This is a genomic window from Chryseobacterium gleum, assembly GCF_900636535.1.
Lineage (GTDB): Bacteria > Bacteroidota > Bacteroidia > Flavobacteriales > Weeksellaceae > Chryseobacterium > Chryseobacterium gleum.
Genome location: NZ_LR134289.1, coordinates 1,499,459 through 1,557,129, shown reverse-complemented (window position 1 = coordinate 1,557,129; position 57,671 = coordinate 1,499,459). Strand labels below are relative to the sequence as shown.

General features: G+C 35.4%; 62 protein-coding genes and 1 pseudogene (2 of these 63 running past the window's edge). 30 read left to right on the top strand and 33 right to left on the bottom strand.

What is annotated here, in order from left to right; all coding sequences use genetic code 11:
- The 9 genes in view from EL165_RS07160 to EL165_RS07120 are tightly spaced (at most 53 nt apart) and all read left to right on the top strand, a layout consistent with a single transcriptional unit that may run on beyond the window.
- Positions 1-276, top strand: partial view of a hypothetical protein gene (locus tag EL165_RS07160; protein WP_002978258.1) — the 3' portion only. It extends 153 nt beyond the left edge of the window; only the last 276 of its 429 coding nucleotides appear in the window; its start codon lies off the left edge, out of view; its stop codon occupies positions 274-276.
- A gap of 23 nt (positions 277-299) precedes the next feature.
- On the top strand, positions 300-587 hold the full coding sequence (locus EL165_RS07155) for a hypothetical protein (protein WP_002978260.1): 288 nt from the start codon (positions 300-302) through the stop codon (positions 585-587).
- The gene (gene traM / locus EL165_RS07150) at positions 574-1,923 is read left to right on the top strand and encodes a conjugative transposon protein TraM (RefSeq protein WP_002978262.1); all 1,350 of its coding nucleotides are present in this window, start codon (positions 574-576) and stop codon (positions 1,921-1,923) included. The genes EL165_RS07155 and traM overlap by 14 nt, the downstream gene beginning before the upstream one ends.
- A gap of 24 nt (positions 1,924-1,947) precedes the next feature.
- A complete protein-coding gene (gene traN, locus EL165_RS07145; protein ID WP_002978264.1) occupies positions 1,948-2,841 on the top strand; it encodes a conjugative transposon protein TraN in 894 nt (297 codons plus the stop codon).
- A 20-nt stretch (positions 2,842-2,861) separates the two neighbouring features.
- Entirely contained in the window at positions 2,862-3,422 is a 561-nt protein-coding gene (locus EL165_RS07140) for a conjugal transfer protein TraO (protein WP_002978267.1), read from the top strand.
- Between the two features lie 12 nt (positions 3,423-3,434).
- On the top strand, positions 3,435-3,884 hold the full coding sequence (locus tag EL165_RS07135; protein WP_002978269.1) for a DUF3872 domain-containing protein: 450 nt from the start codon (positions 3,435-3,437) through the stop codon (positions 3,882-3,884).
- Positions 3,885-3,933: 49 nt separating this feature from the next.
- Positions 3,934-4,470, top strand: a complete 537-nt coding sequence (locus EL165_RS07130) for a GNAT family N-acetyltransferase (RefSeq protein WP_185097070.1) — start codon at positions 3,934-3,936, stop codon at positions 4,468-4,470.
- A 53-nt stretch (positions 4,471-4,523) separates the two neighbouring features.
- Complete coding sequence (locus EL165_RS07125; protein ID WP_002978274.1) at positions 4,524-4,796, top strand: molybdenum ABC transporter permease; 273 nt, start codon at positions 4,524-4,526, stop codon at positions 4,794-4,796.
- A gap of 10 nt (positions 4,797-4,806) precedes the next feature.
- On the top strand, positions 4,807-5,511 hold the full coding sequence (locus tag EL165_RS07120) for a TIGR02391 family protein (RefSeq protein WP_232529170.1): 705 nt from the start codon (positions 4,807-4,809) through the stop codon (positions 5,509-5,511).
- Positions 5,512-5,645: 134 nt separating this feature from the next.
- On the opposite strand, the gene EL165_RS07115 is transcribed toward EL165_RS07120, so the two are convergent.
- Together EL165_RS07115 and EL165_RS07110 are read right to left on the bottom strand one after the other, a co-directional pair.
- On the bottom strand, positions 5,646-8,297 hold the full coding sequence (locus EL165_RS07115; RefSeq protein ID WP_002978278.1) for a phospholipase D-like domain-containing protein: 2,652 nt from the start codon (positions 8,295-8,297) through the stop codon (positions 5,646-5,648).
- Positions 8,297-9,898: a hypothetical protein gene (locus EL165_RS07110; protein ID WP_002978280.1), complete on the bottom strand. Its 1,602-nt coding sequence runs from the start codon at positions 9,896-9,898 to the stop codon at positions 8,297-8,299. Before EL165_RS07110 ends, EL165_RS07115 begins: the two co-directional genes overlap by 1 nt.
- Positions 9,899-10,067: 169 nt before the next feature.
- On the opposite strand from EL165_RS07110, the gene EL165_RS07105 reads away from it, so the two are divergent.
- The 3 genes from EL165_RS07105 to EL165_RS07095 all read left to right on the top strand — a co-directional run bounded on the left by EL165_RS07105 (position 10,068) and on the right by EL165_RS07095 (position 11,321).
- Positions 10,068-10,379, top strand: a complete 312-nt coding sequence (locus EL165_RS07105; protein ID WP_002978282.1) for a helix-turn-helix domain-containing protein — start codon at positions 10,068-10,070, stop codon at positions 10,377-10,379.
- Entirely contained in the window at positions 10,360-10,659 is a 300-nt protein-coding gene (locus tag EL165_RS07100; protein ID WP_041461439.1) for a helix-turn-helix domain-containing protein, read from the top strand. Before EL165_RS07105 ends, EL165_RS07100 begins: the two co-directional genes overlap by 20 nt.
- A 272-nt stretch (positions 10,660-10,931) precedes the next feature.
- On the top strand, positions 10,932-11,321 hold the full coding sequence (locus EL165_RS07095) for a response regulator transcription factor (RefSeq protein ID WP_002978285.1): 390 nt from the start codon (positions 10,932-10,934) through the stop codon (positions 11,319-11,321).
- An 11-nt stretch (positions 11,322-11,332) separates the two neighbouring features.
- On the opposite strand, the gene EL165_RS07090 is transcribed toward EL165_RS07095, so the two are convergent.
- Positions 11,333-12,319, bottom strand: a complete 987-nt coding sequence (locus EL165_RS07090; protein ID WP_002978287.1) for a hypothetical protein — start codon at positions 12,317-12,319, stop codon at positions 11,333-11,335.
- A 96-nt stretch (positions 12,320-12,415) separates the two neighbouring features.
- Positions 12,416-12,883 carry a DUF1905 domain-containing protein gene (locus tag EL165_RS07085; protein WP_002978289.1) on the bottom strand — a complete coding sequence of 156 codons (468 nt, stop codon included), beginning with the start codon at positions 12,881-12,883 and terminating at the stop codon, positions 12,416-12,418.
- Positions 12,884-13,281: 398 nt separating this feature from the next.
- On the opposite strand from EL165_RS07085, the gene EL165_RS07080 reads away from it, so the two are divergent.
- Together EL165_RS07080 and nhaA are read left to right on the top strand one after the other, a co-directional pair.
- The gene (locus EL165_RS07080) at positions 13,282-14,325 is read left to right on the top strand and encodes an IS110 family RNA-guided transposase (protein WP_041461711.1); all 1,044 of its coding nucleotides are present in this window, start codon (positions 13,282-13,284) and stop codon (positions 14,323-14,325) included.
- A 221-nt stretch (positions 14,326-14,546) separates the two neighbouring features.
- Complete coding sequence (gene nhaA, locus EL165_RS07075) at positions 14,547-15,734, top strand: Na+/H+ antiporter NhaA (protein ID WP_002978293.1); 1,188 nt, start codon at positions 14,547-14,549, stop codon at positions 15,732-15,734.
- A gap of 2 nt (positions 15,735-15,736) precedes the next feature.
- Here nhaA and arsB read toward each other — a convergent pair.
- The 20 genes and pseudogenes from arsB to EL165_RS06975 all read right to left on the bottom strand — a co-directional run bounded on the left by arsB (position 15,737) and on the right by EL165_RS06975 (position 31,176).
- Positions 15,737-16,776: pseudogene (gene arsB, locus EL165_RS07070) on the bottom strand (ACR3 family arsenite efflux transporter).
- A 2-nt stretch (positions 16,777-16,778) separates the two neighbouring features.
- Positions 16,779-17,156 (bottom strand): glycine cleavage system protein GcvH, encoded by a 378-nt coding sequence (gene gcvH, locus EL165_RS07065; RefSeq protein WP_002978297.1) that lies wholly within the window; start codon positions 17,154-17,156, stop codon positions 16,779-16,781.
- A 16-nt stretch (positions 17,157-17,172) separates the two neighbouring features.
- Complete coding sequence (locus tag EL165_RS07060) at positions 17,173-17,946, bottom strand: metallophosphoesterase family protein (protein WP_002978299.1); 774 nt, start codon at positions 17,944-17,946, stop codon at positions 17,173-17,175.
- A gap of 43 nt (positions 17,947-17,989) precedes the next feature.
- Positions 17,990-19,117 (bottom strand): chromate efflux transporter, encoded by a 1,128-nt coding sequence (gene chrA, locus EL165_RS07055; protein ID WP_002978301.1) that lies wholly within the window; start codon positions 19,115-19,117, stop codon positions 17,990-17,992.
- Positions 19,107-19,538 (bottom strand): DoxX family protein, encoded by a 432-nt coding sequence (locus tag EL165_RS07050; protein ID WP_002978304.1) that lies wholly within the window; start codon positions 19,536-19,538, stop codon positions 19,107-19,109. The genes chrA and EL165_RS07050 overlap by 11 nt, the downstream gene beginning before the upstream one ends.
- Positions 19,539-19,550: 12 nt before the next feature.
- The gene (locus EL165_RS07045) at positions 19,551-20,024 is read right to left on the bottom strand and encodes a DUF6428 family protein (RefSeq protein WP_002978305.1); all 474 of its coding nucleotides are present in this window, start codon (positions 20,022-20,024) and stop codon (positions 19,551-19,553) included.
- Between the two features lie 66 nt (positions 20,025-20,090).
- A complete protein-coding gene (locus tag EL165_RS07040; protein ID WP_002978307.1) occupies positions 20,091-20,420 on the bottom strand; it encodes an ArsR/SmtB family transcription factor in 330 nt (109 codons plus the stop codon).
- 111 nt (positions 20,421-20,531) lie between these two features.
- Positions 20,532-22,067 carry a SulP family inorganic anion transporter gene (locus EL165_RS07035; RefSeq protein ID WP_002978310.1) on the bottom strand — a complete coding sequence of 512 codons (1,536 nt, stop codon included), beginning with the start codon at positions 22,065-22,067 and terminating at the stop codon, positions 20,532-20,534.
- A gap of 476 nt (positions 22,068-22,543) precedes the next feature.
- Positions 22,544-23,350 (bottom strand): PRTRC system ThiF family protein, encoded by an 807-nt coding sequence (locus EL165_RS07030; RefSeq protein WP_002978311.1) that lies wholly within the window; start codon positions 23,348-23,350, stop codon positions 22,544-22,546.
- On the bottom strand, positions 23,350-24,072 hold the full coding sequence (locus EL165_RS07025) for a PRTRC system protein B (RefSeq protein ID WP_002978313.1): 723 nt from the start codon (positions 24,070-24,072) through the stop codon (positions 23,350-23,352). Before EL165_RS07025 ends, EL165_RS07030 begins: the two co-directional genes overlap by 1 nt.
- On the bottom strand, positions 24,069-25,235 hold the full coding sequence (locus EL165_RS07020; RefSeq protein WP_002978315.1) for a hypothetical protein: 1,167 nt from the start codon (positions 25,233-25,235) through the stop codon (positions 24,069-24,071). The genes EL165_RS07025 and EL165_RS07020 overlap by 4 nt, the downstream gene beginning before the upstream one ends.
- Positions 25,236-25,250: 15 nt before the next feature.
- A complete protein-coding gene (locus tag EL165_RS07015) occupies positions 25,251-25,469 on the bottom strand; it encodes a PRTRC system protein C (protein WP_002978317.1) in 219 nt (72 codons plus the stop codon).
- An 11-nt stretch (positions 25,470-25,480) separates the two neighbouring features.
- On the bottom strand, positions 25,481-26,098 hold the full coding sequence (locus tag EL165_RS07010) for a PRTRC system protein E (protein WP_002978319.1): 618 nt from the start codon (positions 26,096-26,098) through the stop codon (positions 25,481-25,483).
- Positions 26,099-26,110: 12 nt separating this feature from the next.
- The gene (locus EL165_RS07005; RefSeq protein ID WP_002978321.1) at positions 26,111-26,293 is read right to left on the bottom strand and encodes a hypothetical protein; all 183 of its coding nucleotides are present in this window, start codon (positions 26,291-26,293) and stop codon (positions 26,111-26,113) included.
- A gap of 18 nt (positions 26,294-26,311) precedes the next feature.
- Positions 26,312-26,653 (bottom strand): hypothetical protein, encoded by a 342-nt coding sequence (locus EL165_RS07000; RefSeq protein WP_002978322.1) that lies wholly within the window; start codon positions 26,651-26,653, stop codon positions 26,312-26,314.
- 11 nt (positions 26,654-26,664) lie between these two features.
- The gene (locus EL165_RS06995; protein ID WP_002978324.1) at positions 26,665-27,147 is read right to left on the bottom strand and encodes a DUF1281 family ferredoxin-like fold protein; all 483 of its coding nucleotides are present in this window, start codon (positions 27,145-27,147) and stop codon (positions 26,665-26,667) included.
- A 52-nt stretch (positions 27,148-27,199) separates the two neighbouring features.
- The gene (locus tag EL165_RS06990) at positions 27,200-28,273 is read right to left on the bottom strand and encodes a DUF932 domain-containing protein (RefSeq protein WP_002978326.1); all 1,074 of its coding nucleotides are present in this window, start codon (positions 28,271-28,273) and stop codon (positions 27,200-27,202) included.
- A 44-nt stretch (positions 28,274-28,317) separates the two neighbouring features.
- Positions 28,318-28,695: a single-stranded DNA-binding protein gene (locus EL165_RS06985; protein ID WP_002978328.1), complete on the bottom strand. Its 378-nt coding sequence runs from the start codon at positions 28,693-28,695 to the stop codon at positions 28,318-28,320.
- Positions 28,696-29,344: 649 nt separating this feature from the next.
- Positions 29,345-30,595 carry a site-specific integrase gene (locus tag EL165_RS06980; RefSeq protein ID WP_002978330.1) on the bottom strand — a complete coding sequence of 417 codons (1,251 nt, stop codon included), beginning with the start codon at positions 30,593-30,595 and terminating at the stop codon, positions 29,345-29,347.
- A 233-nt stretch (positions 30,596-30,828) separates the two neighbouring features.
- Positions 30,829-31,176, bottom strand: a complete 348-nt coding sequence (locus tag EL165_RS06975; RefSeq protein ID WP_002978332.1) for a hypothetical protein — start codon at positions 31,174-31,176, stop codon at positions 30,829-30,831.
- A 610-nt stretch (positions 31,177-31,786) separates the two neighbouring features.
- Between EL165_RS06975 and EL165_RS06970 the strand changes: the two genes are divergently transcribed.
- The 3 genes from EL165_RS06970 (at position 31,787) to EL165_RS06960 (ending at position 33,892) form a co-directional block, all read left to right on the top strand.
- Positions 31,787-31,996 (top strand): hypothetical protein, encoded by a 210-nt coding sequence (locus tag EL165_RS06970; protein ID WP_002978336.1) that lies wholly within the window; start codon positions 31,787-31,789, stop codon positions 31,994-31,996.
- A 77-nt stretch (positions 31,997-32,073) separates the two neighbouring features.
- Positions 32,074-33,606 carry a DoxX family protein gene (locus EL165_RS06965; RefSeq protein WP_002978338.1) on the top strand — a complete coding sequence of 511 codons (1,533 nt, stop codon included), beginning with the start codon at positions 32,074-32,076 and terminating at the stop codon, positions 33,604-33,606.
- Between the two features lie 7 nt (positions 33,607-33,613).
- Positions 33,614-33,892 carry a DUF6520 family protein gene (locus EL165_RS06960; protein WP_002978340.1) on the top strand — a complete coding sequence of 93 codons (279 nt, stop codon included), beginning with the start codon at positions 33,614-33,616 and terminating at the stop codon, positions 33,890-33,892.
- A gap of 22 nt (positions 33,893-33,914) precedes the next feature.
- Here the strand turns inward: EL165_RS06960 and EL165_RS06955 are convergent, their stop codons facing one another.
- From EL165_RS06955 to EL165_RS06940, 4 genes are all read right to left on the bottom strand, one after another.
- Positions 33,915-36,413 carry an alpha/beta hydrolase family protein gene (locus tag EL165_RS06955; protein WP_002978341.1) on the bottom strand — a complete coding sequence of 833 codons (2,499 nt, stop codon included), beginning with the start codon at positions 36,411-36,413 and terminating at the stop codon, positions 33,915-33,917.
- Entirely contained in the window at positions 36,413-37,786 is a 1,374-nt protein-coding gene (locus tag EL165_RS06950; RefSeq protein ID WP_002978343.1) for a RagB/SusD family nutrient uptake outer membrane protein, read from the bottom strand. The genes EL165_RS06955 and EL165_RS06950 overlap by 1 nt, the downstream gene beginning before the upstream one ends.
- Before the next feature lie 4 nt (positions 37,787-37,790).
- Positions 37,791-40,787, bottom strand: a complete 2,997-nt coding sequence (locus tag EL165_RS06945; RefSeq protein WP_002978345.1) for a SusC/RagA family TonB-linked outer membrane protein — start codon at positions 40,785-40,787, stop codon at positions 37,791-37,793.
- A 132-nt stretch (positions 40,788-40,919) separates the two neighbouring features.
- Positions 40,920-41,450 (bottom strand): hypothetical protein, encoded by a 531-nt coding sequence (locus EL165_RS06940; protein WP_002978347.1) that lies wholly within the window; start codon positions 41,448-41,450, stop codon positions 40,920-40,922.
- A 491-nt stretch (positions 41,451-41,941) separates the two neighbouring features.
- Here EL165_RS06940 and EL165_RS06935 point away from each other — a divergent pair, with 491 nt between their 5' ends.
- The gene (locus tag EL165_RS06935; RefSeq protein WP_002978349.1) at positions 41,942-42,256 is read left to right on the top strand and encodes a hypothetical protein; all 315 of its coding nucleotides are present in this window, start codon (positions 41,942-41,944) and stop codon (positions 42,254-42,256) included.
- Between the two features lie 300 nt (positions 42,257-42,556).
- On the opposite strand, the gene EL165_RS25780 is transcribed toward EL165_RS06935, so the two are convergent.
- Positions 42,557-42,709, bottom strand: coding sequence for a hypothetical protein (locus tag EL165_RS25780; protein ID WP_002978352.1), 153 nt, complete (start codon positions 42,707-42,709; stop codon positions 42,557-42,559).
- A gap of 188 nt (positions 42,710-42,897) precedes the next feature.
- On the opposite strand from EL165_RS25780, the gene EL165_RS06925 reads away from it, so the two are divergent.
- The 4 genes from EL165_RS06925 (at position 42,898) to EL165_RS06910 (ending at position 47,538) form a co-directional block, all read left to right on the top strand.
- The gene (locus tag EL165_RS06925) at positions 42,898-43,956 is read left to right on the top strand and encodes a hypothetical protein (protein ID WP_002978353.1); all 1,059 of its coding nucleotides are present in this window, start codon (positions 42,898-42,900) and stop codon (positions 43,954-43,956) included.
- A 61-nt stretch (positions 43,957-44,017) separates the two neighbouring features.
- Complete coding sequence (locus EL165_RS06920) at positions 44,018-45,757, top strand: hypothetical protein (protein ID WP_002978355.1); 1,740 nt, start codon at positions 44,018-44,020, stop codon at positions 45,755-45,757.
- A gap of 80 nt (positions 45,758-45,837) precedes the next feature.
- Positions 45,838-46,857, top strand: coding sequence for a PDDEXK nuclease domain-containing protein (locus EL165_RS06915; RefSeq protein WP_002978357.1), 1,020 nt, complete (start codon positions 45,838-45,840; stop codon positions 46,855-46,857).
- 258 nt (positions 46,858-47,115) lie between these two features.
- Positions 47,116-47,538: a hypothetical protein gene (locus tag EL165_RS06910; protein ID WP_002978358.1), complete on the top strand. Its 423-nt coding sequence runs from the start codon at positions 47,116-47,118 to the stop codon at positions 47,536-47,538.
- A gap of 76 nt (positions 47,539-47,614) precedes the next feature.
- Here EL165_RS06910 and EL165_RS06905 read toward each other — a convergent pair whose 3' ends face one another.
- The 4 genes from EL165_RS06905 to EL165_RS06890 all read right to left on the bottom strand — a co-directional run bounded on the left by EL165_RS06905 (position 47,615) and on the right by EL165_RS06890 (position 50,695).
- Positions 47,615-48,388 carry a hypothetical protein gene (locus EL165_RS06905; protein WP_041461440.1) on the bottom strand — a complete coding sequence of 258 codons (774 nt, stop codon included), beginning with the start codon at positions 48,386-48,388 and terminating at the stop codon, positions 47,615-47,617.
- Between the two features lies 1 nt (position 48,389).
- Positions 48,390-49,022, bottom strand: a complete 633-nt coding sequence (locus EL165_RS06900; RefSeq protein WP_041461441.1) for a DUF4240 domain-containing protein — start codon at positions 49,020-49,022, stop codon at positions 48,390-48,392.
- A 142-nt stretch (positions 49,023-49,164) separates the two neighbouring features.
- Positions 49,165-49,869, bottom strand: coding sequence for a hypothetical protein (locus tag EL165_RS06895; protein WP_002978364.1), 705 nt, complete (start codon positions 49,867-49,869; stop codon positions 49,165-49,167).
- Positions 49,870-50,014: 145 nt separating this feature from the next.
- The gene (locus EL165_RS06890) at positions 50,015-50,695 is read right to left on the bottom strand and encodes a DUF4253 domain-containing protein (RefSeq protein WP_002978366.1); all 681 of its coding nucleotides are present in this window, start codon (positions 50,693-50,695) and stop codon (positions 50,015-50,017) included.
- Positions 50,696-51,170: 475 nt separating this feature from the next.
- Between EL165_RS06890 and EL165_RS06885 the strand changes: the two genes are divergently transcribed.
- The 8 genes from EL165_RS06885 to EL165_RS06855 all read left to right on the top strand — a co-directional run.
- Entirely contained in the window at positions 51,171-51,452 is a 282-nt protein-coding gene (locus tag EL165_RS06885) for a hypothetical protein (RefSeq protein ID WP_002978368.1), read from the top strand.
- Between the two features lie 41 nt (positions 51,453-51,493).
- Entirely contained in the window at positions 51,494-52,228 is a 735-nt protein-coding gene (locus tag EL165_RS06880; RefSeq protein ID WP_041461714.1) for a GLPGLI family protein, read from the top strand.
- A 461-nt stretch (positions 52,229-52,689) separates the two neighbouring features.
- A complete protein-coding gene (locus EL165_RS06875; protein WP_002978374.1) occupies positions 52,690-52,887 on the top strand; it encodes a hypothetical protein in 198 nt (65 codons plus the stop codon).
- 219 nt (positions 52,888-53,106) lie between these two features.
- Positions 53,107-53,745 carry a S41 family peptidase gene (locus EL165_RS06870; RefSeq protein ID WP_002978379.1) on the top strand — a complete coding sequence of 213 codons (639 nt, stop codon included), beginning with the start codon at positions 53,107-53,109 and terminating at the stop codon, positions 53,743-53,745.
- Positions 53,746-54,120: 375 nt separating this feature from the next.
- Positions 54,121-54,909 carry a hypothetical protein gene (locus EL165_RS06865; RefSeq protein ID WP_002978383.1) on the top strand — a complete coding sequence of 263 codons (789 nt, stop codon included), beginning with the start codon at positions 54,121-54,123 and terminating at the stop codon, positions 54,907-54,909.
- Between the two features lie 91 nt (positions 54,910-55,000).
- Positions 55,001-56,716, top strand: coding sequence for a serine hydrolase domain-containing protein (locus tag EL165_RS06860; protein ID WP_164720329.1), 1,716 nt, complete (start codon positions 55,001-55,003; stop codon positions 56,714-56,716).
- A gap of 191 nt (positions 56,717-56,907) precedes the next feature.
- Positions 56,908-57,042 (top strand): hypothetical protein, encoded by a 135-nt coding sequence (locus EL165_RS26470; RefSeq protein WP_002978387.1) that lies wholly within the window; start codon positions 56,908-56,910, stop codon positions 57,040-57,042.
- Between the two features lie 488 nt (positions 57,043-57,530).
- On the top strand, positions 57,531-57,671 hold the 5' portion of the coding sequence (locus tag EL165_RS06855; protein ID WP_002978389.1) for an SDR family oxidoreductase. 864 nt of this gene lie beyond the right edge of the window; 141 of the gene's 1,005 nt are visible here — the first part of the coding sequence; the start codon lies at positions 57,531-57,533; its stop codon lies beyond the right edge, outside the window.

Genomic DNA, 57,671 nt, shown 5'->3' with positions numbered 1-57,671 from the left:
CCTAAACAAGACTTGTTGTTGACAGGCTACCTACAATGGTCGGGAGAAGACAAGCCAAGTGTAGAATGCAGTATGTGGGTAAATTATCTGAACGGCAAATTCTCACTCAACAGAATGGAGGTGGCAAGAAAAGACCAATTTGGGCAATTGCTAAAAAAATCGGAACTGACAAACCTCTCTTTAATAGTCGTACCCAATGCAGTTGAGGTTATTGCTTTGGTTAATGATGAACAAAAGCAAAATGTGGGTAAAATCTCCAAGCGGTTCAAGCTCTAACATCATCATAAAAAATTAAGAGTATGAAAAAACTAAGAGCAAATATGGATAGGTATTTTGATAAGCTCGACGAACGTTGGCAGGCATTGCCAGTGCGCAAGCAGCACCAATATACCCTGTACTTTTTTGTGGGATATCTACTGCTTACCGCAGGTGTAATTTTCAAAGTCTGGTACGATACCTCAAAGTCTGGAAACGATATGATCATAGAGCATATCGAAAATCCTGTCCTCAAAAAAAATGGAAGTCCTGCAAGATTGCAGGATAGTGTATCAACAATTTTAAAAAATCAAATTTATGAAAGAAAATGAGAACAAAAAATCGGTTGTTCGGGTAACGGAGGGGAACTCGACAGCAACTGCTGATGTGTTGCAAGACGGCACACAGAATAATAAGGAGAAGCTCAAAAAGCCCTTAATTTTCGGCTTAATGGCGATTGTTTTCGTGGGTTGTATGTACCTCATATTTAAACCATCCGAAGACAAAAAGACAATTGAAAATGTAGGGCTGAACGATGCGGTACCAGAGGCTACTGGAACTGGAATGCCTGCAGACAAAGGCAAGGCGTATGAACAGGAAATGCTCGAACGCAAAGAGCAGGAAAAACGCAATGCATTGGCTACACTTTCAGACTACTGGAATACAGAAGACAAAGAAGAGCCAACCGACGAACCGTTTAATGAAGAAGAGGAAAACAACAGCTTTGGCGGTAGTGGGAGAAATTCGGCAAGAAGCAGTAACCCTGCTTTGAACAGCTATCGAAATAGCCAAAGCGCATTGAGTTCCTTTTATCAAGATGATAACGCTGAAACAATGGAACTGCGTAAGCAGGTGGACGAATTGAAAGAAAAATTATCAGAAAAGGATGTGCCACCTGTGGCCACAGTTGATGACCAATTGAAGCTAATGGAGAAATCCTATGAAATGGCAGCAAAGTATCTGCCAAAAAATGCGAATACCGAAAATTCAACACCTGCTAATGGTGCTGTTCCGGATGCTGTTAGTGCTATGGCTACTAACCAAAAAGAGCATTTTGTATCGTTCACATCAGCAAGAAAAAATACAGTATCAGCCCTTTACCGTGAACCATCGGACAGTGCTTTTTTAGCGGATTGGAGCGAAACAAAGAACCGTGGGTTTTATACCGCTGGTTCTTTGGAACAAATGGCACAACCCAAAAACAGTATCAAAGCCTGTGTACACGATGCCCAAACAGTAGTTGGCGAAACAGGTGTGCGTTTACGATTATTAGAGCCTGCAAAAACACCGAGCCGTACCATTCCAAAAGGAACGATTTTAACGGCTAATGCGAAATTTCAGGGAGGGCGTTTACAACTAAAAGTTACCTCGATAGAACTGGAGGGCAATATCATCCCGGTAGATATAACCATTTACGATTTGGACGGACAGCAAGGCTTGTACGTTCCGTATTCGCCCGAAATGAATGCCCTTACCGAAATGGCAGGCAATATGAGCCAGACAGGCGGAACAAGCGTAATGCTCACGCAAAATGCTGGACAGCAGGTTGCCGCAGACCTTAGTCGTGGTGTGGTACAGGGAATTTCGGGCTATTTTGCTAAAAAGGTAAGAACCCCAAAAGTTACGCTGAAAGCAGGACATCAGGTCTTCCTTGTATCTAAACAATAATGTTGAATTCAAACAAATAAAACAATGAAAAATATTTTAAAAACCTTTTGGACAATTGCCCTCATACTCGGCTTTGCCGTACAATCTTTTGCACAAGACAGCATCAGAACTCCGCTTGCATTAGGCAAGATAGAACCGTATAAAATGGAAGTTACCTACGATAAAACTTCGCACTTGATTTTTCCGACCGCTATCCGTTATGTGGATTTGGGAAGCGAATATCTAATTGCAGGAAAAGCAGAAGATGCGGAAAATGTTTTGCGTGTAAAAGCATCTGTAAGGGATTTCGAACCTGAAACCAATTTTTCGGTCATTACCAATGACGGACGTTTTTACAGTTTCAATGTATATTACAGTTCCTATCCCGAGGCATTGAGTTATGACCTGCTCACAATGCAAAAGGCAGTAGACAAAGCTAACGGTAACGATGTGCTTTTTGAAGAATTGGGCAATAATTCGCCTTCACTGGCAGGATTGCTTTTGGAAACGATTTACAAAAATGATAAGCGTATTGTAAAGCACATTGGGGCAAAAAGCTTCGGCATACAGTTTATTCTCAAAGGCATTTATATCCACAACGGCAAATACTATTTCCATACGGAATTGAGAAATAAAACCAATGTGCCTTTCCAGATTGATTTTATCAATTTCAAAGTAGTAGATAAAAAGGTAGCCAAACGTACTGTAGTACAAGAACGCCCTATGATACCACTTAGAACATACAAACCTTTGGACGAGATTGGCGGAAAACTAACCGAACAAAACGTATTCCTGCTAGACCAATTTACCATTGCCGATGACAAGGTACTGTTGATTGAGATTTTCGAGAAGAACGGTGGCAGACATCAAACTTTGCAGGTCGAAAATTCAGACTTAATCAAAGCTCGTTTGATAAACGATATGCACCTAAAATTTTAATAACATTTTAATGCAATAATATGAAAAAGTATATCTATACCGTGATGTTCATTTTGATGGCCATCACGGTTACACAGGCACAAAGAATGCTCCCAAAACAGAAAGGACTGGAAGTAAGTACAGGTGTAGTATCCAACGATAAAATTGGTAATGATTATTACCTCAATATTGGAATGACCGTGAACGGTAAACATGGTAACTACCAGCTTTGGGCGTTGGAATACACGCACCAATACCACGACTACAAAGACCTCCGCATACCGCAGGAAACCTATACAGCCGAAGGTGGTTACAGTTTCTTTCTCTTGGGCGATGCCCGTAAAAACATTACGCTGAACTTCGGGATAACAGGTGTGGTCGGTTATGAAAGTATCAATCGTGGCGAAGCGATGTTGTATGACGGAGCAAAGATTTTGAGTGAAGACAATTTCATTTACGGAGCTGGTGGACGGCTAACTTTGGAAACGTACCTATCAGACCGATTTGTGTTGGTGCTACAAGGACGCACAAAAGTCTTTTGGGGTACAGATTTGGAACAGTTCCGACCATCAGCAGGTATGGGGTTAAGGTTTAATTTTTAAAACGTAAAAACGATGATAGCAATATTCAATAAATTCAGAATAGGATTAAGCTCAATATATGTATTGCTGGCAATCCTCACAGCTTCGGTAATTTTAGTATCTTGTAGCAAAGATGATGAACTCGAAATACAGAACGATTTTCCTTTCGAGGTAAACGTGATGCCTGTTCCCAAAGATATAGTCAATGGGCAGACGGTAGAAATACGCATTGCCATACAGCGAACAGGCAATTATAGCAACACACAGTATTTTCTTCGCTATTTCCAATTTGACGGACAAGGCACATTGCGGTATTACGATGAGCAACCATATTTACCAAACGATTTGTACCCGTTACCGACAGATCAGTTTCGCTTATACTACACTTCAACATCTGCCGTGTCACAATCTTTTGAGGTTTGGATTTCCGACAGCTTTGGCAACGAAAGAAAGATAAGTTTTCAGTTTAACAGTAGTGATTAAGGAGTTAAAACCTGCCAATCGGGCAGGTTTTTTTTATACCTTTACGCTTATGAAAGTGGAGATAAGAAAAGAAGTAAAGGAAGATTTCGGAACTGTTTTTGAGCTGATAAAAAATGCTTTTGAGAAAGAGGAATATAGCGACCACAAAGAGCAATATTTAGTTGAAAGTTTAAGAAGTTCCGATGCGTTCGTTCCTGAATTGTCGCTCATTGCAGAAGTGAACAATCAGATTGTCGGTTATATATTGCTTACCAAAATCAATATCATAGATGCCGATAGGAAAATAAATACCTCACTTGCTATGGCTCCGGTTGCTGTGTTACCGGAATTTCAAGGCAACGGTATCGGTGCAAAACTGATTGAAGCCGCACATCATAAAGCGAAAGAATTAGGATTTGGTTCTGTGGTATTGTTAGGACACGAAAATTATTATCCAAAGTTCGGTTATAAACTGACAAAAGAATTTGGAATTAAGTTGCCATTTGATGTTCCCGATGCCAACTGTATGGCAATTGAACTAACTGAAAATGCTTTACTAAATATCAGTGGTATTGTTCAATATCCAAAAGAGTTTGAAATTGAATAGAGGGACAAATATTTTTCATAAATTCAAAGAGTAGAATATAATAGCTTATTGTTATGGTTGCATCATTGGTTATAGGGATAATATTTTTGGTTGCAGGTTTAGGACTTCGCTATTGGCTTAACCGACGAAAGTTTTACAGGCGTGGTCCGATGGGAGCCGAAGGTTTTTCATCTTATGAAAGTTCGGTTTTCATTAAATTTATTGAAAAGGTTGGTAAATGGATAGCTTATGGATTGATTATATTTGGACTTTTATCACTTTGGGTTTATTCTCGTGAGAAAAAAGATAGGGAAATCCAAAACATGGAAATCCAGAAACAGAATTAATCATTTTTAAATGACAAAATCCTTTGATGACATAACCTTGCGAAATATATCTGACATTATATCAAATCTATTAACGCATACAAAAATCACAGAACATTTAGCTGGTGCTAATATTTCTCAATCGCAAATTGGTACAAACAAAACCGACAGACTTTTTTATGCATTAAAAGAAAAGCAAATACAAGACAATTGTGGAAATAATGTATTGGCATTTGTAGTTAGGTTATTAAATCCTAAAAGATATAATTCCGAAGACGAATTTGAAAGAGACAGAACAACTATCAATGAAAAATTAGTTTACGAAGGGATAGAAATTGATAAAACCGGACAACCCCGACTAGTTGAAAAGGCTAAAACCATTTCAGAAGCTAAAAGCAGGTCACTTAAAATCAAAGAAAAAGTACACGGTATCGGAGTTCATTCAGAAATTTTACCATACTGCGAAGCCGAATGGCTGAAAGAAAATTATTTTCACTCTATACTAGAAATCACAAAAAGTGTTGCGGAAAGACTTAGGCAGAAAAGTGGCTATACTTCAGATGGAGCAGATCTGGTTGATGATTGTTTTGCTTTAGGAAAAGACAAAAGACCTATGCTTGCTTTTAATATGCTGAATAATCCAAGCGAAGAAAGTGAGCATAAGGGTTTCGGCAACTTCTGTAAAGGATTTTTTTCTATGTACCGAAATCCAAAAGCGCATAACCCGAAATATTAGAAGACACTCAACTTTCAGAAATGACTGAAGTATTGGTTGTAGCTACAATTATTCATAACAAACTTGATAACACTTACAAAACAGGACTTAAATAGCGCAAATCGGATAACCCAAAAGTTATCCGATTTTTTAACTTACAAATCGGTGCATATAAAAGATGAGAGTTTTAGAGGTAAATAAATTTCGTCTGGACTGTGTTTTATGTAATCTTCTTTATCATAGTCCCACATAAAGCCAGGTCTGATTAAAGTAAAATCGTTTGTTTTATTTACGTACTGAACGTAGCTATAACCCCAAGGCGATTTGTAAATAATTTGCCCGTTAACTGCTGATGCATCAAAGTTCTTATCTTCAATCTGTTCAATCACTTTTATAAACGAAGGACATAGTCTTTCGTAAAATATCTCTAAGTTTTTTTCAAATCCCTTTGTTCTGTTTTTCAGCTCGGAAATTCTAATATTAATTTTGGATTTTAATTCTACAAAATTGCTATTGAAATCATCTACATTCCTACAACCTAAATAATGAAGTGCATTTAAAGCCATAGTAAAAAAGTAATGTAATTCATCATCTTTCCATCGATTGTTAATTAAGCAAACAATTGTATTTATGAGTGCCTCTTTTTTTAGTTCCTCGATTTTCTTTTTTGTATAGTCAAATTCATACGCTTTAAATCCGCTTCTTGCCAGCATCAAAAAGTCGCCAATTAAGTTTAAACAACAACCCTTTACATTGTTATTGTCATAATCGTCTACAAATGGTAAATAACTGAAAAAATGGTGCGTGTCTTGTTCGTCATACTTTGCAGATTTCCCTCCGTATTCACTTATCAACTCAAGAGCGATTAAATATTTAGTCAAATCTGTAAGTGTAGGCCTATATGTTTTTGGTCGACTATTTCCATAGAGAATTTCTTGTTGGTAATTGTAAAGGTTATCAAAGTAGTTCATCAACTTTCTTTTTTCAGATTTAAGAATGACAAAAGAGAGGTTACGAACCGTTGCCACTTCTCCTTCCTCATTTCCATTTATGTTGCCTAAATCGTCTTCTTGCTCATCAATACTTATATCAGCTTGTTTATTTGTTGAAATTCCATTTAAATTGATGAACTTCAAAACATCTAAAACACGTAGGGAAAGAGAAGAGAGTAGAAGGTTTTTTTCAAATCCAGAATTTTCTATTGCTTTATAGGAAGAGAGATCGTAAAGTTTTTCAGGTTCTTTGTCATCATTCAGCTTTGTAAACGTGCTTCTCCTACTATCTAAAAAGCTGGCTCCTGTTTCATTTTCTGTTTCATCAAAGATTGCATAATGCAACAAGTCGAGAACTTTGCTCAGCTCTCCATTTTGGATTTCGCTATAAATTTTTTCAATTTCCTCTGTCTTTGGATTAGGATGCGTTTTTGCCAAGAGGAAATAATCTGAAATCAAAAGTTTATTAGAGATAATCTCTTCACTAATATTTGTCAATTGCACATATTGGAAAGTGCCTAATTCTAAATTGAGTTTTGTTTTTAGTTCTTTCTCATAATTTGAGAATGTTTTGGAATACAAAAATCGGTTTTGTTTATCGAAGAAAACAACCTTAAATTCATCGGTATAGGTGCCATTGGAATGAAGTATAAATTCATCATAAATCAACTCTGCCGATAGCAGTTGTAGTTTAAATTGATTATTCTCGATTATAGTTTCATAAATTGATTTACTTGTAGTCGTTGTAAATTCATCAAGGGTTTTACTATTGCTTGTTTTCAGTTTTATGCCTAATTGATTTAACAGTCCACCTTTTTCTGACTGAATAAGAAGTGAAACTTCTGCATTTGAATTTTTGCCCAATAATCCCAATCCTGCAGGTGTAATATTGGCACTACCGAACAAGCAAAACTCTTTTCCATTTTTTGTCTTGAAATGAATAATCTTCCCGTGAAGTTTTGATTTTGAGTTTCCAGATTTTGCATATTGGATTTTGCTTACGCCTGCATCACACCAATCGTAAAATGTAAACGCTTTGCTCACTTGCATTGCAGAAGGGATTAAACCACTTTCATCCAATATGACTTTTACTATGGCTGAAGGAAAAAGAGAATTAAGTTCTTGCAATACTTTCCCATTTTTGTCATAATATGGAGAAATGGTAGTTATTTCTACTACTTTCTCATTGCTAAGATGTTTTAAAAGTTCGTTCCAAATAGAAGTTGTTTCAGTATTAAACAGGAAAGCAACCTTCTCTTTTTGCGACGTTTCGAAAAATTGAAATGGTTTTGTCTTTGGCAATTCATTCAGCCATTTAGAATGTTCAAGTATCCATTTTGTAGTTTTTTCATTCATCTGTCCTTTAACTGACGATGAAAGAGTTGATAGATAATCCCAAGCTGACGAAAAGACTGATGAATTTTCGGTTGAACGAATATCAAAATGAAATGCTCCCCAAATCTCATCATTGTTGCCATTTCCAGAATTTGTAAGGTTTCCAGAACCAACAATAAGCAATCCTTCTTTTTCACCAAACAACATCCAAATTTTTGGATGGAATACTGACTTTTGAAAAACAGGATAAAGTGAATAACCGGCAGAAAGTTGCATTTCTTCTCCTGTCACTTGTTGCATTAACTCTGAATAATAATGTCCATCAATAAAAACGTTGATGTTTCTCACGCCACAAGAACGCAACCATTTCATTGCTTTCATTTCAAAAAAATAAAAGTCAAAGCTGAAGGTAGTAAGAATTGCAGAATGATATCTTCTGCTTCCTATCAATGTTAGTATGTTTTCTCTTTCTAGTATCATCAGTCAACCAAAAGTTTCTTATGTAATTGCGATAAAATCCTTTGGTCGTTGATTACCTGCAAATCAAACATTATGTTTTGCAAGGCGTTCATTCTTGGCGATGTGTTTCTTGGAGGAAATGTATCTATGAAACGGATGTATTGTTCCTCAATAAAAAATTTGTGAGTAGCCTGTGAGCCGTTGCCCATTTTTCTGAGTGCAACCATTGAGTGCCTGTAAATAATTTTGCGTAAAATAAATTGTTCAACAAAATCTTGAAGTGTATCGTTTTCTGCTGTGTGAACTGTCAAGATACCATCAACCATATTCCCATCCCTTTCTATCTTTTTTCTGCTCATAAATTCTTTCAATGGATGAAGTTGCTCTCTATTATTTTTGAATATTTGAAGCAAAAGAATAAAGCCATATTTTGCTACTATAACAGGGTCGTTTGTTCCATCAATTTCCTTTTTGATGTTTTCCTCATCTTCTGTGTCAGGGATTAACTCCAAAATTTCTGCAAGTGAACTTGTTGGCTCTGTAGCTTGCTTTAGCTCTTTGCATATTTCATTTGTAATACTGCTTGAAAATTTCTTTACAAACAATGGTAGATATTGGTCTTGTTGGAAATCGTAAAGATGTTGTAATACAGCCCAAAATATTGTTCCGCAACTGTACTGCCAATACTCATTTAATTGATAGCAGTACCAACCAATATTAGTTTCCGTTTCAGGATAACCATTTGTTCCCAATTTCTTTCGGTAACTTTCCAATAGAAATCTATACCAGTCGTAATTATTTTCATTTTTAACAGCTGTATTTAAGAGCGACAAAATTGTTTCCCTTCTGTGAAAAGTAAAACGTTCTTCCATTTCTTGACTTGGATCGTCTTTGTCCAAAAGCATTTCTACATATAGTTGCCATTCGGCATTTTCTGTTTGTATCGTATCAATCGCAAAATACTTTATCAGTTCTGAAATATCATCTTGGTAGAGTTTTCCTTTTTTGATATTAATATAAAATAACTCTTTTATTTGTGGTGACAATGATCCTTCAAAAGCCTCGGCTAATTGTTCCCCAGAAACTTTTTGTCTTGGGTGTGGTTTACTAATGTTGTAAATAACATCTCCATCATCATTTATTGCTGTAATAATTAAGGAAAGTGCCTGCATTGCTCCGTAATAATATTGTCCGAATGCACCGGATGGATATTTCCAATAAACATTTTTATCGGTATTGTCCTTGTCTGCTCCTTCGGCTAAGTCAAAATAAGTTTCCTCAGCTGTATTTATTAGGTTTGAAGCAAAGTTACTTCCTGTTATCTGTTGAACTCCTTTACGCTCGCTTTGCATAATTATGGCAATCATCAATTCAGCTCTGCGGATAAAACGATATTGTTCTTTTGAGTTGCCTTTCTTCTCGGTCTTGAAATAGAAGTCTAAAAGCCAACAATAAAACCCATAATAACGGAGACGATTAGTCAAATTGGAAATTCCAGGCAACATAGTGGCGTAAGTCGCTTCTGAGGTTGTTTGAAGGCCTAACGGGTCAAGTCCAGTGATTAGATTTATTGATGCTCCCCAAAACGGATAATTTGAATTGCCTTTTTGTAATACTGCCATTTAAAATTAATTTATCAGTAACCTATATTCTTCAAATTTACAAAATAAACTATCTTGAAATTTATATCGTGGCGACAAATACTGCCTTTCAACGACAATCAATACCACATTTTCCAAGCCTTTACAAATCCTTGATAAATTCGACTTCCACAGCAAAATTGAGCAAATAATGGAAGTTATCGCAATACAAAAATCCGCATTGGATGGAATGACAAATGAACTGAAAGCACTTTTGGAATTGACCGAAAATGCCACAATGAAATACACTTCAATTTTCAAAGAAGAAAAATGGCTCGATAACCAGGAAGTGTGTTTGATGATGAACATTACCAAACGGACTTTGCAGACCTACAAGGATAAAGGACTATTGCCTTATTCCAAACTGAACCGCAAGAATTATTATAAACTCTCGGACGTACGGGCTTTGCTCGAAGCTGGACAGCCGTACAATACCAATGATAATGGATTTACTGACGAATGATAATGAAGAAATCATTTCCCATCAAGAAATGATTTTGATATTGAGAGACCGTATTGAAAGCATATTAAAAAACTATCGTCCCGTAATGAATGGAGAAATTTATTTGTCGGGCGAAGATGTATGCAAACTGTTACACATTAGCAAACGCACTTTACAGCAATATCGTGATGATAATATCCTGCCGTATATTCAGATTGGTGGCAAAATTATTTATAAGGAAACAGATTTGATGACAATATTGGAGCAGAATTATATCAATCACAAAACTAATTCAGACTAAGCTTTTTTATTGCATTAATACATCTAATAGCAAGAGTTTAGTATCTTTGCTATGTAAAATATAGAAATACTTAAAGTGTTTTTGCTTTAAGTCCCACATTGAAAACTGGTAATTTTTAGACAACGGGACGATAAGGAAGAACGCTCATGCCATAGGCGTGGGCGCTCGCTTATTCGTTGTCGGGTATACCAGTGCCTCAATGTGCGGTAAGTGTAGTGGCCTGCGCTTTCTTTTTGTGCAGGGCTACATCAACTTTAAAAAAGTATGATGATATGAAAACTGGTACATCCCAACAAAAAATTACACTCGCCTTTATCAATGATAAAAGCCCAATTTTAGATTTAATTTGCAAAGACCTCATTGCTTCAGGAACTGAAGTCTTATTTCGTTCAGAAAGCATTGAAGATGGACTATCAAAATTATCTTCATTAAATGAACTCCCTAAAATTTGTATTATCGACCTTGATTTTTACAACAAGAATGTTTTGGTTGAACTTCAAGAATTAAGAACAAAATATCCAACAATAAAACTTATTGCACATAGTGATATTGATGATGCGAAAGTGGGTAAATATCTTTTAGATATTGGTTTTTCAAGTTACTTGCTGATTGGTAATGATGCGGAATATTTTAGAAAAGTAATAGAAGCCGTTATCAATTAGGATAAAATTCACTAATTCTCATACAAAATACTAGCGATTTTTTTATCATTTAGTACAAACCTTATCTGCTCATATTTTTGAATAGGGTGCATATCCTGTTCTGTAGCTGGCGGAAAATATTTTATTCCAATAGTCACGTTGGGTAAACTAAAACTCCAAGATGACCTGATTTTAAAATTCTTACCACACAATTGTTGATCGGATGAGTTCAGATACTCTTTGAATTTTGAAAGCCCTTCGATTTCAAATAATGTTTTCCAGTTTTTACGAACTTCAAAAATGATATTTTCGTCAAGATTTTTCAGGATACTACTTTCATCGGAACTGTTACAGGCGTTTATAAAATCTCTGATGATTTTTCGTGGTTGTTTTTGAATTTCTCTGATTTCTTTCTTTTTGTTTTCAAGGTAAGTGCCAAAATCCTGATCCACTACTTTGGACAACTTGTAGTATCCTGAATGAAAAGCTTCTAAGGGAGATTTGTATAATCTATCAAAAAATGTTGCTTCATCAGGGTTATTGGTTTTAAAATGATCCAGAAGCAAAAAACCTTTTTCTTCAGTAGCACTGTTAACACCATCTGCAATATTTACAAAGTAGTACTGCTCTTTATCTTCGAACAAAACTTTGATTTTAGGGTTGAACTTTTCAGGCTTATTTACCGATGCTTTTACAAGATATTTCGTTTCATCCAAAGGATTTTCAATCCGTCTTCCCCAGCCATCAGTCGATAATTCTGATTGGTATCGGGATATTTGTATCCGTATTTCCTTCCGTCCTTTTTCGAGGTCGGTGGTAAATTCATATCCAGGAAAAGAATTGAGAATAGCCGTGTCTAATTCCCATTCCTCATAATCACTTGTAAAATTTATTTGATAGCTAAATTCATATTCCCGAATGTAAACCGGAAATTGGAACTTGTTCCCGACGATTGTTTGCTCTAATAAGGTAATATCGGATTTTCTGTTTACGGTTATTGAGATTTCAGTTTCAATCATTTTGAAATTTATTTTTACTGACAGTTTTAAAGTAATGCCATTTTTTTGTTCAAACCATTGTGCTTGAGAGTAGAAAGGAAATCAAGTGAAGACTGCTTAATCATTGTCGTCACCCAATTGGTCAATGTATTTCAAAATTAGATTTACTTGTTTGTCCTCGGATTTTGTAGAGGATATTTTTTCAATAATTTTGATCCTATCTTCTTTTGGTAATTTATTGAACGATTTTAAAACACCCGAATTTCTAAAAGTATCTAATATTTCTTTTTCTGTAATCGGCTCCTTTGAAATCAATAAGTAAAGTGTCACAGTTACAGTGTCGCCACCACTTTTGCTGATTGCTTTCCTGATTTTGTCATTAATTGAAATTAGCTTGTCTTGTCCTCCAATCGTAAACAAATTAATACTGTCAATTGTGTAGTTGTCAATTGTACCAGATACTTTCAATGAACCCCATTTTCCTACGATATGTTTAGTGTTAGGTACTTGGATGTGATATGTCCAAGCACCTTTACCTGCTTCATATTTCAATTCGAGTTCCTCGTCCTTTACTAAGTATTTCATCTTTTATGACCTGTATTATAGCTTTACCGCTAACCCCATAATTTAGAAAATTTGGGTATTTTGTATAGGAATTAGTCTATTTGTTTTAAGGACAAATTTAATGAATTAGATGCTAGGGTTATGGCAAATATTCTATTATAAACCATCATTAATCAGGCGACGTTCTTTTGCTTCTCCTATGTTTGTATAATATAATCTAAGTGAAGAAGGGCGAGAGCAGATTTTGCTTTAAATAGCCTATATGGTATATTCAAGAAAAGAAACTGCCTCCTCTTCTTTAACCTTTTAGAATCTGAACAGAATGTAAGGAATTTGCTCATTATGATGAGTCTTATAGCCAGTATATCCAGTCAGGAGAAAAGATGAAGAAAGGTTATCACTTACCTAAACCAGATAAGATGAAGGTATTATTAAAGCAGACAGTAGGAATTGATGTAGCACAAAATGAATTAGTTGTATCGCTTGGTCGAATGGATGAACAAATCAGCATAGAAGTTTATGCATACAAAGTATTTCCCAATACTCGAAAGGGTTTTTCAAGCCTTGTGTCATGGGTAAATAAGCAGACATCAATTACAACAGAAGTACGGTACGTAATGGAAGCAACAGGCGTTTATCATGAATCCTTAGCCTATTACCTATGCAGTATTAAAAAACAAGTCAGTATCGTTCTGCCAAACAAGATTAGTAATTATGCGAGAACACTTGACATAAAAACCATAACTGACAAGAGCGCTTCACAAGCCATTTCGAGATTCGGTTTGGAAAGGCAATTGGAAGTTTGGCAACCTCCTTTAAAAATATTCAATGATTTGAGACAGCTTTGTCGGGAACGAGAGCAGTTGGTACATGAGCGTACAATGTTAAAAAATCAACTGCATGCAGAACGTACTTCTGAAACATCAAGTGAAAGCTCAGTGAAACGAACAAAAAAAAGAATAGCTCTTATTGATTCGCAGGAAAAAGAGATAAGAGAAGAAATTGCTATACTTATCAAAGGAGACGAAGTTCTACTAGAAAAGATGAATATGGTATCTTCTATTCCTGGAATTGGAAACTTAACCGCTGTAACCATTATAGCCGAAACTAACGGATTCGAGTTAATAAAGAATAAAAGACAATTGGTCAGTTATGCAGGATTAGATGTAAGAGAAAAAACATCTGGAACCTCAGTGAAATCCAAACCCCGAATATCCAAGCGGGGTAATCGGAATTTAAGGAAAGTAATGCACTTTCCGGCACTGGCTGCAATCAGGACTGATGAAAGATTCAGAGATATTTTCTTAAGAATAGTTTCAAGGCATGGGATTAAAATGAAGGCTATAGTTGCCATCCAAAGGAAATTATTGGAATTGACATACATATTATGGAAAAGTAATGCCTATTATGATTCAGAATATGAACGCAAAATAATCTCATCAGAAGTTATAACATTACCATAATTAAGGAAATAGCCCCAACACAGTTCCTTACAATTTTAAAGTGTATTAGCTTACTAGCTATTATGTCAGGATTTTACATGCATAATTTTAATAGATCTTCACTACAAAGTGACACGGATTTATTACCCAAATTAAGCTTATTTCATAGATTTAGAACCCATCTATGAGGCAGAGTAAGTTAATATTGGTAAATTGCGATATTTAACTTTTACATTTAAAACATGAAGGATAAGATCAATCTAAATATTTTCAAAGACTTTGTTCAATCAAGTAATTTTGGAGGTTTCCTCCTTTTTTTATGCGTAGTGATTTCAATGATAGTGGCAAATACATCAATGGCCGTTCCGCTACAAAATTTATTGGACACAAAGCTGGGGTATGAAAATGAAGCCATACACCTCAATTATTCCGTAAGTATGTGGATCAACGACGGATTGATGGCAATCTTTTTTCTGTTGGTAGGTCTGGAAATTAAGAGAGAAATTGTTGAAGGAGAACTCTCTTCTCCTAAAAAAGCAATCTTGCCTATCCTTGCTGCTATCGGTGGAGCAGTTGTCCCCGCATTGATTTATTTATATTTTAATTCAGGAACCCCGACAGCTTCCGGCTGGGGTATTCCCATGGCTACCGATATTGCTTTTGCATTGGCCGTAATTTCGCTGTTAGACAAAAGAGTACCAACCAGTTTAAAAATATTTTTAGCGGCTTTGGCGATAGTGGATGACCTCATAGCTATTTTAGTAATTGCCATTTTCTATTCATCCGGAATTGAGTTAGGCTATCTAGGCTATGCCGGAATTGGAATACTAGTACTGATTTTGATGAACCGATTCAATATTAAGAATCCCTATCTATATCTAATACCAGGAGTGTTTATATGGTATTTTGTGCATCATTCTGGCATTCATGCCACTATAGCAGGTGTACTGGTAGCGATGACCTTGCCAACCAATGATACAGAAGTTGAATCTCCGTTAGAGAAACTAGAACATGCACTTGTAAAACCTGTTAACTTTCTAATTATTCCCATTTTTGCATTCGCCAATACAAATATTACAATTCATCAGGAAATGATAGAAGGACTGACTTCCCCTTTAGGTTTAGGTATTTCACTGGGATTGATTTTTGGTAAGCCCATTGGCATTGTTGTAACCTCTTTGATATGCTCTAAATTAGGGATAGGTCAACTTCCTGCAAACAGTAACTTTATTCACATTATTGGCTTAGGATTATTAGCTGGAATAGGTTTTACAATGTCCATATTTATATCTATGCTTTCATTTGACAATCAGGTTTTCATTGAAGAGGCCAAGCTATCTGTTTTAATAACATCACTCATTGCGGGTATAATAGGATATGTGATTTTGAATTTATCAAGTAGAAGAAAGAGTAAGAAGACTGAAATTTAAATTCAGTCTTTTTTACTATAATATTTCTCCTTTAGCCATAAACTTGCCTTTACCAATAATATCAGTACCGGAACTTCTACCAGTGGGCCGATAACACCCACAAATGCCTGTGGCGAATGAATGCCGAAAATCGATATTGCTACGGCTATTGCTAATTCAAAATTGTTTCCTGTGGCTGTAAATGCGATGGATGCGTTTTTGTCGTAAGGAACTTTAAGAGATTTATTGATAAAGAAGCTCACGAAAAACATCAACACAAAATAGATGATTAGCGGTATGGCTACTTTTACTACATCCATTGGTAATTCCAATATTTTATCGCCTTTCAAGCTGAACATTAATACTATCGTAAACAGTAAAGCGTACAAGGTAATTGGCGATATTGCGGGGACGAATTTTCGGTTATACCATTCTATACCTTTTGATTTTATAAGGAAGTAACGGCTTAAAAAACCTGCTAGGAATGGAATACCTAAATATATCAATACGCTTTCGGTAACATCTTTCATGGATACGCTTACATTGAAATTGGCTAATCCTAATTTTGCAGGTAATACGTTGATGAATAACCAAACTAAAAAGCTGTAAGTAAATATCTGGAAGATGCTGTTTAATGCAACTAACATAGCTGTATATTCTCTGTTTGCTTTAGCTAAGTCACTCCAGACGATGACCATGGCAATACATCTTGCCAAACCGATAAGAATTAAGCCTGTCATATAATCGGGTTCGTTACGTAAAAACAAAACCGCTAATCCAAACATCAATAGCGTGCCGATTACCCAATTGAGCAATAAGGATATGCCAATTACTTTTTTATCTCTAAATGCTTTGGGCAATAAGGAATAATCAACCTTTGCCAAGGGGGGTACATCATTAATATCAATCCTATTGCCAATGGAATATTGGTAGTGCCAACAGATAAGCTGTTGGTAACATTAGAAATATTGGGAAAGAAATGACCCAAACCCACGCCAATTGCCATTGCAAGGAATATCCATAAAGTAAGGTATCTGTCTAAGAATTTTAATTTTGGTTGCATTGCTAATTTGTAAGTTCTTTATATTGGTTTGATGTCAATAAGTCTTCTAATTCTGTAATGTCTTTTATTTCAATTTTAATCAACCAACCGTCTTTATAAGGATGGTCGTTTATGAGTGTTGGTGCTTTCAAAAGTAGTTCGTTCGTTTCAGTGATTTTACCCGATACAGGCATAAATAAATCACTGACCGTTTTAACTGCTTCAACAGAGCCGAATACTTCGTCCTGCTGAAAACTATATCCAACGTTTGGTAAATCCGCATATACGATTTCGCCCAATTCACTTTGCGCAAATTCTGTAATGCCTATTGTACCTGTGTTGTCCTGTATGCTTATCCAGGTATGTTCTTTTGAATACTTTCTTTCGGTTGGAAATTCCATTTTTATAAATTTTAGATTAGTAACCTCTTCTTAAATTTTCTGCGTATTCGTTTGGTAAAATGCTTTCTTCAACTGCTTTTGCAGCCCTTTCAATATCATAATCAAAGCGTATAAATTCTACACTGATACTATCTTTGTCCAACACAGAACTGTTTTCATTAATCGTAAACATTACATAACCGCCTCTTACATCGCTGTCCTTCGGTTTACCAACCGAACCGATATTAATGGCGTGTCTGAAATGATTTTGACCGTCAATACCCGAATTTAAAACTCTGTGATAAGGTTTGTGTGTGTGTCCGAAGCACATAATGTCTGCATCGGCTTGCTCCATAATGCGAAGCATACTTTTTTCCTCACGGTCTTCAAAAAGATATTCGTTTATTTTTCTCGGACTTCCGTGTACCAAAAGCAAATTCAATTTATCTTCATTCAGTTGAAATTCTACTTTGATATGGGCTGGAAGTGTACGCAAATACGCTCTTTCTTCATCTTTCATCAAAGAATTTGTGAATGAAATAGAAATATTTCCGTTATCTTTTTCACTGTCTGTTTTGTAGGCACAACCGCATTCGTTGCTCATTCTGCCAATGCCAAAATCGTAATTTCCGGCAATGGTTGGTATTCTCCTTTTACGGATTTCGTTTACCACTTCGTTTGGCCAAATATTATAGCCCACCAAATCGCCCAAACAATAAATACTGTCTGGTTTTCTTTTTTCAACATCTTCAAAAAATGCTTCTAATGCAGGTAAATTGGCGTGAATATCACTGAATAATGCTATTTTCATTTTGTCTAATTTTTATTGTTTAAATATTTTGTTTAAGATAACTTTAGATAAGATTAAATAAATACCCTAATAATGCTCCTCCAATAACCACAAAGGCACTATTTATTTTTTTGAATTTGAAAACTACGATCGCACTTATCATTGCAATTAATATCGTCCGCCAATCAGTAATAGTTTCTTTGCCCATTGTAAGACAAATAGCGGCTATGATTGCAACAGATGCCACATTGACCGCATCGAGAAAAATGGACAGTCCTTTAGATTGGCGCATTTTTTTCATCAAGGGATTTAGCAATGCTACTAAAATAAACGACGGCAGAAAAATAGCAATCGTAGAAATAACTGCTCCGGATAGTCCGTTGATTTGATAGCCAATAAACGTAACTGAAGAAAAAACAGGACCTGGGGTAAACTGTCCAACAGCAATAGCATCCATTAATTGCTGCCGGGTGAGTAAGCCCGTTGCAACTAATTCCGTATCTAAAAAGGCGAAAAGAACATAACCGCTTCCGTAGAGGATAGCACCAATTTTCAGGAATATCCAAAATAATTTGGTATTTGTTTCAGACAGTAAGGGGCTTTGTGCGATTTGTAAGAATGCGAGCGGGATAAAACTTTGGAGCGTATTTTTTGTATCCTGAAGGTAATACAAGGCCATTGCCAGCAATCCCGCTCCAAACATCAAATAGATTTCACTAATGCCGAATAATGACAGTACCAAAACAAGAATACCTACAACCGCCAAGAATGTGGACTTTACTGATTTCTTTGCTAATGGAAAAACAGCTCCTATGATAATAGCGATGATTGCAGGTTTGATACCGTAAATAAAGGGCTGTACTTCGGGCAATTGTCCGTATTGCTGATACAACCATGCAAATATCCCGGTAATGAAAACCGCAGGTAAAATAAAGCATAACCCTGCAAAGATTAATCCTTTCCAACCGCCTTTGTCATAGCCGATGTGTATCGCCATTTCTGTACTGTTGGGGCCAGGAATGAGATTAGTAGCTCCCAACAAATCCAAAAAATGCTGTTCGCTCATCCATTTTCTTTTCACTACTACCTCCTGCTGCATCATAGCAATATGAGCCGCGGGACCTCCAAAACCAATAAAACCGAGCTTTAGAAAGAGTTTGGCAATTTCCTTTATTTGAATATCACGCTCCATTTCTCATTACGATTTTATCAATAGACCAATTACCTCCGCCTTTGATTAACAAAAACATACTTCCCAAAAGCATCGCCCAATCCGTACGGCTGCCGTGCAGCAATTCCCAAATACCCTCGCTAGCCAAAATAGATGTTTTGGTCGTGGCAATGGCAACCAGCATAATGATGATGAGCGGAATACTTGCTAACCTTGTAAGCAACCCCAGCAAAATAAACGCTCCGCAAAGGATTTCAAATATGCCTACAAAACTTCCAAAAAATTCAGGCGATGGCAAGCCAATTTTTTCAAACCGTCCCGCTCCACGAATGGCAGGAAACAGCAATTTTTGAATGCCCTCCGATAAAAAAACACCTCCAACAATCAGTCGGATTATGATTGTTGTCTTTGAATTATCTGTATGAATGATTTTTGAAAACATAAAAATTCAATTTTAACAACATCCGCCACCTGGAGTACAAGCATTAGCATTATTTACAGGCAGTTCTGCCAAATTTTTCTTTACTTTTTCGGAAGGAATACCGCAGGCATCTTGAGCCAAACAAGCTGTTGTTTTATTTTTCAGTACAAATGTATCTCCGTTGAAATCCAAATCATACTTACCAATCGTTTCGCTTTGGTATTCCACTTCAATTTCCGCATCTTCTATGCCCAATTTTTCTTCGGATAGCTTGATGATGTTTAATAGCTTAGCTGGCTTTAATTTGTGCTCGAAATCGTCTGCATTCCATAATTGGAAGTTTACAACTTTTTCCGAACGGATTACGCCACCACAGTCTATAAAGTTTTTAGTAATTTGTCCCACTTCGGTAACGTGGAAATGTTCTGGAACTAAGGTTCCGTTTTCTAATTGAAATCCAACATTTACTAATGTTGGCAGGATTTCTTTAATTTTTGATAGCTTCATATTTCTGATATTAACTCAATAAATGTTATATTGCAATGTTACGATGATTTGGTGTTAAAAAAAAGCTTAACAGCATTCTTTACTATTTACATTCTCGACAAAAAAGCTATTGAGTTCCTTCTTAATCTCATTCCAGACTGTTTCATTAATACAGTAACATACACTAGTTCCTTCTATATTTCCTTTAATGATACCAATATTTTTCAGCTCTTTCAAGTGTTGTGAAATTGTCGCTTGTGCCAATCCCAATTCTTCTACAAGATCATTACAGATGCAGGCATTTTGTTTAATGATATGTTGCAGTATAGCTATACGAGCAGGATGAGCCAGTGCCTTTAAAATACTAGCTAAATGGTTCTGCTGTTCTGTAAAAATTTCGGTTTTTGTGACACCCATCAGTTTTATAAAAATAAATATATCGCAATATTACGATAATAAATTTAAACAGCAATAATTTTTTTTAAAATTATTGCTGTAGTTGTAATATTAAACTTGGGTATTCCGATGCTATTTATTAGTCATTACTTTGTAGGTAGGATCTTCAATAATATTCACATCAATAACTGTTTCTGCATTTTTAAGTAATTGCCTGCAATCTTGGCTTAAATGACGTAAATGTAGTTTTTTACCTTCCTTGTGATACTTCTCCGTAATTTTATTTAAAGCTTCAATAGCAGACATATCAACTACTTTACTTTCCTTAAAATCAATTACAACTTCATTCGGGTCATTTAGTACGTCAAATTTTTCAATAAATGCGGCAGTAGAACCAAAGAAGAGCGGCCCAAAAATTTCGTAATGCTTTACACCATCTTCATCTACATATTTTCTTGCACGTATTCTTTTAGCACTCTCCCAGGCAAATACTAGAGCCGAAATGACTACACCAATCAAAACCGCTAAAGCTAAGTTGTGCAATACTATGGTTATAACTGCTACCAACATGCCAATAAAAATATCGTGTCGAGGCATTTTATTAATAATTCGAAAGCTGACCCACTCAAATGTACCTATAGCTACCATCATCATCACCCCGACTAATGCCGCCATTGGAATTTGCTCGATTACAGGACCAGCAACAAGAATGATCAATAAGATTGCTATGGCTGCAACTATTGAAGAAAGTCTGGCTCTTCCTCCAGCTCCTACATTCACTAAAGTCTGGGCAACCATTGCACATCCACCCATTCCTCCGAAGAAACCGTTGGTGATATTGGCTATACCTTGTGCGGCAGCCTCACGGTTAGATTGTCCTTTTGTGCCGGTTATTTCATCAACCATATTAAGCGTTAACAGACTTTCAATCAATCCAACCCCTGCCATTACCAAGGCATAAGGGAAAATAATTTTCAATGTTTCCAGAGTAAAAGGAATAGCAGGGATGTGAAATGAAGGTAAAGAGCCTCCTACAGAGGCGATATCAATAACTTTTTTAGTATCGATGCCGAAAAAATATACAATACCAAAGACAACTATTATTGCTACTAAAGATGCAGGAACCGCTTTTGTAAATTTTGGCAATATAAATACGATGGCTATAGTTAATAATGTCAATCCAGCCATTAGATAAAGCGCCGGCCCCTGCATCCAACCTTCTATCCCGTTTTCTACAACTTTAAATTGAGCTACCTGTGCCATGAAAATGATTACTGCAAGGCCGTTTAAAAAACCATACATTACTGGTTGTGGGATCAGGCGGACAAATTTACCCAGTTTAAAAATTCCTACTGAAAATTGCAGTACACCTGCTAATATAACCGCAGCAAAAAGATATTCCACACCGTGTGATGCTGCCAATGCGATAAGTACTACTACCGTTGCTCCGGCTCCCCCAGAAACCATTCCGGGTCTGCCTCCCAAAATTGCAGTAACAATACCCATTAAAAAAGCTGCATAAAGCCCTGTCAAAGGCGAAAGCCCTGCCAGAATAGCAAAGGATAAAGACTCAGGTATCATGGTCATAGCCACCGCAAGACCCGCAAGAATTTCGTTTTTGTAATTAATTTTCTGTTTGAAATCAAACAGATTAATAACTTTCTGCATAAAAAAGTATGTTTAAATATTAAAAATGTAAATAAAAAAGAGATGCACCAAAAGAAAAAACCTTTGGGTACGATAAAAAAGCCAATAAATTAAAATTGGGAAATATAACAGTTAGCCTAAGATCAAGGCGGAGTAACTTGGGATGATATTTGTACTGTTCTTTTCATTGAGTGGTGCAAAAGTACAATTTATAGTTATTGTACACAATTTAACACCAAAAAAACTAAAAAAAATTGTTTTACAACACAGAATCTTTTCTTTGGTCGCTGTGTGAAAAGAAAAGAAGTCATTACCAAATACAAAAAATGGGATACTGAATATCCCACGCAAAAAACTCGCAACCTGTTTGGTAAAATGTAAGGAAAGGGAATTGTGGGCCGGTGCATTTTTGCAAAGTGATTGCATCCGCTTTAAACCGCAAAAATGCGTTTCCGACCGTAGGAAGGAATTGCATTTTTGCCCGCCGATTTCGGCTTTTAGGCAACTTTTATCGGGTGGGTGCGGAAATCTTTCAGATTGTGAAAAAATCCTTTGTATTCAGTCATTCCCCTGCGAAACAAGTTCCATAGCAAAGAACAACCCATTTGGGTTAATGAGGAATTGATAAACAAATCCTGGTGTTCCAATGCTTCGGCAAGTGAGCAACTTGGCGTGCTGTCCTCTTGTTCGGATTGCTTCAGCAATTCGCCAAATTCATCGGTAACAAATGGCAGGCTTGCCACCGTTTGGTATTTTTCTGAATTGGGTTGCTTTATCTCTCCGATAGTGGATAATATCACTTGTCCTGTATCTTGGCTGTTCCCAAAATCCAACCAATATTTTGGCTCATCTTGGTAGTGTCTGCGGTAACTTATTTCTTTAAGAATTTCAGCAACGCCAAACCTCGCCTGTACATTGTCCATACAAGTAATGGTAATGATTGCCCTTGCTTTTTCGGGTGGTCTGCCAAAATTGTCCTTTTCAAATTTTACCGTTTCGGCTTTCCAATTCGTACCTGCCCAACGGTTGCAACGATTGATTAAAGCAACGGATTTATATAATCCTGTTTCACTTTCTGCAAATCGTTGTCTGCCCAAATTGGCACTCGTGATAACATCATCGTCCCAAAGGCGGACTTGTAACCCTGCGTGTCCCAACGCAATCAAACTTTCGTTTATTTCCATTAAAGCAGTCAATACTTTTGAGCCTGTACCACCTGCTCCGATAAGGTTTATCGAAATCGGATTGGTAGGATTGAGCAGGTAATTATCTGTAAAATGAACTGCGGTTTTTTCTGTATTCATCACAATAGATTTTTAATGGTTTTATTGTTCTTTTTTAATACTTCTTTCGGAAAGGGTTTATCAGTACCAATAAGGTCTTTCCAAAGATTTACAATATTTGTTTTCGTCAAGTTCTCGCATAAAGAATGGCTGAAATAGGAATTGAAAAAATAATGCTCCCACGCTCGGATAAATTCCTCAACCGAAGCCGAATTTTTAATGTCTATGCTTACCGTACCCATACATACATTGCCCTTTTCGTAGATATTGAAGAAAGGTGCATAATGCAATGGCGTTTTCTCGGTGGGTCTTCTGTCATATGCCAAAGCAAATACGGTAAGACTGCTTTTGCTCGCTAACCATAGCATTGGCGGTACTTGTGACATTCCGTTGGGTATGCCCAAACTATCCACAAAATACAGTTTCCGTTGTTGTGTTTTGGTGTACCAAAGTACCGTACCTTTTTCAGCACTTGGGTTGATATGCAGAATATTTGTAGGCAATATTCCCTTTGGTTTTAAAAAGGCTGTGTTCTTTTCTTCATCAGTCTGTAAAGACTTTACCAATACGTTTGCTTCCTTTACCGTCAATGGGTGGGCATTGATTGGCGTTCCGTTGCTGTCCATATCGAAATGCTCCACGTACATATCGGTTTCAGTTCCTTTGGTTTCATAGAAAACCAAAGCGGATTTCGGATAGTACAATGTTCCAAAATGGTCTGTTATATCTGTTGTTGTGTTCATTTTTCTGTTGTTTTGTATTCGTATAATAATCCACTCAAATCATTCAATAAATCAAACAAACGGTTCTCAAAATCGAGGTTGGATATTGGTATATCGCTTCCATCAAACCGTTTGGAAATAGTTGGTTCTTCCATTGCTCCATACTCGTTAAATTCATTGTTGATGGTATCTGAAAGGCTTTCGTACAACCAACCTTTGGTATCTGCAATAAATGAAATGTACTTTTCCATTCCGATTACTTCATTTTCGTCATCATCATTATAAGGGTCCTTTTCGGGCAAGGAGGCATTTCTGAAAATGGTTTCATTCGGATATTCCGTAAAAAGGGCGAACGCATTACAAGCTATTTGCCAACATTCCTTGTCGAACATATCAACACTTTTAAATCGGTTCAAACGCTGTTCAAATACCTTTAGATTAGTTCGATTAAATAGCTTTTGTTCTATTCTATCGCCAATGTATTCGGCATTTCTCAATTCACTTTTATAGCTTTCAGTTTCTTCCGTTTCCTCGTCCTGTTCCACCCAATCGTTCATCATTTCGTAGAGCCAATACAAATAGCTTTCTTCCTGTCTGTAATATGGAATTTGGGCAATGTGGTACAGATAACTATACACCGATAGTAGAAGCTGTGCAGTCATTTTATGCTTCGGGTCTTTGAGCATTTTAAAGAGTGGTGCAATAGGAATATAATACAAAGTTGTTCCTGTGCGGTATCGTTCCTCGCTCAAAAAATAGGTTTTACCGCTATCCTGTATCAATTTGAAACCATCCCAATTGATATTGGTACGCTTCACTTTGGTTTCCATATCCCACATAGCCAATGCCATCTTGTAGGGAAATTCAAAATCTTTGGTTTGCATTGGTTCAATGCTGTAATGATTGGAAAGCTTGGAAAGGGACTTGTAAAAATCCCTCTCCGTTTTCTGACAAGCCTCTACGGATTGTGCTGTTTTCAGTTTGGGCAGAAACGTACACTTTAGAATACCATTGGGAGCATTGCTATCGGTACGGATTTCTGCTTGTCTTTCTGCACTTGGTTTGCGTCCTTTGGTCTTTGCATCCAACTGGCGAACTCGCCCAACTGTCGGCGCAATTGCCGTTGTCGTTTTTGTTCGGGTATGCTGATAGTTCCCGATATGATGTTGCGTTGCATAATTCATCGCTTTAATATTTGGTTAACCTTTCGTACCCATTACGCTTTCAAATTTGTACTCGACTGCATCATCTTTAATTTGCGGTGCAGATGCTTTTGCAGTTGTCAGAATGGGGTACATATTGGCATAAAAATTCATCACGGCTTCCACGCTCCAACGTGGTTCTGGGTCGGTCAGTCTGATGTCCTGTCCTTTATCTTTGAGTATAAAAACTCTTTCTAATTGCGTTGCTAATAACATAATGTTCTGTTTTAATGATTACTATTCTTTTCATCTTCGTCTGTTTCATCAATAGGATAATCGGCAGTAATTTCTTGTTCTATTGGTGGTTCGGGTTTTGCTTCGTCCATTGCTCCGAAAAGGCTCGGTGTTGCGAATTTGTCGGATAATGCTGTTTTGCGTTTGCGTATCTCGTCTGCTTTTTCGGGAAACTCCGTTAAATCGGGTACTTTTATCCACGCTTCACGGAACTTACCCTCTTTTTCCAACTCGTCCGCCTTTGCCATTGCATCTTTAAACTTCTTGTCTTTGGCTTCTTTTTCTTTTTTCTCTTTTTCGGTTTTTGCTTTCTCGATTGCCGATTGTGCTTTGGCTTCATCAAGTTGCTTTTGAAATTTCTCCATATCCACCATTAAGCCCGATACCTTTTGTATAGGTGTGGTTATCTGCTCAAAAAATCCCTCATCAAACTCTTGGGGCGTGGCGTTAAATGTCAATGGGGGAATTAGATTTTTTGCACTATCTCCACACGCTTCGTTGTTGAGCAATACCGTTACAATTAGGTTGCTTTCTATTCCTTTTGAAATGTTCAGTTGCAATACTCCTGTAAAGTCCAACTGCTGTATCTGATTGAAAAAATTTGTATTCATCGTTCTTAAATTTTAATTGTTATTACTTTTTTCTTTTTTAAGTTTCTTGTGCATATCTGCCCAATATTCCTGTCTTTCCTTGTCTGTTTCTGTTGGTGGGTCGTGCAGATATTCTTTATACCAACCTGTTTGTTGAATAGCTTTTATGAGGTCGGTAACTTCAATCCAATTCCCTTTTTTATCTATGATTTTCATCGTACTTGGCTTTAAGTGTTATTTACTGATTTCCGCTATTTGGTCAATCCTACCATAGATGATACTTCGAAGACTTTTTTTGTCGGGAGCGTTGTATTCTGCCCAACTGCCGTACTGCTTTACGATATAGGATTTTAAAACATCCTCAAATCCAAAGCGATAACCCATAAGCGGTACAGCTCTTTTGAAATAGGCGTTTCGGTTTACTGCTTCTGCAAGCCAATTTTTTTCGGCTCGGTTCAATTTTTCGCCTTTGTTCAGTTTTTCCCTTAATAAGTAAACCTTTGCATTTTGCAGGGTTGCCAATTCGGGTACATCGTGGCGTACAAACTTTGTGGCTATTATTGTTACTATTTCCATTGCGGTAGATTTTAAGGTTGCTGATTTTTGATTTTTCGTTCCAACAAGGTTTCCAATATCTCGTAATCACTTTCGTAAATTTCTCCTTCGAAATGGTAGGTGTCCGTTTCTTCATCAAACCCGTATTGTTCAAAATCTTCGTCTTCCAAATAAATATCTGTGAGTAGCTTGTCATAAAATGTTGCCCTACCATATATAAGATTGCCCATTTCTTCATAATCCTGTGTAAAGTTCACTTCGTAATGTTCCGCTATCTTTTGAATTACTTCTATATTGGGCGACCATTTTGTTTCATACTGAAATTGCCCTTCATCGCCTTCATTCCAATAGATATTGAAGAAATAACCACCATTATTTTTAGAAATAAATTCGGGTAGTTGCCCTTCTTCGGTTTTTTCTTCCTTTTCCTTCATTGATTGAAAAAGTTCCTGTATTGCTGTGATTGTTACGGGTTTCCCCTCGAATACAACTGTATTACTGCACCAATTTGCCATAACTTTTGTTTTTAGTAGGCTACCACCGATTAAAGCGGTAGCCTGTTGTTATTTAATTAAGGTTTAGGATTTCTGCACCGTCTAAAGCAAAACCATTACACAATTCAAATGCTTTCTGTGATTTGAGTTGAGCAGTGCCACCCAATACAATGCTCTGCAACTTGGCTTCATCATTCTTGTAATTTCTTACGTTCTGATAGTAACCTGTAACCGCATTATAAGCTCCGAACAATGTTCCTTTTGTCGTATCCATTTGTTGGGTGTCGCTTATCATTGCGTATGCAAAAGCATCTTCAACGGTGTTTTTGAACACGGTGGAAATTTCATCTTCTGCACCTTTTTTGATAAGGTCAAGCGTTTCCTTATTCGGGCAAAGTGCCAATTGGATTAGCTTTTTAACTTCACGGTCTGATACCTTTACTTTTGCCCATTCATTAAAAATGCCCTCTAATTGGTTGCTCAATGTGTTGGCAAGTCCCATAATCTTGTGAGCGTTCTCGATACGTCCTTTTGCTCCCGAAGTGTGTTTGATACGGACAACATTAGTCATACTGCGTAATGAAGCGTTTAAGGTATTTTGACAAACAATTCTGATAGGCGTGAATGCGGCTGTGATACTTCCGCTACCATCGTGCGAAGTGGTAAGGAAAATGTACTTTTCCGTAACATCATCGCCATTACCCACACGAATATAGTCAGGCAGTTTGGCTGTGATAAAAATGCGTTCACCGTTGCCTAATGCTCCTGCGGTTTCATACAGAATGCCCTCGCCACCGCCTACAATAGCATCAAAGAAATTAAAGGCTTCACGGTTTTGTACGATGTGGTAATCCTTACCGACTACGCCCAATACGGCATTGTTATCGGTGCGAATGTTGGCGAAATAATTAGGCACTTCTAATTCGCTACTGCCTATCTCTATACCATTGGTGGTTTCGATAATGCCGGAACCTTTGGTAAATAGTGGGGATTTTACGACTTCGTAATCTAATCCTGCATGTTTGATAGCTTCCTCACTTGTTGGATATTGCTCTACGATTTGCCCTAAACCGTGCCACGCTTTTTGCTGAACGCTGAAAAATGAATAACGTCCTGTTCTCTCGTTGAAATTGATATTATGTGCCATAATGTTTAAAATTTTGATATAAAAAATGGATTGAATGTTCTTGATTAAAATGGGAGGTCGTCTTCTGCCTTGTTATTGTTTGTGCTTGTGGTAGCTTGTGCCGTTTCCGATTTTTTGCCACCGCCGTGCAATTTGATTTGTGAGGTATGGAAATTCAATCCTGCTCTTGGCTCTCCATCATTACCTGTCCACGCTCTTGTACTTACTCGTCCCGATAGTTCTACCAAAGTGCCTTTTGTAAGTAGCTTGGCTACATTCGGGCTTATCCAATAGGAGCAGTCGAAATAGGTGGTTTGCTCTATGCGTTCGCCCTGCTTGTTACGGTAGCTGTCGTTGGTCGCTACTGAAAAGTTTACTACTTGTTTGTCCTGTGACGTTGTGCGTACTTCCGCATCCCTTGTCAGTCTTCCTGTGATGTTCATATTCTTTAATTTTTAGTTATTGATTTTGATTTTTTTTAGATTTATTCGGCAATGAGAGGAGGTGCTGTTTCGTTTCATTACCATTTCCAATGTTTTTAATTTTCGTATCTGACATTTTTTTTTATTCGTTTAAAGAGCCGGAGTATGCTATGTTTCGTTTCACGAGCATAAAAGGTTCGTGTTTAGCATCACCAAGGTTTTGGAAAAAAATACTACCCAACGGGTGGAGATTATTTTCCAAACTTGCTTGACCTTTGTGACGCGTTAAGAACACGGAAATACCTTTGCTCTTGAAATGGGACAAAAAAGCATACGGGTCTTTGGATAAAATGAATGTGGAAGCCAAGAAGATGGCATTGAGAAATGGTTTACAGTGAATTGAAATAACACTTCCAATTCGCTGAATTTTTAAAACACTTTTTTAAAGCGGTGGGGCTATCAAAGACACATTAACAGAGGATTAGAAAAATGTATTTGTGTGGGAGGAGTAGATGGCAACATTTTTTAATCTTCTGTTCCAGAAGTAGCCGAAAAGCTCTTTTACAGAAAGGGAATAGCAGAGCGAAGTAAATGTGCTTTGACTATAAAATATGGGCATAAAAAAAGCAGAACCGTTAAGTTCTGCTAGTAATTATCAAATTGTGATTAACTATATAACCTGTAAAAACGCTTCTTCAATCTCCTTAAATTTAGGAGCTACCAAATCCATATCCTTACTAATCTTTTGGCTGGTAATTTTAGCATAAATCTGTGTGGTTAAAATGTTTTTATGTCCCATCATTTTGCTAAGGCTTTCAAGAGGTACGCCTTCGGTCAAAAACATCGTTCCAAATGTGTGTCTTGCGGTGTGAAAAGTTACTTTTTGTTCTGTTATAATTTCAGCTTTTTCAATTAATTTGCCAATGTGAGTATTGCAGGTTACATTAGTTGGAACTGGAAAGATAAACTCATTACGAGTGCTACCGAGGTATTTTTCTATGATACGTTTTGGAATTTCCATTAATCGAACATTAGAAGCAATATCTGATTTTTTTCTTCTGCTGATGATCCATTGATGGCCATCGAAGAAAGACTGAATATTGTTCCTTGTTAGTTTTTTAATATCCGCATAAGCAAGTCCGGTAAAACAACTGAAAATAAAAAGATCTTTTACAAGCTCATACCGTGGGTGGGGCGGTGCACACATCATCAGTTTTTCTACATCTTCTTTAAGAATATAACCCCTGTCGGTTTCTTCCATATTAATTTCATAATCTTGAAACGGATTATCACGTATCAAACCTTTTTTTATAGCCAATTCTACCAGACTTAGTACGGGCATCGTGTAAACCCAAACCGTATTATGTGTAGATTGTAAATCGTACCGAAGATAAAAATCGAATTCCCTAATAAAATCTCCAGTCAATTCCCGAAAAGCCATATCATCACGATGATAGCGTTCTTTAATAAAAGCGGTAAGATGATTATAAACCGTGATGTACTTGTTGTAGGTGCTTTGTGAACGTTCTTCCTTGTCAACCAATTTTTTAAAATCCTCATTTTTATCATTGAAGACTTTTAGAATTGCATCATCCATTACACCAACACCCAAGAATGAAAGCTTTACTTTTTGGGAAGTAGCAAACCCCTCGTGTTTCAGCATATCTTCATAAATTTTGTCAATACGCCCACGTATGTTATCCAACTTTTTATTAATATTTAAAGCTGTTGCGCTTTTGCCCTCAACTCTTCCATATTTTAGATCCCAATTGCTAGGGTCAATTTCTAACTTTGTCCCGAAAGTTTTAGGTGTTCCGTCAATGGTAATACGTGCCATAATCGGAGCATTACCATTTTTTTTCAGTTCGTTCTTTTTCAAGTAGAAAAGCAGTTTGAACGTTGATTTTTTTGTCTGCGTCATAACTCAAATGTTTAATGTTTAAAATTAATTTACATTGAGTTACAAGGAAATATAAAAATAAGTGCAAAACACTGAAATATAACCGTTTAAACTAATAAGGAACCTCTATTAATCGGTAACGAATTAGTAACTTAACTTTGTCATTTCAAGCCCAAAACCTATCAGACACCGAGTTCCAAATAAAGACTACTTCTTTATAAAACATTGTATAGCAACGGATTTAATCGTTTTGCTTAACTTTGCTTTTTACTAATCTTTTTTAAATTAAAATAGTAAATAGTACCCTTAGTTAGATAGGAGCTTCCAATTAAATCCTTGCTTCTTGTTCTACTAGCAGCCCAGATCATACTGTCAGCATATTGTAATTTCTTGTCAGGCGAAAAGCTTGTAGCATCTTTGTAAGCCTGTGCTAATTCGGTATAGTTTTTCTCTTCCTTTGCTTTTTTTATGTATTGGTTTATAAAGGTAAATGCTCGCACGTCATTTTCTTCATAATTATCGTACTGAATCCTGTAATCAGAAAAATCCTGACCACATAATATTTTACAGGTAAAAGTTAATAAAAATAAAATTTTTTTCAAATTATCTACGATGTTTAGAATTCTAATATAAGAAATTAGATATGTAATTGAAATGTTTTAATAAATGCATTAGAATTCATTTACCAGTTTCATCCCAACTTTTTACTGAGTTCAAGGTTAATTAATAGTTTCTTATAATTTGAGTATAAATTTAAACAAGTGTTTGCTTAATTGCAAGAATATCGACTGTAAAAATGTATTTTTTACAATAAAAAAGATAATATCCGCTATCTGACTATTTGCGTCATCTAATATTGACATTTTCTCGTCCTGCATTTAATGCTAAATCGTTAAATCTTCTAATTTTTTCCTTTCAATTTTTGAGATTATTGCCCACGAGAGTTCTCGTTGTTCATGTTCTCTTTTTGAGAGAAATATAATTTACAAGTGAAAATTAAGTGCAGGCTAAAATAATGTTTAAAAGCGTTGTAAATTGTTGATTTTTAGTATTTTGTAAAATGATAAGGGGGGTACGATTTATAAATTGTACCCGGTACAATTTATAAATTGGGTCCATGCTCGCTTTCTCGATGATGCGTGCTTCTCTAAATTCGTTGGCAGAATTCTAAAAAAAAACCGGCCGGGATTATTCACTATTTAATCCTAGATCATGAAACAACTTTTAACAATTATTTTGACAGGAGCTACCTTATTAGCATTAAATTCTTGTCGGGAAAATGAAACATTAACAGAAAACAATGAAGCTGCATTTGAACAAAATTCTTTACTGAAGAAGGGTGACAGTTTGACGGCGCGCGAATTTAAGGAAAAAGACCCGCCAAAAGATCGCGACAATTGGAGAATGAGTCCACAACAATAGTCTTTTATAATAGGAAACTAAAACCACTTCAGGATTTTGTTACATCGTATAGAAACCATCCGCTAATTTGATATACTATGAAAAAGCTAATTAACTATTTTCCGGCAGTTGTTGCTTATTTTTTTATATTTTTATTTTGCTATGCAGGCGTCAGTAAAATGAGGGATTTTGAAAATTTCCAGGTTCAGATTGCCCAATCTCCCTTGCTTAGTGCTTATGCGGGTTTTATTTCGTACGCTACCATTATATCTGAAGTGGTTATCGTTTTGCTACTGGTGATACCGAAATTAAGGACGATTGGTCTTTATGCTTCTTTAGGTATAATGTCTTCATTTACTGTATATATTTACCTTATTCTTCATTATAGTGATTTTGTACCCTGTTCGTGTGGCGGTATATTGGAGAAAATGGGCTGGACAGAACATTTGATCTTCAATATTGTTTGTGTTATGGCTGCGATTCTGGCAATACTGATTATTGCAAAATATAGACAGAATGTTTTGGTTGGACCTAGTTTATCAATACTTTGTATTATTGCGATATTTTCTTCGATTGTAACCTATCTTTTTTATTCATCAGAACATATCATAAAAGAAAAAAACAACTTCATCCGAAGGTTCCCACAACATCCTATCATAGAGGAAAAATCTTATGACCTGAAATATAATTCGTATTATTTTGCTGGCGCAACAAATGGTAGAATTTATTTGGGTAATCCCACTTCGCCTTTTGTCCTTCTGGCTATTGACAGGGATTTAGCAAAAGTTGATACTATACGTTTAGTTCCAGATCAGCTTCACACTTTTCATGCAGTAAGATCTTTAGTGACTGATAAGTATCTGTATATGTACGATGGAATTGTTCCGGCGATTTATCGATCAGAACCAAATGATTTCAGTGGTAAAATTAATCAGATAAGTTTTCAAGATGTTTATTTTGATCAACTTGCCGCCATTGGACCTGATAGTTTTGTGTTAAGAACCCAAAGCAATACTACAGGAGGGCTTATCTTGGGAAGCCTTAATCTTAAATCGAAAGAGAAAGTGAAGCTCTATCCAAATATACTTGAAAAACAGGTGGATGGTATTTTTGATGTGGATGGTAAGCTACATTACGATGAATATGGTGGTAAGATCTGGTATGTTTACAGTTACCGAAATCAGGCATTAGGTACCAGCAGGAATCTTGAAAACATTGATAAGATCAAAACCATAGATACCGTAAGCATTTCTAAAATCAGAGTAGTGCAGTTAAAAGACGGAAGGAAAAAGATGTCAGCACCACCTGTCGTCCTAAACCCTAATTCTTTTGCTCATAGAGGGCTGCTGTTTATTCAATCAGGAACAATGGGGCGCTATGAATCCAGGGACCTATGGAATAAAAATGATATTGTAGATGTCTATGATACCGAATCTTCAAAATATTGGGGCAGCTTTTATGTACAACGCCGCGGAAGTAAAAAGATGTCTCAGCTGCTTGTTACTGACCAGTATCTTTTTGTATTGGCAGGAAAACAGATTACCAGCTATCGTATTGCGCAAACTTTAGCCCGTAATTTTAAACATGGGGAAAGCCGAAAACCCGATCAGAGTAGGCATAACAAACAATAATTGTATTATGAAAACACTTAGAAAATTCATCTTACCGGCAGTAGTTGTAATTTTTGGCGCAGGAAGCGCCTTTGCCACCAATGTGAACAAAAATGCTCACAAAGCTGTAAAAGACGGTTATGTATTCAGACCAGGTGAACTGGAGGAATGCCAGAATACCCACATTTCATGCAGTGATACTGGTAGTGTCATTTGTACGGCAAATGTGGGAATGGGTACAGAGAATTTACGTGATCTTAGCGGTACCAGCTGCCCAAACAATCTGTTTGAGATTCCACAAAATTAATTAACATCAAAATTGAAGGATGCTAATCAGCATCCTTCTTTGATAATCCTTTTTCTATCCAGTCAACACTGTTGTCTCCCTTCAGATAAAAATCAAACCAGTCTTCAATCCTAACGGCTATATCCAGCAAATTTTTTGTGTTGGCAAGCCCGTGTCCTTCATTAGGATAAACGATAGCAAATGCAGTTCTACCACTTCTTTTTAGACTGAGAAAATATTCTATAGTCTGTTGCCAATCAATATTCTGATCATTAGAACCAGTCCATAAAAGGATTGGAGCTCTTACAGAATCGGCATTGTAGACCGGACTATTTTTAATGTACAGCTCTTTGTCTGAAAAAAAGGGTTTGGGCATTTCATATTGACCGTTTTCGAACTGCCAGTAAAACGGGCCATTAAATTGATAATTATATGAAAAGTAAGACCGTACCAAATCGCTGTTTCCGGCTCCGGAAATATATGCGGCAAAGCGGTCGGATTGTGTTGCAATATAGTTGGTCTCGTAGCCTCCATGGGAGAATCCGATCAGGCCGACTTTCCGAAAATCAATTTCACTTATATCTTTTATCGTATCAAGGCTGCTATGAACACAAGCCAAAGCCGCTTCACCGGTCCCTCTATTTCCAAGACTAATGTCCGGCAAATACACAAAATAGCCTTTTTGGATAAGATTTCTGATATTGATGCCATCGGAAGGCCCTTCAAAGCCATCTTTAAGATACTTATTTTCAAAGTACCTTTGTTTTTCATAGATACTAACGAGCATCGGGTACTTTACCCCTTGATGGTAATCCAGCGGATAGATAAGAATACCATATAGCTTTTCTCCGTCAGGACCGTAATATTGTACTGTCTTCGATCTCAGATTCTGTAAAGCTGACAGGTCATGCTTATTTGTTATATAAAGTTCTTGCTCTTTTCTATTGTTGTAAAAGATCGTGGGAACGTCCTTCATTGTATTTTTGGTATAGGTTACTGCTTGTGAGCCACTGGCAAGATTAATAGTGCTAATATTTTCAGCCGTGGGCTTTAAAACAATATGAACGGACTTTCCATTGTATAGTGCGAGCGCAGATCGGTTTTCCTCACGATTATAGAACCGAATAATAACTGGTTTTGAAGCATCGTATGTATTAGTTGAAAATTCCTTAATAAAAGTGGAACGTTCACCGTTCAATATTTGAGTTTCGTAACCATCAATCAGTGGCACCTTCTTCGTGATACCCTTTTTTATATCATATTCATATAATAATCCTTTGGATTCGAACAAAATTTTTTCCCCATTATCTGCAAAATAGCATCGTGGAAAGCCATATTTATGATAGCGCGTATATTCCACCGGCAGTTGCTTTTGTGATAGTTCAGAAAGATTGTATAATTTCCAGTATTGATTTTCTAATGTTATTATAAATTCTCCGGTTTTTGAGGCAATAATAATATTGCTTTTTATTGTAAGAGCAGGCTTTTTCGTTGAAATTCCAACCAATTCAGCTTCATAGGTCAAAACGTTCGTCGAATAGTCCTGACCTTTATAAGGATTGTATTTAAAATAATAGTCGGGATTACCAAAGTAAGCGGCTTTATCTTCATCACCGTAGCCGAGCAGCTCTCCTGTATTTGAATCAGTTCTCCACAGATAACTGCACTCAACAGTATCATCATAGAACTTTGTTTCCAGCTTACTGTCATTAGAATACCATATGTCCGGAGCGTTTTTATCATTTCGTTTCTTGTTCACGGTCAATGTCACGAAATACTGGTGTTGAGTAACGGGGAAAACTTTAGCTGATCTGATATTTAGGTCAACCTCCTGGCTGACACTAAATGGCTTTGGTAATTCCTGACCTGTATTGCTTAGGCTAACAATCTGGTTTTTCTTTTTTGCGCTATTTTCTGTCAGGATGATTGTGTTCTCCAGGTTTGAGTCAAGTACAAACTTTATCTTTTCTTCCCCTTCGTATATCTTAAAGATGTCTTTTCCTGAAATCATATATAAAGATTCTTTGGTTCCTTCTGAAACAACTGCAAACTTCCGCTGTTTTGAGATAAGAATAGACCTTACATTTTTTACCATATTAATGGTTTTTCCTTCCTGATCAGCAATTAGGAGATCATCATCTTGTATCAGCAGGATAACATTAAAAACACTGTCGTAAACTGCATCTTTAACATTGTTCCACGATACTTTAGCAGTAGAGGGAAGTTTTAACAGCTCAGACGATTTTTGTCCTCGCAAGAACAGGTATCCATTGGGCGTAAAGGTTGTATATAGAGGAATAACATCAGATTTTTGATAAAATTCCTTATTAGGTTTTTGACGGTCGACAACTACAAGGGTATCACTATTTGAATCGTATGACTTCTGAAAACAAATCCATCTATCATTATGTGATATCTTCAGGAATTTTACATCATACACAGTATTCCTAAATCTCTTGGGAAGGTCTATTGACATTTGTCCCAGGATTTGTACGCAGATTAGCATCACCATTCCCGAATATATTTTCAGCAAAACTTTCATTAATAGCCAGGATTTTGCGGGTTCAGATTTGGGTTCAGGATGAGTTCAGACTGTGGGATTGGCCACAAGCTTCTGAAATTTTGCCAATTGGGTTTATTGGGAGAAAGATCACCCAATCTGTCGAATCGTTTTAGGTCAAAAAATCTCAGTCCACCATCAGTAAAAAATTCCCTTCTTTTTTCTGCTAATATTTCATTTAACAATTGGTCTTTTGAAATTGTATTGCTTATGTTGGCCAAACCTGCTCTGTTTCGTATTTTGTTAATATAAGTAAGCGCATCGCTCACGTTATTTTGCCGTGCCAAAATTTCAGCCATCATACAATACACCTCTTCAATTCTGAATACGATTGAATATTCGTTTGTATTTGAAGATGAATTTTTATATTTTATGCTACCATAATACGTATTTGACCCTGAGGTTATTGTTTTAATCCATAACGATTTCCGCAGGTCCGTGGATGTGAATGTACTTACAAGGTTGTTAGATAATGCATAGTTCTGCGGCACACTTGAAATTAAGTACAATTTTGCCTCTTCCGTGGCATCACCTGCTTTTAGCGGCTTCAATTGCCACATGATATGCTTACCATCTTTTTTAAAAGTCAGATTGAGATCTGTATTTAATTGATATAAAGGGCTGGCAATAATTTCCTCTGCATACATTCTTGCTTTTTCCCATTGTTCCAATAACATATTAGACTGACAAAGCAGCATGACAGCGATATAACGATTGGGATAAATCCTTTCAGCATTTCGGTAATCATTTTTAAGGTAATCTTTTACGGTTTCAAGATCATTTATTATATTCATCAATACCTGTCCAGAAGCAGATTTTCCAATGCTTTGATTGATCGTATAGTCGCTAGAAGTAACATATGGGATGTCCCCAAAGATCTGGGTAAGCCGAAGATGAATTATTGATCTTATTAGAACCGCCTCTCCGATAATTCTATTTTTATCCTCATCTTTTATAGAGGATGATTTTGATACTCCTTCGATGATACTGTTACAGATGTAGATTTCTTTGTATGCATTTGTCCACAATGTTTTTAGAACCGTATTGGTTGGTAATACCTGAGTATTATATATGTCCAGGTAAGCCGTTTGAGACGCCGCCATATAATTATCGAGATCGTCAGCGTAACTTCCCAAGAGTGCTCCCAAGCCTCTTGTCCCGCCAGACAATACGGAATTATACTGTAATTCCGCGTATAAATTACTTAATACAGCATCGGCATTGCCGACGTTACTATATACATCTGTACTGCTAATTTGGTTTGTCGGCTGGTCGGGCTCTATCAAATTGTCGCAGGAGATAAAGTTAAATGCTGTGATCCCAAAAAGAAAAAGTATGTTATATTTATTTCTCATAATTTTAAAAAGTTATTTGACATCCTAAAGAATAAGTTTTCAAAGGGGGAAGATATCCGGTTGACGTAAACTCGGGATCGAGACCGAAATAGTTCGTCCATGTCGCCAGATTTTGTCCCTGAACATATACTAAAGCCTGCTTTATCCATGAAGACCTAACAGGTATTTTGTAGTTTAACTGGATATTTTTTAGCCTTATAAATGATGCATCGCCGATCGCTGCTGTACTTGCGATGTAGTTCGCTGTAAGCGCATTAATCTGTGCATTGGTTCCGGCTGAGTAAGGCATAATAAAACCGCCTTGATTGTTTTGAGACCATACATTTGTAAACGCAGCTGGCTGATTGTTCATATTGCCGGGGTAGGGCATAGTACTTATGTAGTTGTAGTTGGTCTGTTTTACGAACTGGAATAGGAATGACAGGCTCAAGTTTTTGTAGCTAATTTCATTCTGCCATCCGCCAAAGAATTTCGTTCCGATATTTTCAATGGCTTTATTGTCATCGGGACTGCTTATTTTGCCATCCCCATTGTAGTCTTTAAAGAGATATGATCCAGTGCTGGGGTCAATACCTTCATATTGGTATAGCTTGACGATAGAAGTGGGGTAGCCTATTACATACGTATTAGCGTATGATGAACCCTCCAGTCCTGGAAAAGATAACAGTTTGCTTTTGGGAATCGTGATATTGAAGGAAGAGCTCCAATTCCATTTATTACCTCTGATAGGATGTGCTGACAGCTCTACTTCCCATCCGGTATTCTCAACGGTTGCATCCAGGTTGGATTGCACCGATGAAAAACCTGTTGTAGCGGGTAATGGGATTCCAACCAACTGATTGGATGAACGGTTTTGGTAATATGCGGATTGGAGCATCAGCCTATCTTTCAAGAAGCCGAGCTGAATCGCAACCTCCAGTTTTTTTGTTTTTTCCCAGCTGAAATAAGGATTGTAAAGCCTTGATGGATAAAATCCTACGACATCATTGTAGGAACTTGTTGATAAGGTATATGTATCAAGAAACTGGTAGTCACCGATAGCATCGCTTCCGGTCAGACCGAAGCTTCCTCTTAATTTTCCTGTACTGAGCCATCTGCTGTTTTTTAAAAAGCTCTCTTCTGAGAACAACCATGCTGCGCCAAGTGCTCCAAAGTTTGCAAATCTGTTAGCTGAACCAAAGCGGCTGGAACCGTCCCGCCTTGCGGTTAGATTAAGTATATATCGGTTTGCAAATTGATAATTTACTCTTCCATATAGAGAAACATAGCGATAATCAATATCGATTTCGTCTCTGAATGTCTTTGTTGTTGCCGCTGCAATATTGTACAGTAAAGCGTTGCTTGAAAATCCTGTCCCTGTTATGCCTGATTGCTGATTCCTTGTCGTTTGCAATGAACTTCCTACCAAGACCTGCAGTTCATGTCTGTTGATTTTTTTGTTCCACGATAATTGCGGTTCTACTATGAATGAGAATATTTTATTAAGACCCTTTGAGGAAGTTGAATATTGTGGACTGGAACCTGACGTTGAAGCCGGGTTGTACATTGTGTTTGGTTTGACGGCAAATTCTTCAAAGTCCTGAAAGTTCATACCACCATTTATTTTGAAATTTAAGCCAAGCCCTATTAAATAGTCCACATTAAGGCTTTGATTAAACTGTTTCATCGTATTGTTATACACGCCTTCCAGCGAAGCAATTGGATTGGCGAATGTCCCATCTTCCCAATTTAATGTTCCATCTGGCTTATAAAGAGCAGGTGCATTGGGGCTTAAAAACAGGGATCGGTTGGTGAGATCCGTGTTAATTACATTATTATCAGAAGTGCTGAAATTGTTTGTAAATGAGAGGGTCAACTTTTTATTAGGAGATTTATAATTGTAGCTTGACATCAAAGTATTTACCTTATAGCGAAAATTGCCCGGAAAAACTGTGGTTTGCTCAGTATGCCCTCCGCTAATTAAAAAGCTACTGTTGGCTCCTCCGCCACTTAACGAAATCATAGTTGACTGTAACTCTGCCCAATTGCCTATTAAGACTTTTTGCCAATCTGTATATCGCGATTGATCCCATTTTCCATTGATATCGTAGGCATTGGAAGGATAGGTAGCGATTCCAGAATTCGCATAAGCCTGCCTTCTCATTGAAATATACTGCTCGGTATTCATCATTTCCATATGGTTTGCCACCTTACTTAGTCCATAGTTGGTATTCAGGGAAACTTCTAACCGTCCTTTTGTGCCGCGTTTAGTCGTGACGAGAACAACGCCATTCGCACCACGTGTACCGTAGATGGCTGTCGCATCAGCATCTTTAAGGATTTCAATGCTTTCGATATCGTTGGGGTTAATGGAGTTTAGAGGGCTAATATTGCCGGAAGGAAGGATGGCGGCAGAGTTTTGTGCATTGACACGCCCTCCGTATGGAACACCATCGATGATATATAAAGGTTCGTTTCCAGCACTTCTCAGACTGTTTTTGCCACGAATCTGAATATCAAAGCCAGCACCGGGAACTCCCGTACTTTGCGTGATATTCACTCCGGAAACCCGCCCCTGTATAGAAGAAAGAACATTAGTGACAGGCTGGTTTGCAATTTCTTTTGCTGTAACCTTCGCGATATTTCCCGTACTTTCTTTTTCTTTTACTTTGTAATAACCTGCGTTAAGCACAACTTCTTCAATTTGCCTTTCCCTATTGCTTAAAGCAATATTGGCAGTGGATATTGTTCCGATGTCTAGCCGTTGTTCTGCATAATCTGGATGTTTGAAAATAAGAACGGGATTGTTTCCGGCAACTTGGATCTGATATTTCCCGGAAGAATTAGTAATTGTAACTTCTGTACTGCCTTCCTGAAATACCGAGACATTACTGACTGGCTGCCCATTTTGTGTGACCGTTCCCGAGATGGTTCTTACTTGTCCTATTGCCATTCCCGAGACTAGCAGGGTTAAAGTGGCTGAAAGTTGAATACAGCCTAGCCTGCAAAAGTTTTTTTTCATACTTTTGATATAGTTTAATTTATTAGACTTTGCTCTTTCCAACCAGCGTCAACTTTGCGGAAAGGGCTTTTTTATTATGTTTTAGGGGATTCTTAAGTAGTGTTATTCATTCTTTGCTTATTTGATTAATGGTTATTTTTTCTTTTGGATTCCTCTTTCTAAGATGAGGTATGATGCATCAAGCATTTTGCATAAATGCAGGTATGGAACAAAGATTTTACTTTCAGCGGTGTGAGAATAGGTACCCAACGAAAAATAGACAGCCACCGAAATGTAGTACTCGAAATCTTTGATGGAGTATTCTCCAAAAGCCTTTTGAAATACCAGCATTGGGTTTATAAATTCACCATCTGAAAGTGAACCCTGTGCTAATGGCGAATAATTCTCCGCTGGGTCGTTGACTTTCCATCTTTTTTCTTTCTGCAATAGGAGAAAGCAAGCACGAACTAAAGACCGTAAAGCTTGATGAAAATGAAATATCGCCGAAGAATCTTCCGGTATTACAGACTTCTTTTTGCCCGAATAAATCATAATTTGGTTCAATAGTTCTTTGGCAGTAACAAGGTCGTTGAATTGAAAGAATTTTTCAATAAGTTTTATCCTTGAATTCGTTTTACTGCCAGACCAGAACCGTGACTCAAAATCTATTTTTTTGTTTTTCAATAGCTGTCTTTTAGTAGTTTTTGATTTTAAAGACCGTATTGGAGGAAGCCTTACCAGTGCAGAAAACTCCCTGCCTCTACAGGTCGAAATTTAATATGAATGAAAATTGGTGTGAGCTAAAATGCCCCAATGGATGCGCTGCCATTGTAACCTGCCTAATCTTTATAGTAAAAGCAGCTTAGAAATAGTGGAGTAGGCGGACAGCATTAGAATAAAAACGGCGTGGAACTCTACTTACTGGATAGGGGTACTGGCATACCTTGCAACAGATAAGAGAGCCCACGCCGCGCGGTCGTGAGCAATCTGCTTATCGTCTCGTTGCTAAAAAGTGCCAGTTTTTCTATCCGAGATTCTAAGCGAATGCTTTTAATATTTTTTTAAAGTTTCGCAAAAATACATCAATATTTTGATGTTTCAATATGCGAATATAATAAAAATAATTTACATATGTGTAATTGTTAAGGTTGTTTTTTATTACTCCATTTGTTAGTATGAGAAAGCAAACTAAAATTCCAGAATTAACTGATGCAATTTCAGAAGTAATTAAAGACCTTTATAAACAAAGTGGCAAGGCATTGTTAGATGTTAACAATGAATATTTTACTGAATATGGAAAAAATCTTGCTTTGGAGCGGTATACTTCTACTGACCATAATATTACTTGTAGTAAATTATTTGCAATCTGCGATTATTTTGAGATTTCATTGTCAGAATTTTTCAGTAGAGTTGAAGACAAAAATAAGATGCTAAAATTTAAAAAAGATCGAAAAGGAGTATTAGTCAAGAAAGCCTATAAAGAATCATGAAATAGCTAAGAAATAAAATATTTATTCTAAGAGAAGTGATAGCTACGTAAGGCATTGCATCGATAGGTGTAATATTTTTTATTTTCTTTAGTCAGACTTCAAAAAGCTAGTTAGGGTAATAATTTTGTTTTCCTTGGAATCATAAACTGCTTCGACATAGAAATTGAAAAGTTTATACAATGCAAATCTAACATTGCCTTTCTCTGACGTATTGATGAACTCGCCGAGGGTGAATGCCAAGTTGTATTGTTCTTCCTTTGGGAGCTGAGTAAATTCGTAAAAAGATAATTCCTTTTCCATTTATTTTTCACTGATTTCTTTATAATATCTTTCGGAACATTGTTGTAGAACTTCTTCGGTCTCTTTCAGATTTTTGTGTAGAATAACAATCCAGATGGATAGTAAAATAATACATATTGTAGCCAAGATGCTGTAGATTTTCATTGTTTTCATATTTGTATTTTCATAAAGATAACAAACTTTTTCGAAATAGCATTCATATTGTCGTGGAAATGAAAACACAATAGCCCCTCAGGACGTTTGGGACAACAAATAGTAAATTAGTAGGGCTAATGCAGTTTTAAAAAAATGAAAAATTTTGTATCAATATGTTTTTGTATATTGAAGATAAAAGCTGATAAATGAATATCGATGAATTAAGAGAGCTACTTGACCAATTTCTAAATCGGTGGCCTATTGAAAACATTAAAAGTATGTCTTTACAAGAATATGTTGGATTAAAAAATAAAGACACTTTCTGCCAGTGGGTAGAAACTAAAACACGAATGCTAGGAAGTATAAAGGGGATGACTTCTATAAAATTTGGTATTTATCAAAGACAGGATCAGGCCAAAAGACCTAAAAATTACGAAAATGATGATGAATATTCTTGGTTGGCAGCTTACGGAGAGGAGAGGGGAGCAGCATTTAAAAAAGTACAAGATGAAATCATAAAAATTATTCAGCTGTCTGAACTTGGAAAATTTGAGCAAATTGATGATTTAGTTTTGCCTGATCTGTTTAAGTGGAAGGTTGCGTTTTTATATTCTAATGAGAGGCTTATCCCAATTTTCAAGAATGATGTTTTAATTAAAATAGCTGAACATTTTGGTCTGAAAACAAATCGGCGTACAACAATTTCACAAATACAAAATGTGATGATGCAAAATAAGCCTGTAAATCTGGATGTATATTCTTTTATGAGGCAACTTTATGACCAGTTCGGAAATACTGAAAATGCCGTCGATGTTGCGGTTGCGATACATCATCTAAGAAAAAAATTACGGTCAAGGAAAGCCGCAAGCAAAATAAATACGGAAGAACATATTAGGACTACTGTAGCCCGTTCTTTTATTGCTCAAAAGAAACATGGTAAGATTCAGCAAGCACTGTATAAGTTACTATGTGCTCAATATGGTGAAAAAAACGTGTTTCCTGAAGAAAATTTTGTTGATATAAAACTTATTCAAAAGGACTACATTACTTTTTATGAAGTAAAATCATCATCTTATGCTTCTGAATGTATAAAAGAAGCTCTGGGACAGGTTTTACTATATTCATTTAATGACTGCGATGAAAGGCCAAAAAAACATATTGTGGTTGGACAATATCCGGCAAACGATAGTGATAAAAAGTACATTGAATTTTTAAAACAGAATTTGAAACTGGAATTTGATTATATAAATATCGAAATAGAATAGATATTTCCTGGAGAGAAATTTTCACAACATCACTATAAAGCTAAACTACTAAATAATAACCATGTTCGGACATCTAATAAAATTTTCAGAAGCTTACGAGGAGCCCTTTCCTAGTAAACCTTTGGATTTAATCGCAGAAATTCCAAAAGAAGAACTCATTGCTACGGTTGTAGCTATAAATTCAAAAATAAATCCTGTCTATAGCTCATACATAGATGATTCGCGCGAAACGCAAGTAGCTTGCTTAAGATTTTTATTTTTGGATAATCATAATAACCTAGAGGATTCAAATTGTTTAGATTTTATAAATGAATATTTAAAAACACCGCAAAATTATGTTCTATTTTCGCGGGTAACCTGTCTCTATGCTTTGCAGGAAATTTTAAATTCTAACAATTTTACAGAGAAGACACCTCGGTATACAATTCAGAATAGGGAGCAAATTCTTCGATATCTGCTATGTGTAAACAGCAATGTTTTGGTATTTGACCAAGAATACAGGTCAAGTGGTTATGAAAAACTCGGTGAAAGATTTTTCGAGTTTTTTATGTTTAAAGAATTACCCCAAAATCAATATTATCATAGCCTTAACCCCGTCAATTTCCTTTATAAGTCATTTTCATTACTTACAACAATTGAGAAAGATGAATTTTTTGGTAAACATTTTTCTGATTATCTGAAAAAGACTTTCAAGATTGAATCCTTGATAGAGTTCTTCAAATTTTTAGCTTATACCTACTTTAAAAGCTTCGACAATAAGTTGGATGTTAGTTACATTAATATTTTAGCAGACAATAGGGAATATGTAGATATCCTTGATGCTTTTAGTAAACGAAATGTAACTGGAAAAATTGAGAAAACAGATTTAAAAATTTTCGATTTTATGGAAATCAAGAAGAATCCTTTATTTAGAGCAAGTGATGAATATAATAGAAATTTAATAACTTATTTAATTCTTGACAATAAATTATTGCTTGAAAAAACATACTCTTTATTCATCAATGATTTCTGGTTTGATTATTTAAAACCTTTTAATATTTGTAATAGAAATGATTGGGGAAATTTCATCGGGGATAAATTTTTTGAACCCTTTATTGAAAATATTTTTTCAGAAGCCTTCAGAGATAACCCAAGAGTAGTTTTCAGACATACTAATGACTTAAAATTTAAACTGGATGGAAGAAATGAAATTGAATATGCCGATTACTATATTCGTGAAAAAAACAAGATTATACTGGCAGAAGCAAAAAGTAATTACCTTCCCTTAGTTAATGGGTATAAAACCGTTAAAACGCTTGAGGATTTTGACAAAATTGACTTTGAAAAATTTTACAAAGATTATGGCTTAATACAGCTTGCGAAAAAGACTATTAAAGAATTCCATAACTACAAACATTATATAAAAGATCCTTTATTTGATTTTAGTAGAAAAGTTCATCTATATCCCACTTTGATTGTAAATGATTTTATTTTCAGTTCCGGTTATACTTCAATGGCATTTAAGCGCAAATTTGAGAGTTTGCTTCTCTCCGAAAATATTGAAATAGAAAATGAATTGCATAAAATTCACCCGCTGACCATCATAAATGTTGCTGATCTGCAAAATATAAAAATGTCACTTCAATTAAGAAAGCAAAGTATTTTCAATATATTTAGGCATTATCATTCTTGTTCAGGGTATGAAGCTATTCAAAGAACCGGAGAAACAACTAGAGGCTTGTTAACGGTTGAGCATTCAATAAACAAATTAATAAAATCAAATTTAGTAGCCAACAAGAAGTTTGATTGGATTGAGAATTAAATGTGCACTTATGGGCCAAAGGATTGAGTGGCGTACAATTTTATATTTAGAAGGATTTAATATTTTGCTATTTTTGTAGTATGAGTGATATAGATAAATTAACGGTTATTGATAGAGATTTAGTTGAAAATATTAAATCTATAATCTTATCGTCAAGAAAAAGTTTATCTCAACGTGTCAATCAGGAATTGATTTTTACTTATTGGAGAATCGGTAAAGAGATTGTCGATACAGAACAGAAGAATAATTTAGATAATCAGTCATCAAGGCAGATAATTTTGAATTTATCAAAACTTCTTACAAAGGAAATTGGAAAAGGATTTTCTCGTTCCAACCTTTTTAATATGAGAAAGCTTTATACCGAATATCCGGATGTCCAGTCGCTGACTGGACACTTAACCTGGACACATTTTTGTGAGCTTTTAATTATAGAAGATAAAGCAAAACGTAGTTTCTATGAGAAAGAAACCGTAAATTCAAACTGGTCTATTCGGGAATTGAAAAGACAAATTGATAGTTCCTTATATGAAAGACTTTTGCTTTCACAAGGGTCTAAGAATAAAGAAAAAGTTCTAGAATTAGCTCGAAAAGGACAGGAAATAGCAAATGCGGGTGATATTTTAAAAAATCCTTATGTTTTTGAATTTCTTGGAATTCCTGAGAATAAGCCAATTTTAGAAAAAGATTTGGAAGCAAAACTAATCAGGCATATCGAAGATTTTTTGTTGGAATTAGGGCGTGGATTTATGTTTGTCGGTTCCCAGCAAAGAATAACTATCAATAATAACCATTATTACGTCGATATGGTGTTTTACAACAAGATTCTACGATCGTATATCCTCATCGAGCTTAAAACAACTAAACTTAACATTGCTGACGGAGGTCAATTAAATACATACTTAAACTATTACAAAACAGAAATTAACGATGATAATGATAATCCACCAATAGGAATAATTCTGTGCGCTGAAAAAGACGATATCACAGCAGAGTATATCTTAGGAGGATTTGAAAATAATGTATTTGCTTCAAAATATGTAACAATTTTACCTGATAAGCAAGAGCTTATAGAGGAAGTTGAAAATGCATTGAAAGAATAAGTAGTTTTATAATGCATATTTTCGGCGCGAAAACATGATCCGTAATATTAATCTTAAATTTTCTTAAATATTTTCCGTTATAAAACAAGATATATATATTTGTATTGAATCTCATCTATAATTGAGTTTTCATGGTTATTAGTTTTTAGTCCCCGGATGAGTTGGGGACTTTTTTTATGAAGGTAAAGAGCTTTACTTCTTTGATTTTTAATCATTATTACGTATTTTTATGTTAGTAACTATAATTTAAAAAAACTAATGATAAAGACCATTTTTATTCCAGCATATTTTAAGCCTATTCTGCAAAATGTCAGTGAAAATATTCCCACCGGAGAAACAAAACGAAATTGGTTAGGAGCTGAAAAGCCAATCACAAAAAGAATCGTATCAGAAAAAGTTGTTGGTTGGTCAGATTCGGAAATTGATGGAGAGCGATTGTCTAATGATATAAACAGCGAAGTGGAAAAGTGGTCTTCTAAAAATGTCAGAATTATCTCAATTTCTCCAATTACATCAGGTCGCTACAATTATCAATATAGTTCACAAGGTATTTCGAGTTCACCTCGGCTTTTATCTGATACAGAAAAAGTAAGTGGGGGTGGAAGCTATGGGTTCGGATATGGATATAGTTATACGGAAGGAGTGTTGATTTGTATTGAAATCTTGGAAGACAAAAATTGAATTTTTATAGGCCGGCTTTCTGACCAATTTCGATTAGAAGTATCCACAGAGCCATAATATTATTGTATGTAAATAACTATCTTATTTCAACGTTTTCTATCTGATTCGAGAACTCTTGTTCTGATATCTCTTTGATTGAAGTTTTGAGATATTCCATATCTTTATAAAAATCCTCTTCTTTAAAATTCATTGAATCAACTTGAAAATCGAGCATGATTGAATCATCAATAAGGTTAGAAACGTAAACATTCTTATTTTTCTTAAAGATATTTTCAATGATTTCTTTTTCGTTTTGAAATAATGGTCTCTTAATATTAAAATTGATAACTAAATCAGGATAATACTTAGGGATAATGATGTAACTCAGATTGTTTATTTTTTCATATTTTTTTTCTTGGCTTAGTGTTTTTTTTAACTCATCGAAGGGAAAATCTTTACACCATTCGAAGTCTACTTTTTTACCCTCAAGATTACTTTTTTGAATCGCTTTCAAATCATTGAAATCTGAGGATTTCCAGCAAATTGTAATCGGATATATTTTATCAGCATCATGAATGTAGACATGTGCAGGAATATAAATATATCCGTCTGATATACTTTGATTTAAATCTTCCATTCCGATTATAAGCTTGATTGGATTTTTCAGATTTTTATCCAAATTATTTAACTTGTATAATTTCTCTTCAAGCTGGATCGATAACTCAGACTTAAAGGATTCTGAAAAATCAAAATCTCTGGTAAACAGTATCCAATCTTGTTTCATAGTATTTTCTTTTGTTTGAGATTTTAAAATGAAAAAGCAAAAGCTTAAAATAATTGTGTATATTAATTTAAATGATAATCCCTTCATGTTATCTATTTTCAAATTCAGCGTATAGATTCGGGCATAGTTTTTTCCTGCTTTCCAGATTTCCTTCTTGCCAATTGAACTCAAATTGAGGATAATTTCCTTCCTTTGTCCGGAAATTATTTTCGTCTATATAATCGTACAGTTCTTTGCCTGTTGTATTCTTAAACGCTTTAAGAGCTACATACCAGAAAAGTTCAAATTCGAACATACCTTCATCACCATGATCTTTTTGGGAAATCAAAGTGTCCGGATTTTCTTTTGCTTTGTAATAGACGTCTCTACCACGTGAAATTACCCAATTCCTAAAGTACTCAAAACCATCATCGGAACATCCATCGTTCATAATGTAAGCTGCACACCACATTTCCGAGGTATAGGTATCATAAAGAAGTTTATCGGTTCTTAATCTGAAACCTACCATTTGTTTTGGAGTAAGTTTTGATATCTCCGAAACCAGATATTTTTCTTGTTCATTTTGATTCGATGAATTTTTAACGGATGAATCTACAATCTTCCAAAATAAATTTTCATCAAGCATTTCCGCTGTTTTTTCAAGTCTTAAACTATAAGCATTTGGCGTTATTACAGGCTCAGACTTTTCGTTTTTTCCGAATAAATTCTTCAAAAATTTCATATCATTATTATTTGAATTAGTACAAGATATATTTAATACAAATAGTATTAGTAATGTAAATGCAGACTTGATCATGTAATTATTAGTTTAAATTAAATTCATAGTTTTTTTACAATTAAAATGTGTGTTAAGCTGAGATTTATCAATAAAGATTATTTTCTTTTTTCCAAACTGCCAATTCTTTAGGGTGCTCCTTGTCATTGGGATAATTTTCTTTTATGAACTCGAATTGCTTTTTGGTGAGCAATACCATTCTTCCATCATTTTGGGATGATATAGGGTAAAATCTTTCTTCACTATTCTGTATTTCTAATTCTTCGTTCAACATCTCGATAAACATGACGTAAGCAATGTTCCAATCCTGCTTACTAAAATTATTGTCAAAAGCAATATATTCTCTGCTGTTCAATTCTATTGTATGTCTCCAATGCTTTTCATTTTGAAAGCTTTTTTCATTGGAATAATTTAATTTCAAGCCCAGTTTCTCAAAGACAGGTTTTACAGTTTTCAAGTAATTTATCAAGCCTCCAACTTTAAAGAGTTCTTCACTATCAATAAAATAAAAACGGTTATCCAGAAATTCCAGTGTCTCTCCTCGGAGTGCACCTTCAAAAAAATTATTCTCATTATAAGCTCGGGCTAATTCCTCTTTTTCATCATTAAGGTCAGACTTTTCTGTCAGATTAAAGAAATTGAGTTTTTCCAGTTTATTAACGATTTCTGTCCCGTTGGATTTTCTTTTTTTTATATTTATAGTAGGTTTTACGGCGATGGAATTACTGTTTTCTAATTTTGAATTGCATCCAAGTGCAAAAAAGCTGAAAATTAGGTAATGAATTTTTTTCATTTTGTTTATTACTTGAGAATTTATAGGGAAAGAATTAGAACTTTAAATCTTAATTTCAAAATAGATAATACTTATCGACACTAAAAATTGCGGATTTGAATAAAATATGAGGATTCTTTTAATTGTTGCTTTGAAATGATACACACTAGTCCCACCAAAGGAAAAATTCATTAGAATCTGCAAGTGATTTCTCCAATTCCTCTATACTTCCAACACCTTGGTCTACGATGTCGGGACAAAAATCATAGACTTCTTTTGCAAATTTCGGAATGTTTGCGGGTTTATTTTTAAACTTCCCAGAAACAAAATCAGGGCCGACTGCCTCCAGCTCAATCCCGTATTTGGAATCCCAATCTTTTAATTTATTGATTATCATTTGGGTGTCAATATCATAGTTTACGCCATTTGTTGCTTCAAAGAGCAATGGTTCCAACTTATTATTAGATTGGAGAATAGTAATTATATCATCTTCATTACCGTAATTTTCTGCGGATTTGTAAACAATCAATTTCTTATCTTTCAGTTCCCGTGCGAATTTTTTGACAATTAGATCTGCATTTTCAGCTTTTGCCCTAATTATTATTGCCGCCGGTAAATTTTTTGAGTAATTTTTGAGATTTCGAAAATACTCAAAAAGAATCTCCCTGTCTTTATTCCCTTTTGCCACTTCAAAAACACCCATTGACAATCCTTTAATTTTTTCCGCAGTTCCTTGGTCTAAATTGATTTCTTGGGTGAGCTTTATCTCATTAGCATTAAGATTCTTGGTCTTCTCACAAGAAACAAATACTAAAAGACATAATAAGTTAATAATGATACTTTTCATTTGTGTTTTATATTATCTATTGATAATGAATTCATGTTCATCAAATATTGCAAAAAAGCAAAGTTTATAATGAATATTTATCTTTTATAGCAAGAAATTTACGAAAAATTATATTAGTTATAAAAATTTTTTAACACTTCACTTTTTAGTGTTGTTTTTGAGAATTTATTATATCAATGTTTAATAATAAGGAAAAAAAGAACAAACATATTTTAAGATAAGTGATACAAGGTTCAATGTCATAGTAATACCACAATTACTTAAAAGCCTATCAATAGGTTTTCTAATAGCAACTATAATCCTAAATCTATCTTATCTCCAGTACTAAAACAACGCAGATAAAATTGAACTTTAAATGTTACATGAACTCAACCATATCTAGAAATCTTAAAATTATATAAATTCAAAATATTAAAATATAAATTTTCAAGCCTTTTTCATCAATACTTTTGATCGATCAAAAAAATAAATAATTATGAAAAAAGCAATTTTATTAGCTGCCTTCGGAGTAGCTGGGTTAGTAAGTGCCAAAACAGCTGACTTAAAAATTTCAGAGAAACAAGTTGAAAAAATTGAAAAAACTAAAACTTCTTTTCAGCTTTGCGGAGTCAACGTTAATTTTTATGATAGTGAAGGGAACTGGACAGGCTCTCAATGGTTCGTAACTGATGCTCCAACGCTTTCATCTTGTCAAGTATTTCAAACTATTGTCAAATGGAATTTATCGCAGGCAGGCTATACTGTTACGGCTGAATAGTTATGAATTTAAAAAAAATAGCTTTTACGATTTTTTTCGTAATGTTTTTTTTACATGGACTTGCACAGCAAGTCCATGTAAAATATCATCATGTCAGATCACCTATTGCGACTTTGTACGAAGACCTCTATGTGAAAGATAATGATGTTATATCCATTCAGGATTCTATTATTAATTTTAATTCGGGAGGTACTACTTCGGCAGTTAAGCAGACAGGAAAGCCGGTAAGTAAAAACTATTTTATTTCAAAACTTAAAGACAACGGCAAAACAAAAGATTTCTTTTTTACAGGCTTAGACAGAGATACAAAGTATTTTATTCATGATAATGTTGCTAAACCAGTATGGAAGATCGACGAAACAAAAACAAAAAAGATTCTTGGATATGATTGCATAAAGGCAACCGCCAATTTTAGAGGATCGGAGGTCACAGCGTATTTTACCAAAGAATTACCATATTCGGCAGGGCCTTTTAAATTCTTTGGCTTGCCAGGAGTAATATTAGATATCAGAGAGGACAATAAAAATTTCAATATATGGAAGGCTGAAAAAGTGGAATTATCAGTCGATCCAACCATTAATTTTACCCCTAAGCTAAGCAGTTATCCCAAAATGACTATGAAGGAATTTATAGATATGAAAGAAGGATCACAAAATAAAGAAATGTCAGACATTTTAAGTAAGATGCCACAGGGTACAAGACTGGATAACGGAATATCAAAAAAGAGACTTGGTTTGGAAAAATCATTTGAATGGGAGCTACTGTACTCTCATTAGTAGTATAATTGTAAAAAGGCACTGTAAAAGTGCCTTTTATTTTTCTATATTAATGGTTTTTACGATTACTACTATTTTTACGGTTACCTTTGTATAATCCCGTTGGGCTAAAAATTTTTTTTTCTGAAGGTTATATGACTCAAATATAAATAAACCGACATATTGGTTGTAATTACTTTCTATTATTTCTTTTCTACAGAAGCTGTAAATGAATTGATGACAGGTCACACTTACTGTTAGTTTCATGATTCTTAAAATCGTAGTGTCTTTGAAAAAGATAACGAAACGAAGGTTAAGCTTCAACAAAAACCTAGCATTTTTACCTACACCGATATTGAGGCTGATAAGAAATGAATCTTTAATGTCAAGTTTTATTTTATACTCAACACTTTATGTAAATGTATATAGATCTAAAAAACAAAACGACACTTTTAATATGAAATATAACTATCTTGTTTTTTTTGATATTTTTATTATTTGCTCAAAATATACAAGCTCAACAATCGGATGAGCAGGCAAAAATATTGATTAGCGAACAGGCAAAAAGTGAAGTTCTGGGTTCGCTTTTTCAAAAGCTAAATGATTATTATGTTTTTCCTGAGGTCGCCGTCAAAGTTGAAAATACACTCAAGCATGCAAAAAGAAAGGCTACTATTTAAAAATTAACGATGCTAAAACCTTTGCAGAAACTTTAACCAATCAACTTCTTTCGATTACTCACGATAAATATTTGAGAGTATCTTACCATGAAGAGGATTACAATCGGTCACAAACATTGATGGAGGCTGAAAAAGAGAAGGTAGAAAAGGTCCGACGATTTAGAATTCAGAAAAATTTTGGATTTACGAAAATTGATATACTGGAGGGAAATATCGGATATGAAAATAGATGCATTTTTTCCTGTTGATGATGCTGCCCCTATAGCAACTGCCGCAATTAATTATTTAGCAAACACTGATGCATTAATCATCGACCTTAGGGCAAATCACGGCGGCGAACCGGAAATGGTACAGTTCCTGGCAAGTCATTTTTTCGATTCTAATCCTGTACATTTAAACGATTTGTATTGGAGAGAAGGTAATAAAAGTGTACAATATTGGACCTTGCCATATGTGCCGGCAAAACGGTATTTAAACAAACCATTATACATCATCATTGATGATAAAACATTTTCAGCTGGTGAGGAATTTACCTATGATCTGCGGGTATTAAAAAGAGCAACCGTATTCGGCAAAATTTCGGCAGGTGGCGCGAATCCTAGCGATGAGGTTAAAATTAAAGGACCATTTGTTGCTTTTATTCCTAACTGCAGGCCTATTAATCCTGTAACAAAAACAAATTGGGAAGGAACGGGCGTAACACCTGATATCGAAATTTTAGAAAAGGATGTATTACTGCAAACACAAATTTTTGCACTGCAAGAACTTGGTAAAAGCACTACTAACAAAAAAGTAAAAGATTATTTCGAAAAGAATCTGGATAAAATACAAACAGATTCAACAACAGCTATAAGATAACAATCGTATGAATTAGCATTCGACTCCTAGTATTCTTAAATTTCGACTCGCTGTCGGACGGACAAAGTATTGAAAATGTTTTGCTCGAATGGTTCTGCACAGAAATGGTCTGCATTTTTCTTGTAACAAGCATTACGCTAAAGATAGTTAACTAAGCAAAAAATTGACGATGGGTAATTTCGTACCTGTTAGTGCATTTTTTCCATATTCGGCTTTTTTAAATAACTATATTTGAATTTGAAACCTTTAAAAACAAATAGTTATGAGAATAATAATAATTTTGATTTGACTGATCATCTGAAGTATCCTTCAGGCACTTCGCCAATTTCTTTTCCATTATTATCTGCAAGCTAATACAAACTATACACATCTGAAATGATAAGATCGATCAGCTTTTTGAGTCTAATACTGTTACTGAATTCCTGCATTTTATCTAAAGGTATTTTCGTTGAGAATCCACAAAATAATAAAAATGAAAATCCTTATAATTATGATAATAAAATATATTTATCCAATAGAGAATACTTTTATACTTATCACATAGTTAAAGGAAATGACACATTGAAATATAAAATTGACAATGACAGTATTTTTTCATTAATAAAATATAATTCAAAAGATGATAAAGCAATTGATCTATTGAGTATCAAAGCACTGAAAACAAAAGGTCCGATATTCCAAGACCATCCGGATTATAGCCAAACGGAAATTATTTTATCTCATTTAAATTCTGATAAAAAAACAATAACTAGTGAGCTTACCGGTGTTATAGAAAATAGTACAAATGTCTGGTTGCATCCGTTCCGAATGAATGCTTTCCAAATATTACAATTTGCACCATTTCCTTACGTAAAACCTAATGAATCTAAAAAATACAAGTGGAATTTAGAAATTGGTGAACATTGGAAAGAATTAAAAGACATTACCTGGAAAGGTGAATTGAACCTGAAATGTGTTTATGAAAACACGTTAAAAGATAAAAAGATCATATTACCATTAGGTACCATAAATACAATTGAGACAAAATCGAGTTGTTCCTCAAAAATTGGAAAAAGTTTTTTAATATCGTATTTCAATGAACAATTGGGATTTGTTCGTTTACAATATTTACTTCCTAAAGATGAAAAAATTATAATCAGCTTGGAAAAAATTGAAAATAAATAAAGCCTGTAGCTAACAAGGTTATTGTAAAACCGCCGAAACCTGAATAAAGATGCCATTCAAAAAATTAAGTAGATCATCAATTATACTTTTTGTGTTTTTTATTTTTTCAAAGACTGAAGCACAGACAGATAGCAGCGTCAGTACTAGGGAACTCGTGCAATCATCTGAAGATTTCTTTAATAAGAATCTACAGCAAAACAAAAACATAGTTGGTATAAGTGCTGCCATTATCGTCAATGATTCAGTGATCTGGTCCAACGGATTTGGATACGCAGACAAATTGAACAAAGTACCCATGACAACCAATACGGTTGTCAATATGGGCTCAATAACCAAAACATTTACTTCGTTAAGTGTGATGCAACTTCAGCAAAAAGGATTATTAAATATAAACGATCCATTAAACAGCTATCTGAGGGATTTCAGACCTAAAACAAAAAATATTGACATAAAGGATATTACAGTAAAATCCATTCTTACCCACACATCAGGTATTCAACCCGACATCTGGAAGAATTCAGATCTGCGATCCGGAAAGTACACCGACGTATTAGGTTACATCAATGATACCTATATTACCTATCCGCCAGGTATGGTAGGCCTATATTCAAATGCAGGTTATAATATTTTAGGAAGTTTGGTGAAAGCAATAAGCAAACAAGATTATGCGGACTATGTTCATCAAAATATTCTTGCTCCACTTGGCATGAGCCAATCCGGATTTGCAATGGATCGTTTGCAATATCGTTCGAAGATCTATCTGGGTGGAAATGAAGTGGAAGAATATGAATTGCGGGATATTGCGTCCGGCGGAATTTATACCAACATCAATGACTTTTCCAAATATACGATTGGACTGATGAAAGCCTATAATGGAGAAAGCTCTTCGATAATTGATTCCCCAACTATTCGTGAAATGTTTTCACTGCAAAACCAAAATGTACCTATTGAAAGTAATAAAAAAGGCTTAGGCTGGTTTATGTTTAAAAATGATTCCAATTTTGCTGTCTATCACGCAGGAAGTGCCGGATTTGCACACGCAAAACTCTTATTAATTCCCAAGAGCAAATTTGCGGTAATTGTAATGACAAACTCAGCAGAAGGTGGTTCAATTGCAGAAGAATTTTGTTTCAATTTCCTGAACAAGTACCAATTGAGTATTAGCGACCTGTTTCCTGCTCCAATAACCGGAAAAATTCATAGTTCTTCAACTCCGGTCAGATTATCCCGGCACAGCCTGAAAAGATATTTAGGTAATTATGCTCAAGAAGAAGGTTATATAAAGGTCATTTTGGAAAAAGACCGCCTCAAACTTATTGATGGGGAAAAACAATATTTTCTCACTCCTTTATTCAGGGATGAATTTCTGCCTGTTGAAATATTTCCAAATGATAGCCTAGTGGAAAGAGGAAACAAAAGATTTGTTTTTAAGAAAGTTAATAACGAAAATTTTTTATTTCAAAGAATTGGCAATCGTGAGTACGAATCCGGACTAAAACTCAAAAACATTGATCGCTCTGTGTGGGAGAAAGTAATAGGAAGATACAGGCATTTCGGATATCAAATGCTGATTGGGGATACAAAATTCAAAGAAGTTGAAATTTATATATCGGAAGGCAACGTTTTGATGATGAAGCTTACAACATTTGGTAGTGTAAGGCATATACCTTTACGTGTAATAACACCCAACTATGCTGTTACGTGTGGCATAAATGCGGGTTTCGGAGGATTTACTGTTATCTTCTCTGAAAAAGATGATCAAAAAGTGGTTGACTTTGCGGGTTTGACATTTAGAAAGGACAGATGAAATATCAACATCTAACATTGCATCGGTATACATAGATTAATAATTAATCTGATAAAATTGTGTCCTCGCTGGGGACACAATTCGAAATACAAGATATAAGAAACACTATTTCAACACAACTGAGCTGGACACATTACCACACAATCTTCTCACGTTGCAAAACTGATGAGGAACATGAGTTTTAATTAAAGATGAGCATCAAGGAAAATTATACTATGCGCGAACTTGAAAGGCAGATCTCAGCTGGTTTTTTCGAGCGCACAATGATTGAAAATACAACATTATCTCCAACGCTGAAAGCTCTTGTTATTGCAACAAAAACTTAGCCCTGGACCATTTTCTAAAAATGAAAATATCGGGATTCCGAAAACAATAGATCCGTAAATCAATCAGAAAAGATATACCCCTGTGAGTGAAAATAGCCGCTGGTCAGAGCAGCTATTCATAATTAATCACTAAAGTGACAGTGCTACTAATCAATCACACTCTTTCTTACTTTTCGGTGCTCTTTAACATTGTTAATATTACCAGGCAAAGCATCCTAAAAACAATTATCATTTATATCACAAATATATTTCAGGATTTACCGGCAGCATTTTGCTAGGAAAAAGTTACTTGCGCTTTCCATCTAATTAAAATATATTACCACTGATTTGTTTGAACTGTTGCCAGATAGATTTTAACTTCAATCCTTAAGAGAGTCATTGAATTATGATTTGTATCATAAAACCTTTGTTGAGTAGTCTACTAATTTTACATATAGTACCCATTTTACAAATTACAGAATTCTAAAACACCAAATAATCATATTGATATGGAAAGTAAAATAACAAGGAGAGATGCTATCGGAAAGATAGCTGCAACCGTTGCCATAGCAGCGGTTGCTCCGGGCGCTTTAGCGCAGTCACAGAACAGCAATACAGGTAAAGCGAATGCAAAGGAGCTTACTGACCCG

Coding starts and splice junctions, on each gene's coding strand:
- EL165_RS07155 (WP_002978260.1), top strand. CDS start 300: ATGAAAAAACTAAGAGCAAATATGGATAGGTATTTTGATAAGCTCGAC.
- traM (WP_002978262.1), top strand. CDS start 574: ATGAAAGAAAATGAGAACAAAAAATCGGTTGTTCGGGTAACGGAGGGG.
- traN (WP_002978264.1), top strand. CDS start 1,948: ATGAAAAATATTTTAAAAACCTTTTGGACAATTGCCCTCATACTCGGC.
- EL165_RS07140 (WP_002978267.1), top strand. CDS start 2,862: ATGAAAAAGTATATCTATACCGTGATGTTCATTTTGATGGCCATCACG.
- EL165_RS07135 (WP_002978269.1), top strand. CDS start 3,435: ATGATAGCAATATTCAATAAATTCAGAATAGGATTAAGCTCAATATAT.
- EL165_RS07130 (WP_185097070.1), top strand. CDS start 3,934: ATGAAAGTGGAGATAAGAAAAGAAGTAAAGGAAGATTTCGGAACTGTT.
- EL165_RS07125 (WP_002978274.1), top strand. CDS start 4,524: ATGGTTGCATCATTGGTTATAGGGATAATATTTTTGGTTGCAGGTTTA.
- EL165_RS07120 (WP_232529170.1), top strand. CDS start 4,807: ATGACAAAATCCTTTGATGACATAACCTTGCGAAATATATCTGACATT.
- EL165_RS07115 (WP_002978278.1), bottom strand. CDS start 8,297: ATGATACTAGAAAGAGAAAACATACTAACATTGATAGGAAGCAGAAGA.
- EL165_RS07110 (WP_002978280.1), bottom strand. CDS start 9,898: ATGGCAGTATTACAAAAAGGCAATTCAAATTATCCGTTTTGGGGAGCA.
- EL165_RS07105 (WP_002978282.1), top strand. CDS start 10,068: ATGGAAGTTATCGCAATACAAAAATCCGCATTGGATGGAATGACAAAT.
- EL165_RS07100 (WP_041461439.1), top strand. CDS start 10,360: ATGGATTTACTGACGAATGATAATGAAGAAATCATTTCCCATCAAGAA.
- EL165_RS07095 (WP_002978285.1), top strand. CDS start 10,932: ATGAAAACTGGTACATCCCAACAAAAAATTACACTCGCCTTTATCAAT.
- EL165_RS07090 (WP_002978287.1), bottom strand. CDS start 12,319: ATGATTGAAACTGAAATCTCAATAACCGTAAACAGAAAATCCGATATT.
- EL165_RS07085 (WP_002978289.1), bottom strand. CDS start 12,883: ATGAAATACTTAGTAAAGGACGAGGAACTCGAATTGAAATATGAAGCA.
- EL165_RS07080 (WP_041461711.1), top strand. CDS start 13,282: ATGAAGGTATTATTAAAGCAGACAGTAGGAATTGATGTAGCACAAAAT.
- nhaA (WP_002978293.1), top strand. CDS start 14,547: ATGAAGGATAAGATCAATCTAAATATTTTCAAAGACTTTGTTCAATCA.
- gcvH (WP_002978297.1), bottom strand. CDS start 17,156: ATGGAATTTCCAACCGAAAGAAAGTATTCAAAAGAACATACCTGGATA.
- EL165_RS07060 (WP_002978299.1), bottom strand. CDS start 17,946: ATGAAAATAGCATTATTCAGTGATATTCACGCCAATTTACCTGCATTA.
- chrA (WP_002978301.1), bottom strand. CDS start 19,117: ATGGAGCGTGATATTCAAATAAAGGAAATTGCCAAACTCTTTCTAAAG.
- EL165_RS07050 (WP_002978304.1), bottom strand. CDS start 19,538: ATGTTTTCAAAAATCATTCATACAGATAATTCAAAGACAACAATCATA.
- EL165_RS07045 (WP_002978305.1), bottom strand. CDS start 20,024: ATGAAGCTATCAAAAATTAAAGAAATCCTGCCAACATTAGTAAATGTT.
- EL165_RS07040 (WP_002978307.1), bottom strand. CDS start 20,420: ATGGGTGTCACAAAAACCGAAATTTTTACAGAACAGCAGAACCATTTA.
- EL165_RS07035 (WP_002978310.1), bottom strand. CDS start 22,067: ATGCAGAAAGTTATTAATCTGTTTGATTTCAAACAGAAAATTAATTAC.
- EL165_RS07030 (WP_002978311.1), bottom strand. CDS start 23,350: ATGAATACAGAAAAAACCGCAGTTCATTTTACAGATAATTACCTGCTC.
- EL165_RS07025 (WP_002978313.1), bottom strand. CDS start 24,072: ATGAACACAACAACAGATATAACAGACCATTTTGGAACATTGTACTAT.
- EL165_RS07020 (WP_002978315.1), bottom strand. CDS start 25,235: ATGAATTATGCAACGCAACATCATATCGGGAACTATCAGCATACCCGA.
- EL165_RS07015 (WP_002978317.1), bottom strand. CDS start 25,469: ATGTTATTAGCAACGCAATTAGAAAGAGTTTTTATACTCAAAGATAAA.
- EL165_RS07010 (WP_002978319.1), bottom strand. CDS start 26,098: ATGAATACAAATTTTTTCAATCAGATACAGCAGTTGGACTTTACAGGA.
- EL165_RS07005 (WP_002978321.1), bottom strand. CDS start 26,293: ATGAAAATCATAGATAAAAAAGGGAATTGGATTGAAGTTACCGACCTC.
- EL165_RS07000 (WP_002978322.1), bottom strand. CDS start 26,653: ATGGAAATAGTAACAATAATAGCCACAAAGTTTGTACGCCACGATGTA.
- EL165_RS06995 (WP_002978324.1), bottom strand. CDS start 27,147: ATGGCAAATTGGTGCAGTAATACAGTTGTATTCGAGGGGAAACCCGTA.
- EL165_RS06990 (WP_002978326.1), bottom strand. CDS start 28,273: ATGGCACATAATATCAATTTCAACGAGAGAACAGGACGTTATTCATTT.
- EL165_RS06985 (WP_002978328.1), bottom strand. CDS start 28,695: ATGAACATCACAGGAAGACTGACAAGGGATGCGGAAGTACGCACAACG.
- EL165_RS06980 (WP_002978330.1), bottom strand. CDS start 30,595: ATGACGCAGACAAAAAAATCAACGTTCAAACTGCTTTTCTACTTGAAA.
- EL165_RS06970 (WP_002978336.1), top strand. CDS start 31,787: ATGAAACAACTTTTAACAATTATTTTGACAGGAGCTACCTTATTAGCA.
- EL165_RS06965 (WP_002978338.1), top strand. CDS start 32,074: ATGAAAAAGCTAATTAACTATTTTCCGGCAGTTGTTGCTTATTTTTTT.
- EL165_RS06960 (WP_002978340.1), top strand. CDS start 33,614: ATGAAAACACTTAGAAAATTCATCTTACCGGCAGTAGTTGTAATTTTT.
- EL165_RS06955 (WP_002978341.1), bottom strand. CDS start 36,413: ATGAAAGTTTTGCTGAAAATATATTCGGGAATGGTGATGCTAATCTGC.
- EL165_RS06950 (WP_002978343.1), bottom strand. CDS start 37,786: ATGAGAAATAAATATAACATACTTTTTCTTTTTGGGATCACAGCATTT.
- EL165_RS06945 (WP_002978345.1), bottom strand. CDS start 40,787: ATGAAAAAAAACTTTTGCAGGCTAGGCTGTATTCAACTTTCAGCCACT.
- EL165_RS06935 (WP_002978349.1), top strand. CDS start 41,942: ATGAGAAAGCAAACTAAAATTCCAGAATTAACTGATGCAATTTCAGAA.
- EL165_RS25780 (WP_002978352.1), bottom strand. CDS start 42,709: ATGAAAACAATGAAAATCTACAGCATCTTGGCTACAATATGTATTATT.
- EL165_RS06925 (WP_002978353.1), top strand. CDS start 42,898: ATGAATATCGATGAATTAAGAGAGCTACTTGACCAATTTCTAAATCGG.
- EL165_RS06920 (WP_002978355.1), top strand. CDS start 44,018: ATGTTCGGACATCTAATAAAATTTTCAGAAGCTTACGAGGAGCCCTTT.
- EL165_RS06915 (WP_002978357.1), top strand. CDS start 45,838: ATGAGTGATATAGATAAATTAACGGTTATTGATAGAGATTTAGTTGAA.
- EL165_RS06910 (WP_002978358.1), top strand. CDS start 47,116: ATGATAAAGACCATTTTTATTCCAGCATATTTTAAGCCTATTCTGCAA.
- EL165_RS06905 (WP_041461440.1), bottom strand. CDS start 48,388: ATGAAGGGATTATCATTTAAATTAATATACACAATTATTTTAAGCTTT.
- EL165_RS06900 (WP_041461441.1), bottom strand. CDS start 49,022: ATGAAATTTTTGAAGAATTTATTCGGAAAAAACGAAAAGTCTGAGCCT.
- EL165_RS06895 (WP_002978364.1), bottom strand. CDS start 49,869: ATGAAAAAAATTCATTACCTAATTTTCAGCTTTTTTGCACTTGGATGC.
- EL165_RS06890 (WP_002978366.1), bottom strand. CDS start 50,695: ATGAAAAGTATCATTATTAACTTATTATGTCTTTTAGTATTTGTTTCT.
- EL165_RS06885 (WP_002978368.1), top strand. CDS start 51,171: ATGAAAAAAGCAATTTTATTAGCTGCCTTCGGAGTAGCTGGGTTAGTA.
- EL165_RS06880 (WP_041461714.1), top strand. CDS start 51,494: ATGTTTTTTTTACATGGACTTGCACAGCAAGTCCATGTAAAATATCAT.
- EL165_RS06870 (WP_002978379.1), top strand. CDS start 53,107: ATGAAAATAGATGCATTTTTTCCTGTTGATGATGCTGCCCCTATAGCA.
- EL165_RS06865 (WP_002978383.1), top strand. CDS start 54,121: ATGATAAGATCGATCAGCTTTTTGAGTCTAATACTGTTACTGAATTCC.
- EL165_RS26470 (WP_002978387.1), top strand. CDS start 56,908: ATGAGCATCAAGGAAAATTATACTATGCGCGAACTTGAAAGGCAGATC.